The 57,671-nt window shown below is 44.7% G+C and carries 55 protein-coding genes, 2 pseudogenes and 1 other annotated feature (2 of these 58 only partly in view); of the genes and pseudogenes, 46 read left to right on the top strand and 11 right to left on the bottom strand.

Translation table 11 applies throughout. The features are described from left to right. The 6 genes from AU387_RS09980 to AU387_RS09960 all read left to right on the top strand — a co-directional run. Window positions 1-730, top strand: partial view of an argininosuccinate synthase gene (locus AU387_RS09980; RefSeq protein WP_024122485.1) — the 3' portion only. The gene continues 482 nt to the left of window position 1, outside the view; only the last 730 of its 1,212 coding nucleotides appear in the window; its start codon lies off the left edge, out of view; its stop codon occupies window positions 728-730. After that, a complete protein-coding gene (argH, locus tag AU387_RS09975) occupies window positions 727-2,112 on the top strand; it encodes an argininosuccinate lyase (RefSeq protein WP_059293426.1) in 1,386 nt (461 codons plus the stop codon). The genes AU387_RS09980 and argH overlap by 4 nt, the downstream gene beginning before the upstream one ends. A gap of 64 nt (window positions 2,113-2,176) precedes the next feature. After that, entirely contained in the window at window positions 2,177-2,308 is a 132-nt protein-coding gene (locus AU387_RS22195) for a hypothetical protein (protein ID WP_010335290.1), read from the top strand. A gap of 128 nt (window positions 2,309-2,436) precedes the next feature. Further along, entirely contained in the window at window positions 2,437-3,204 is a 768-nt protein-coding gene (locus AU387_RS09970; RefSeq protein WP_059335663.1) for an SDR family oxidoreductase, read from the top strand. Between the two features lie 62 nt (window positions 3,205-3,266). Further along, a complete protein-coding gene (locus AU387_RS09965; RefSeq protein WP_044156693.1) occupies window positions 3,267-3,950 on the top strand; it encodes a metal-dependent hydrolase in 684 nt (227 codons plus the stop codon). Window positions 3,951-4,067: 117 nt separating this feature from the next. Beyond that, window positions 4,068-5,387 carry a CBS domain-containing protein gene (locus AU387_RS09960; RefSeq protein ID WP_044153858.1) on the top strand — a complete coding sequence of 440 codons (1,320 nt, stop codon included), beginning with the start codon at window positions 4,068-4,070 and terminating at the stop codon, window positions 5,385-5,387. Between the two features lie 19 nt (window positions 5,388-5,406). On the opposite strand, the gene AU387_RS09955 is transcribed toward AU387_RS09960, so the two are convergent. Next, the gene (locus AU387_RS09955; RefSeq protein ID WP_024122467.1) at window positions 5,407-5,709 is read right to left on the bottom strand and encodes a YtpI family protein; all 303 of its coding nucleotides are present in this window, start codon (window positions 5,707-5,709) and stop codon (window positions 5,407-5,409) included. A 129-nt stretch (window positions 5,710-5,838) separates the two neighbouring features. On the opposite strand from AU387_RS09955, the gene nrnA reads away from it, so the two are divergent. After that, a complete protein-coding gene (gene nrnA, locus AU387_RS09950; RefSeq protein ID WP_044153859.1) occupies window positions 5,839-6,780 on the top strand; it encodes a bifunctional oligoribonuclease/PAP phosphatase NrnA in 942 nt (313 codons plus the stop codon). Window positions 6,781-6,797: 17 nt separating this feature from the next. Here nrnA and AU387_RS09945 read toward each other — a convergent pair whose 3' ends face one another. The 3 genes from AU387_RS09945 to ytrH form a co-directional block, all read right to left on the bottom strand. Further along, window positions 6,798-6,989 carry a YtzJ family protein gene (locus AU387_RS09945; RefSeq protein ID WP_010335284.1) on the bottom strand — a complete coding sequence of 64 codons (192 nt, stop codon included), beginning with the start codon at window positions 6,987-6,989 and terminating at the stop codon, window positions 6,798-6,800. 100 nt (window positions 6,990-7,089) lie between these two features. Next, window positions 7,090-7,593 (bottom strand): sporulation membrane protein YtrI, encoded by a 504-nt coding sequence (ytrI, locus tag AU387_RS09940; protein WP_024122465.1) that lies wholly within the window; start codon window positions 7,591-7,593, stop codon window positions 7,090-7,092. Further along, on the bottom strand, window positions 7,590-7,931 hold the full coding sequence (gene ytrH / locus AU387_RS09935; protein ID WP_024122464.1) for a sporulation membrane protein YtrH: 342 nt from the start codon (window positions 7,929-7,931) through the stop codon (window positions 7,590-7,592). Before ytrH ends, ytrI begins: the two co-directional genes overlap by 4 nt. Before the next feature lie 140 nt (window positions 7,932-8,071). Between ytrH and dnaE the strand changes: the two genes are divergently transcribed. From dnaE to AU387_RS09900, 7 genes are all read left to right on the top strand, one after another. After that, window positions 8,072-11,419 (top strand): DNA polymerase III subunit alpha, encoded by a 3,348-nt coding sequence (gene dnaE / locus AU387_RS09930; protein WP_059335584.1) that lies wholly within the window; start codon window positions 8,072-8,074, stop codon window positions 11,417-11,419. Window positions 11,420-11,555: 136 nt separating this feature from the next. Next, on the top strand, window positions 11,556-12,788 hold the full coding sequence (gene ystJ, locus AU387_RS09925) for an NADP-dependent malic enzyme (RefSeq protein WP_044153862.1): 1,233 nt from the start codon (window positions 11,556-11,558) through the stop codon (window positions 12,786-12,788). A 334-nt stretch (window positions 12,789-13,122) separates the two neighbouring features. Continuing rightward, window positions 13,123-13,995 carry an acetyl-CoA carboxylase, carboxyltransferase subunit beta gene (accD, locus tag AU387_RS09920; protein WP_044153863.1) on the top strand — a complete coding sequence of 291 codons (873 nt, stop codon included), beginning with the start codon at window positions 13,123-13,125 and terminating at the stop codon, window positions 13,993-13,995. Next, window positions 13,980-14,957, top strand: a complete 978-nt coding sequence (accA, locus tag AU387_RS09915; RefSeq protein ID WP_024122460.1) for an acetyl-CoA carboxylase carboxyl transferase subunit alpha — start codon at window positions 13,980-13,982, stop codon at window positions 14,955-14,957. The genes accD and accA overlap by 16 nt, the downstream gene beginning before the upstream one ends. A 185-nt stretch (window positions 14,958-15,142) precedes the next feature. Beyond that, the gene (gene pfkA, locus AU387_RS09910) at window positions 15,143-16,102 is read left to right on the top strand and encodes a 6-phosphofructokinase (protein ID WP_044153864.1); all 960 of its coding nucleotides are present in this window, start codon (window positions 15,143-15,145) and stop codon (window positions 16,100-16,102) included. A 43-nt stretch (window positions 16,103-16,145) separates the two neighbouring features. Beyond that, a complete protein-coding gene (gene pyk / locus AU387_RS09905) occupies window positions 16,146-17,903 on the top strand; it encodes a pyruvate kinase (protein ID WP_044153869.1) in 1,758 nt (585 codons plus the stop codon). A gap of 96 nt (window positions 17,904-17,999) precedes the next feature. After that, window positions 18,000-18,383, top strand: coding sequence for an FxsA family protein (locus tag AU387_RS09900; protein ID WP_024122457.1), 384 nt, complete (start codon window positions 18,000-18,002; stop codon window positions 18,381-18,383). A 30-nt stretch (window positions 18,384-18,413) separates the two neighbouring features. Here the strand turns inward: AU387_RS09900 and ytvI are convergent, their stop codons facing one another. Then, a complete protein-coding gene (gene ytvI, locus AU387_RS09895; protein ID WP_059293429.1) occupies window positions 18,414-19,529 on the bottom strand; it encodes a sporulation integral membrane protein YtvI in 1,116 nt (371 codons plus the stop codon). A gap of 95 nt (window positions 19,530-19,624) precedes the next feature. On the opposite strand from ytvI, the gene AU387_RS09890 reads away from it, so the two are divergent. The 10 genes and pseudogenes from AU387_RS09890 (at window position 19,625) to coaE (ending at window position 31,784) form a co-directional block, all read left to right on the top strand. After that, window positions 19,625-20,089, top strand: a complete 465-nt coding sequence (locus AU387_RS09890; RefSeq protein ID WP_044153881.1) for a DUF441 domain-containing protein — start codon at window positions 19,625-19,627, stop codon at window positions 20,087-20,089. A 330-nt stretch (window positions 20,090-20,419) separates the two neighbouring features. Next, window positions 20,420-21,538, top strand: coding sequence for a citrate synthase (gene citZ / locus AU387_RS09885; protein ID WP_010335272.1), 1,119 nt, complete (start codon window positions 20,420-20,422; stop codon window positions 21,536-21,538). 160 nt (window positions 21,539-21,698) lie between these two features. Beyond that, window positions 21,699-22,970: an NADP-dependent isocitrate dehydrogenase gene (gene icd / locus AU387_RS09880; protein ID WP_024122455.1), complete on the top strand. Its 1,272-nt coding sequence runs from the start codon at window positions 21,699-21,701 to the stop codon at window positions 22,968-22,970. Between the two features lie 43 nt (window positions 22,971-23,013). Beyond that, entirely contained in the window at window positions 23,014-23,952 is a 939-nt protein-coding gene (mdh, locus tag AU387_RS09875; RefSeq protein WP_010335270.1) for a malate dehydrogenase, read from the top strand. 226 nt (window positions 23,953-24,178) lie between these two features. Beyond that, complete coding sequence (gene phoP / locus AU387_RS09870; RefSeq protein WP_010335269.1) at window positions 24,179-24,901, top strand: two-component system response regulator PhoP; 723 nt, start codon at window positions 24,179-24,181, stop codon at window positions 24,899-24,901. Beyond that, the gene (gene pnpS, locus AU387_RS09865; RefSeq protein WP_044153891.1) at window positions 24,894-26,633 is read left to right on the top strand and encodes a two-component system histidine kinase PnpS; all 1,740 of its coding nucleotides are present in this window, start codon (window positions 24,894-24,896) and stop codon (window positions 26,631-26,633) included. Before phoP ends, pnpS begins: the two co-directional genes overlap by 8 nt. A 243-nt stretch (window positions 26,634-26,876) precedes the next feature. Continuing rightward, on the top strand, window positions 26,877-29,519 hold the full coding sequence (gene polA, locus AU387_RS09860; RefSeq protein ID WP_059335583.1) for a DNA polymerase I: 2,643 nt from the start codon (window positions 26,877-26,879) through the stop codon (window positions 29,517-29,519). Window positions 29,520-29,543: 24 nt separating this feature from the next. Continuing rightward, on the top strand, window positions 29,544-30,371 hold the full coding sequence (mutM, locus tag AU387_RS09855; protein ID WP_059335582.1) for a DNA-formamidopyrimidine glycosylase: 828 nt from the start codon (window positions 29,544-29,546) through the stop codon (window positions 30,369-30,371). Between the two features lie 153 nt (window positions 30,372-30,524). Further along, window positions 30,525-31,175, top strand: a pseudogene (ytaF, locus tag AU387_RS21195) (sporulation membrane protein YtaF); the annotation flags it as partial. Window positions 31,176-31,190: 15 nt separating this feature from the next. Continuing rightward, window positions 31,191-31,784, top strand: a complete 594-nt coding sequence (gene coaE / locus AU387_RS09845) for a dephospho-CoA kinase (RefSeq protein WP_059293434.1) — start codon at window positions 31,191-31,193, stop codon at window positions 31,782-31,784. 35 nt (window positions 31,785-31,819) lie between these two features. Here the strand turns inward: coaE and AU387_RS09840 are convergent, their stop codons facing one another. Together AU387_RS09840 and AU387_RS09835 are read right to left on the bottom strand one after the other, a co-directional pair. Continuing rightward, window positions 31,820-32,662 (bottom strand): aldo/keto reductase, encoded by an 843-nt coding sequence (locus tag AU387_RS09840; RefSeq protein ID WP_059335581.1) that lies wholly within the window; start codon window positions 32,660-32,662, stop codon window positions 31,820-31,822. Window positions 32,663-32,685: 23 nt separating this feature from the next. After that, window positions 32,686-33,876 (bottom strand): MFS transporter, encoded by a 1,191-nt coding sequence (locus tag AU387_RS09835; protein ID WP_059293436.1) that lies wholly within the window; start codon window positions 33,874-33,876, stop codon window positions 32,686-32,688. 183 nt (window positions 33,877-34,059) lie between these two features. Here AU387_RS09835 and AU387_RS09830 point away from each other — a divergent pair, with 183 nt between their 5' ends. The 9 genes from AU387_RS09830 to thrS all read left to right on the top strand — a co-directional run bounded on the left by AU387_RS09830 (window position 34,060) and on the right by thrS (window position 43,443). Next, window positions 34,060-34,440, top strand: a complete 381-nt coding sequence (locus AU387_RS09830) for a winged helix-turn-helix transcriptional regulator (RefSeq protein ID WP_044153912.1) — start codon at window positions 34,060-34,062, stop codon at window positions 34,438-34,440. Between the two features lie 206 nt (window positions 34,441-34,646). Next, the gene (locus AU387_RS09825; RefSeq protein ID WP_059335580.1) at window positions 34,647-35,669 is read left to right on the top strand and encodes a glyceraldehyde-3-phosphate dehydrogenase; all 1,023 of its coding nucleotides are present in this window, start codon (window positions 34,647-34,649) and stop codon (window positions 35,667-35,669) included. 237 nt (window positions 35,670-35,906) lie between these two features. Next, window positions 35,907-36,287 carry an adenosylmethionine decarboxylase gene (gene speD, locus AU387_RS09820; protein WP_003223584.1) on the top strand — a complete coding sequence of 127 codons (381 nt, stop codon included), beginning with the start codon at window positions 35,907-35,909 and terminating at the stop codon, window positions 36,285-36,287. Between the two features lie 273 nt (window positions 36,288-36,560). Continuing rightward, window positions 36,561-37,019, top strand: a complete 459-nt coding sequence (gene nrdR, locus AU387_RS09815) for a transcriptional regulator NrdR (protein ID WP_059335579.1) — start codon at window positions 36,561-36,563, stop codon at window positions 37,017-37,019. Window positions 37,020-37,132: 113 nt separating this feature from the next. Continuing rightward, window positions 37,133-38,554, top strand: a complete 1,422-nt coding sequence (gene dnaB / locus AU387_RS09810; RefSeq protein ID WP_059335578.1) for a replicative helicase loading/DNA remodeling protein DnaB — start codon at window positions 37,133-37,135, stop codon at window positions 38,552-38,554. A 27-nt stretch (window positions 38,555-38,581) separates the two neighbouring features. Continuing rightward, the gene (gene dnaI, locus AU387_RS09805; RefSeq protein WP_059335577.1) at window positions 38,582-39,514 is read left to right on the top strand and encodes a primosomal protein DnaI; all 933 of its coding nucleotides are present in this window, start codon (window positions 38,582-38,584) and stop codon (window positions 39,512-39,514) included. Between the two features lie 36 nt (window positions 39,515-39,550). Continuing rightward, on the top strand, window positions 39,551-40,192 hold the full coding sequence (locus AU387_RS09800; protein WP_059335576.1) for a TVP38/TMEM64 family protein: 642 nt from the start codon (window positions 39,551-39,553) through the stop codon (window positions 40,190-40,192). A 78-nt stretch (window positions 40,193-40,270) separates the two neighbouring features. Beyond that, a complete protein-coding gene (ytxC, locus tag AU387_RS09795; RefSeq protein WP_059335575.1) occupies window positions 40,271-41,116 on the top strand; it encodes a putative sporulation protein YtxC in 846 nt (281 codons plus the stop codon). A 395-nt stretch (window positions 41,117-41,511) separates the two neighbouring features. Continuing rightward, window positions 41,512-43,443, top strand: coding sequence for a threonine--tRNA ligase (gene thrS, locus AU387_RS09790; RefSeq protein ID WP_059335574.1), 1,932 nt, complete (start codon window positions 41,512-41,514; stop codon window positions 43,441-43,443). Window positions 43,444-43,482: 39 nt separating this feature from the next. Here thrS and AU387_RS09785 read toward each other — a convergent pair whose 3' ends face one another. After that, window positions 43,483-44,268 (bottom strand): HAD family hydrolase, encoded by a 786-nt coding sequence (locus AU387_RS09785; RefSeq protein WP_044153932.1) that lies wholly within the window; start codon window positions 44,266-44,268, stop codon window positions 43,483-43,485. A 173-nt stretch (window positions 44,269-44,441) separates the two neighbouring features. Here AU387_RS09785 and lytS point away from each other — a divergent pair, with 173 nt between their 5' ends. The 4 genes and pseudogenes from lytS (at window position 44,442) to lrgB (ending at window position 48,217) form a co-directional block, all read left to right on the top strand. Beyond that, a complete protein-coding gene (gene lytS / locus AU387_RS09780) occupies window positions 44,442-46,223 on the top strand; it encodes a two-component system sensor histidine kinase LytS (protein WP_059335573.1) in 1,782 nt (593 codons plus the stop codon). Beyond that, window positions 46,201-46,925, top strand: a pseudogene (locus tag AU387_RS09775) (LytR/AlgR family response regulator transcription factor). Before lytS ends, AU387_RS09775 begins: the two are co-directional and overlap by 23 nt. A 134-nt stretch (window positions 46,926-47,059) precedes the next feature. After that, window positions 47,060-47,500 (top strand): antiholin-like murein hydrolase modulator LrgA, encoded by a 441-nt coding sequence (gene lrgA, locus AU387_RS09770; protein ID WP_044153938.1) that lies wholly within the window; start codon window positions 47,060-47,062, stop codon window positions 47,498-47,500. 21 nt (window positions 47,501-47,521) lie between these two features. Next, on the top strand, window positions 47,522-48,217 hold the full coding sequence (gene lrgB, locus AU387_RS09765) for an antiholin-like protein LrgB (RefSeq protein WP_044153942.1): 696 nt from the start codon (window positions 47,522-47,524) through the stop codon (window positions 48,215-48,217). A 30-nt stretch (window positions 48,218-48,247) separates the two neighbouring features. Here the strand turns inward: lrgB and AU387_RS09760 are convergent, their stop codons facing one another. Further along, window positions 48,248-48,904, bottom strand: coding sequence for a cell envelope integrity protein TolA (locus tag AU387_RS09760; RefSeq protein ID WP_059335572.1), 657 nt, complete (start codon window positions 48,902-48,904; stop codon window positions 48,248-48,250). Between the two features lie 178 nt (window positions 48,905-49,082). Then, window positions 49,083-49,463, bottom strand: coding sequence for a hypothetical protein (locus AU387_RS09755; RefSeq protein ID WP_059335571.1), 381 nt, complete (start codon window positions 49,461-49,463; stop codon window positions 49,083-49,085). A 167-nt stretch (window positions 49,464-49,630) separates the two neighbouring features. After that, window positions 49,631-49,761, top strand: a sequence feature (ribosomal protein L20 leader region). Between the two features lie 57 nt (window positions 49,762-49,818). On the opposite strand from AU387_RS09755, the gene infC reads away from it, so the two are divergent. Genes infC through AU387_RS09735 form a run of 4 tightly spaced genes read left to right on the top strand, consistent with a single transcriptional unit; the run spans window position 49,819 to window position 51,267 of the window. Beyond that, window positions 49,819-50,340: a translation initiation factor IF-3 gene (gene infC, locus AU387_RS09750; RefSeq protein ID WP_071543361.1), complete on the top strand. Its 522-nt coding sequence runs from the start codon at window positions 49,819-49,821 to the stop codon at window positions 50,338-50,340. 12 nt (window positions 50,341-50,352) lie between these two features. Next, window positions 50,353-50,553 (top strand): 50S ribosomal protein L35, encoded by a 201-nt coding sequence (gene rpmI / locus AU387_RS09745; RefSeq protein ID WP_003222418.1) that lies wholly within the window; start codon window positions 50,353-50,355, stop codon window positions 50,551-50,553. A 31-nt stretch (window positions 50,554-50,584) separates the two neighbouring features. Further along, window positions 50,585-50,944: a 50S ribosomal protein L20 gene (gene rplT / locus AU387_RS09740; protein ID WP_003222420.1), complete on the top strand. Its 360-nt coding sequence runs from the start codon at window positions 50,585-50,587 to the stop codon at window positions 50,942-50,944. Between the two features lie 53 nt (window positions 50,945-50,997). Continuing rightward, a complete protein-coding gene (locus AU387_RS09735) occupies window positions 50,998-51,267 on the top strand; it encodes a DUF1294 domain-containing protein (protein ID WP_059293445.1) in 270 nt (89 codons plus the stop codon). 16 nt (window positions 51,268-51,283) lie between these two features. Here the strand turns inward: AU387_RS09735 and ysdB are convergent, their stop codons facing one another. After that, window positions 51,284-51,676, bottom strand: coding sequence for a sigma W pathway protein YsdB (gene ysdB, locus AU387_RS09730; protein ID WP_024122432.1), 393 nt, complete (start codon window positions 51,674-51,676; stop codon window positions 51,284-51,286). A 187-nt stretch (window positions 51,677-51,863) separates the two neighbouring features. On the opposite strand from ysdB, the gene AU387_RS09725 reads away from it, so the two are divergent. The 5 genes from AU387_RS09725 to araD form a co-directional block, all read left to right on the top strand. Continuing rightward, on the top strand, window positions 51,864-52,949 hold the full coding sequence (locus AU387_RS09725) for a M42 family metallopeptidase (protein WP_024122431.1): 1,086 nt from the start codon (window positions 51,864-51,866) through the stop codon (window positions 52,947-52,949). A 198-nt stretch (window positions 52,950-53,147) separates the two neighbouring features. Then, entirely contained in the window at window positions 53,148-54,119 is a 972-nt protein-coding gene (abnA, locus tag AU387_RS09720; protein WP_059335570.1) for an arabinan endo-1,5-alpha-L-arabinosidase AbnA, read from the top strand. 180 nt (window positions 54,120-54,299) lie between these two features. After that, a complete protein-coding gene (gene araA / locus AU387_RS09715) occupies window positions 54,300-55,790 on the top strand; it encodes an L-arabinose isomerase (protein WP_059335569.1) in 1,491 nt (496 codons plus the stop codon). 15 nt (window positions 55,791-55,805) lie between these two features. Then, window positions 55,806-57,491 (top strand): ribulokinase, encoded by a 1,686-nt coding sequence (gene araB / locus AU387_RS09710; protein ID WP_059335568.1) that lies wholly within the window; start codon window positions 55,806-55,808, stop codon window positions 57,489-57,491. 12 nt (window positions 57,492-57,503) lie between these two features. Further along, window positions 57,504-57,671 carry the 5' end (the start) of an L-ribulose-5-phosphate 4-epimerase gene (gene araD, locus AU387_RS09705; RefSeq protein ID WP_024122427.1) on the top strand. The gene runs 522 nt beyond the window's last position, so only the first 168 of its 690 coding nucleotides appear in the window; its start codon is at window positions 57,504-57,506; its stop codon lies beyond the right edge, outside the window.

Below are 57,671 nucleotides of genomic sequence, written 5' to 3'. Positions count from 1 at the left end.
CCGCGGCATTCCGATTCCGATTAATCTTGACAGCCCATATTCCATTGATCAAAACCTTTGGGGACGCGCAAATGAGTGCGGCATTTTAGAAGATCCGTGGGCGGCTCCGCCAGAAGGTGCATACGATTTAACAGCTCCGCTGGAAAAAACGCCGGACACGCCGGAAGTGATTGAAATCGCATTTGAACAAGGCGTACCTGTATCCATCGACGGCGTCTCTTACTCACTTTCTGAATTAATTTTAAAACTGAACGAAATTGCAGGCGCGCATGGTGTCGGACGTATCGACCACGTGGAAAACCGCCTTGTCGGCATTAAATCCCGTGAAGTATACGAATGCCCGGGTGCGATGACGCTTATCAAAGCACACAAAGAACTGGAAGATTTGACATTAGTGAAAGAGGTCGCGCACTTTAAACCGGCCATTGAACAAAAGCTGTCAGAAATCATTTACAACGGCTTATGGTTCTCGCCTTTAAAAGACGCGCTGCACGCTTTCTTAAAAGAAACGCAAAAACACGTTACAGGCATCGTTCGCGTGAAGCTGTTTAAAGGCCATGCGATAGTTGAAGGCCGTAAATCAGAATACTCTCTATATGATGAAAAGCTTGCAACATATACAAAAGACGATGCGTTTGACCACCATGCGGCAATCGGATTTATCGAGCTTTGGGGACTTCCGACAAAAGTGAACAGCATCGTGAAAAAGAAGGAGCAGATTAAAGCATGAAGAAGCTTTGGGGAGGCCGATTCCAAAAAACACCGGAAAAATGGGTCGACGAATTCGGCGCGTCCATATCATTTGACCAACATTTAGTGACTGAAGACATTACAGGGTCTCTCGCACATGCTGCCATGCTGAAAAAATGCGGTATCCTGACAGAAGAAGAAGAGCTGAAAATCCGTGAGGGACTGAATGCCCTTTTGCAAAAAGCAGAAGACGGGACATTAGAGTTCTCAGTTGATTATGAAGATATTCATTTGAACATTGAGAAAATGCTCATTGACGAAATCGGCCCTCTCGGCGGCAAGCTGCATACCGGAAGAAGCCGGAATGACCAGGTGGCAACTGACATGCATTTGTACTTGAAAAACCATGTCACTCACATTATCGAGCTGATAGAGGCATTTCAAGGCGCGCTCATTGATAAGGCAGAAGCAAATGTTGAAACCATTCTGCCGGGCTACACTCATCTTCAGCGCGCCCAGCCGATTTCATTCGCGCACCATCTGCTTGCGTATTTCTGGATGCTGGAGCGCGACAAGGAACGTTTTCAGGATTCAATGAAGCGGATCAACAAATCTCCGCTCGGCTGCGGAGCGCTCGCGGGTACTACCTTCCCGATCGATCGTGAGTATTCAGCAGAGCTGCTCGGATTTGATTCCATTTATGAAAACAGCCTCGACGGCGTCAGCGACAGAGATTTCATTTTGGAATTTTTAAGTAACAGCAGCATGCTGATGATGCACCTTTCCCGTTTCTCTGAAGAAATCATTCTGTGGTGCTCGCAGGAGTTTAAATTCATTGAGCTAGACGATACGTACGCAACGGGAAGCAGCATGATGCCGCAGAAGAAAAACCCGGATATGGCTGAGCTGATCCGCGGCAAAACAGGACGCGTGTACGGTGACATGATGGGGCTGTTTACGATCATGAAAGGCCTTCCGCTCGCTTATAACAAAGACCTGCAGGAAGACAAAGAAGGCATGTTTGACACGGTGAAAACGGTCGAAGGCAGCCTGCAAATCTTCACAGGCATGATTCAAACAATGACTGTTAACAAAGACGTCATGAAGCAAGCGACAAAACAAGACTTTTCAAATGCGACGGAACTGGCTGATTATTTAGCGAAGAAAGGAATGCCATTCAGAGAAGCGCACGAAGTGGTCGGAAAGCTTGTGTACACATGCATCGAAAAAGGAATCTATTTAAGCGACATGCCGTTTGACGATTTTCAGAAGGCGAGCGATCTCTTCGAAGAAGATATTTACACTGTTTTGGATCCTTATCATGCGGTCGAAAAAAGAATGAGCGCAGGAGGCACGGGCTTCAAACAGGTAGAGGAGGCGCTCGTAAAGGCGAAAGCTTGCGTGGCTGCCGGAGTTTGTTAAAATTTCCTTCATAAAATCCCGTCTTTATAGCCAACCTACCTCTATAATGATGGGAGGCAGAAGGATGAAAAAAGAACCGGAACGCTATATTTATGATGAACAAGAAAGCCAGGAGACAACAAGGCTCATTTCCGAAGCATATCAAAGCGGTTATGTGGATATCCCGGATCAAGAGCCTTCATCTTCTGCGGAATAAGCTGTCTATTATAGGCAGCTTTTTTTGTATGGCAAAGTGTAAAAAGTGATATTGACGGCCTTTTATAGTAAAGTAGAAGAAGAAACACTTTATTGAAAAGCGGCAACGTTGCTTTGGGAGGTATTCATGTGCGACATGCTTTAATTACTGCCGGTTCGAAGGGATTAGGCCGCAAAGTGACTGAAACATTGCTTGCAAAGGGGTATTCAGTAACAGTGAATTACAGGCAGGATGAAGAGGCAGTAAACCGCCTGAAGGAAGCCTGTCCTGATTACCTTGACCGGCTGCAATTTGTAAAAGGTGATGTCACTAAAAAAGAAGATTTGTTGCGCATCGCAGACGCTGCCTTGGACCGCTTCGGGAGGATCGACTTTTTGATTAACAACGCGGGGCCATACATATTTGAACGAAAAAAGTTAGCCGATTATACCGATGACGAATGGTACGGTATGCTGGAAGGGAATTTAAGCGCCGTCTTTCACTTATTCAAAGCAGTTATTCCGGTCATGAGGAAACAGCAATTTGGGCGTATCATCACGTACGGATTTCAAGGCGCGGCACACGCACCCGGCTGGCTTCACCGCTCCGCTTTCGGCGCCGCAAAAGTGGGATTGGCTTCTTTAACAAAAACAATCGCGATAGAAGAAGCTGAATCGGGCATAACCGCTAATATGGTTTGCCCGGGCGACATTGTCGGCGACATGAAGGAAGCGTCAATTGAGGAAGCCAGACAGCGTATCGGCAAAGAAAAAACGCCGATAGGAAGATCCGGCACCGGTGAAGATATCGCCAGAATCATTGCCTTTTTGTGCGAAGAGAACTCAGACCTGGTAACAGGAACTGTAATTGAAGCAACCGGGGGCCTCAATGTGATTAACAAGAATCAATCCACATAAGTTTTTCAGCATCTTAAAAAGGGAAAATGAAACATCAAAAACAAAGTGACGAGGTGAAGGAAATGAAAGTAACGTATCACGGACATTCTGTAGTTGCAGTAGAAACGAATGACCACCATATTTTATTTGACCCGTTTTTGACAGGAAATTCGTTAACCGACTTGAAGCCGGAGGATGCAAAAGCGGACGCTATCTTATTGACTCACGGCCACAATGACCACGTGGGTGACACTGAGCAAATCGCAAAGCAAAATAACGCGCTGGTTGTGGCACCGAATGAGCTGGCTGTATATTTGGGATGGAAAGGGTTAAATGTTCACCCTATGCACATCGGCGGCTCCCATCAGTTTGATTTTGGGAAAGTGAAGCTTACACAGGCCTTTCATGGATCTGCCATATCTGACGAAGAAAATAAAACGATCACCTACACGGGCATGCCATCCGGTATTCTGCTGACTGTCGAAGGCAAAACAATCTTCCACGCCGGTGATACGGCTCTTTTCTCTGACATGAAGCTGATCGGGGAGCTGAACCATATTGATCTTGCCTTCCTGCCGATCGGTGACAACTTTACGATGGGGCCTGAAGATGCCAAGCTAGCTGCAGAATGGCTGCGGGCAAAACAAGTCGTTCCAGTTCATTACAATACATTCCCGGTCATCGAGCAAGACCCGGAAGCATTTGCAGACAGCCTGCCGGGCGGAGTCGGAAAAGTCATGGCCGTCGGTGAAACGATTGAGCTTTAAACGCTGAAAGCATCTCCTGAAAATCAGGAGATGCTTTTTATTTTCCTGCCTCATTGCGAATCAATCATCCGAGCCCTTATAATAAAAGCAGAAGACTGTCCCTTAGAGGTGAAAGGTTTGGCAACTAAGCATGAACAAATTTTAACATATATTGATTCGCTGCCTGTCGGTGAAAAAATTTCTGTGCGGAGAATCGCAAAGGAAATGAAAGTAAGTGAAGGCACGGCGTACAGAGCAATCAAGGAAGCAGAGAATAAAGGCTTTGTCAGCACGATTGAACGTGTCGGAACAATCAGAATTGAACAAAAGAAAAAAGAAAATATCGAAAAACTTACCTATGCAGAGGTTGTAAACGTCATAGACGGACAAGTGCTCGGAGGCCGGGCCGGACTCCATAAGACATTAAATAAATTTGTCATAGGTGCAATGGAGCTGGATGCGATGATGCGGTACACGGCAGCCGGGAATCTTTTGATTGTCGGAAATCGAATCAATGCACACAGACAGGCGCTTGAGGCAGGCGCCGCTGTACTTGTAACGGGAGGATTTAACACAGATGACAGCATCGTGCAGCTGGCAGACGAGCTTGAGCTGCCGATTTTATCCACGAGCTATGACACCTTTACAGTCGCCGCTATGATTAACCGGGCGATTTATGACCAGCTGATCAAAAAAGAAATCGTTCTGGTGGAGGACATTTTAACGCCCGCTGACCGTACGATATATCTTTCACCCAAGGATAAACTTGAAAAATGGTACGAGAAAAATTTTGAAACGGGCCATGGGCGTTTCCCGGTTGTCGACGAACAAATGAAAATCCACGGGATCTTGACCTCGAAAGATATCGCAGGTCACGACCGGAATGCACCCATTGAAAAAGTCATGACAAAAAATCCGGTTACGGTTATTGGGAAAACGTCTGTCGCCTCAGCGGCGCAAATGATGGTATGGGAAGGGATCGAAGTGCTTCCCGTCACTGACGGACACCAAAAGCTCATTGGCATGATCAGCCGCCAAGACGTGCTGAAAGCTCTTCAAATGATTCAAAAGCAGCCTCAAGTCGGGGAAAAGCTTGATGATATCGTCTCAAGAGGATTTAAAGATGAGGATGAGGATAAACAGGATCAGACGGTTTATCAGTATGAAGTAACACCGCAAATGACAAATCAGCTGGGGACGATTTCTTATGGCGTGTTTACGACCATTTTGACGCAAGCGGCCAATCGGTTTTTGCGCTCGAAAAAACGCGGCGAACTAGTGATAGAAAGCATCACCATTTTCTTTTTGAAGCCTGTGCAGATGGAGTCGGTCATCGAAGTCAAGCCGCGCATTTTAGAGGCTGGAAGAAAGTTCGGAAAAATGGAAGTAGAAGTGCACAGCCAAGGCCATATCGTGTCTAAAGCAATGCTGATGGTTCAGCTGATGGAAAGAAGCTAAGGGACGTCTCAGGCGCCCCTTACGCGTGGTCTCTTTCAGCTTCTTTGGCGTGAAGGGGATTGTAATGGCTGTAGGCTTTATAACCTGCCCATGCGCTTCCGGCTCCGATGACGATAAAGATGCCGCCGATTACTAGCGTTAATACTGAATGGAATAATATCATTTGATTGAGTCCGTAAAACAGCACCAGCGATCCTAATGCCATGCTAGATTTTGCTGAAAAGATTTCTTTTTCCAAAGATTGCTTTGCCCGTACGCCTTTTACTTTATAGTACACATAAAAGCAGGCTGAAAGCCCAATCAAAAAAACAAGAACCAGCATAAATGAAATCCTCCATCGTAAAAGTTTACAAACCCATTCTATACAAAAACGGGCTTGGTTTTGACGTTATTTTTCTTTTCCGTCGGCAGAGAATGTGATTTAATGAAAAAAACAATAAAGGAGTATCAAATGAAAACAGAATTGATCAGAACCATATCATTATATGACACGATTATCTTACATAGACATGTGCGCCCTGACCCGGATGCCTACGGATCTCAGTGCGGACTTACGGAAATCCTGCGTGAAACGTATCCTGAAAAAAATATTTTTGCGGTCGGCACACCAGAACCGTCCCTTTCTTTCTTATATACCCTCGATGAGGTGGACGATGAAACATATAAAGGCGCCCTTGTGATCGTCTGCGATACGGCAAATCAGGAAAGAATCGACGATCAGCGTTATTTATCAGGCGCCAAACTAATGAAAATCGACCACCATCCGAACGAAGATCCTTACGGCGATCTTCTGTGGGTCGATACGAATGCAAGCTCAGTAAGTGAAATGATTTACGAGCTGTATTTAGAAGGGAAAGAGCACGGCTGGAAGCTGAATACAAAAGCCGCAAAGCTGATCTATGCCGGCATTGTCAGTGATACCGGACGCTTCTTATTTCCGAATACAACGGAAAAAACATTAAAATATGCAGGCGAGCTTATTAAGTATCCGTTCTCTTCTTCAGAGCTGTTTAATCAATTGTATGAAACAAAACTGAATGTGGTGAAGCTTAACGGCTATATCTTTCAAAATGTGTCTTTGTCTGAAAATGGCGCTGCTTCTGTTTTCATCAAAAAGGATACTCTTGAAAGGTTCGGCACAACGGCTTCTGAAGCGTCGCAGCTTGTCGGGACGCTTGGAAATATCTCAGGTATTCGTGCATGGGTGTTTTTCATAGAAGAAGACGATCAAATCAGAGTCAGATTCCGTTCAAAGGGGCCTGTTATTAACGGACTCGCCCGGAAATATAACGGCGGAGGGCATCCTCTGGCTTCAGGCGCCTCCATTTACAGCTGGGATAAAGCGGAACAGATTTTAGCTGATCTGGAGACGTTATGTAAAGAACACGAGTAGAGGGGAGACCCTCTCTCTTAGTGTTCATCTGTGACGGGGATGAACCAGCAGCCGAACTCAGTAAGGTCCTCGTAGACTTGGAGATTGTGAGATTGAAGTTCTTTTTTGATGAGGGAAGCGAGTGAGTTTGTTTCGGCATATGCAGAAAAACCTTGTCTGAGTCGGGCTGCTTGATCTTTTGCTAATTGACGGTCACTGTAAACCTCCATTTCCCTTCCTCCTCCTTTCGCTATTAAGCCTCATTTATAGTTTATAAAAAAGAATGGGAAAAAGCGACAGGAGTTTGAAAAATTTAAAAAAATTCCATATTTACGTCGCGAATGATATTTCGATTTCTACCGAAAGCCTTGTGTAAATAATTAATTCCTTGACGGCTGCCTCATATTTTTTTTCATTGATCGTATAGACTTTATTTTCAATTGTCCGTTTTAAAAGCTCCTTCGTTTTATAGACGCTTTCTATATCCTTTGTAATGACCTCTGAAATATCATCCTTCACATGCTCCTCGAATTTTGTTTTATCAGGCTGCGAAATTTTATATTTTTCTCCATTCAGCAATTTGACATCGACGCTTTGAATAAGCAGTTTTCTTTTATTGTCTTCATTTAATTTGTGGAGGTCTTCCTGATAGATGGAAATTTGGTCGTTCAAGTCTTTGACGTGCTCTTTTTGTTTTTCGATGAGGGAAACCTGCTCCTCCTGGAATGTTCCGTATGTAAACAGGAAAAAAAACCAGCTGATCACGGCTCCGCACATCATACCAGCAAAAAAACGCTGCCATCCCGGTTTCTTGTAATGCTGCGGCACTCTCATGAAGAAATATGCTCCTGCGTCAGCCATGAAATAATAAGCCAGCCGCTTTGCGCACCGCCCATGGCCGAGATAATGAGAAGAATCTGCTTGAATAAATCTCTCGTATTGCCTTCAAGAATACCCCGTTCAAAGCTGTATACCGCATCGAATGTACCGCCGATAGCGGCGACCAGCGCCCATATTTTTAATCTGTTCGCAAGCTTTGTAATGACCGTAAGCGGGGCTTCGCCTGCCAAATATGCTCCAAGGCCTCCGATGAGTGCGCCTCCAATCAGCACCCCTAATGCAATAAAATAACTGTTGATAAAATTTACCATAAAACCAGCTTCCTGATCCATCTTGATCACCTCACCTTTTATATCATATTGAGCATTCGGGACAAGTATGATGACGACTCGAAAAAGAACATTTGTTTCTTTTGAAAACCCGACTTATAATGAAGAAAGAAATGGATCGTAATGGAGAAAGAGGTGATAGCATGTCTTTTGTTCACCTGCAAGTGCATAGCGGGTACAGCCTGCTAAACAGCGCCGCGGCTGTGGAAGAGCTCGTCAGTGAAGCTGACAGGCTCGGATATGCGTCTTTGGCGCTGACAGATGATCATGTCATGTACGGAGCTATTCAATTTTATAAAGCATGCAAGGCGAGGGGGATCAACCCGATTATCGGCTTGACGGCTTCTGTTTTCACAGATGATGACGAGCTCGAAGCCTACCCGCTCGTCCTGCTGGCAAAATCAAATACAGGCTATCAAAACCTGCTGAAAATCAGCAGCGTCCTGCAATCGAAATCAAAAAACGGCCTGAAGCCAAAATGGCTTAACAGCTATCGCGAAGGCATTATTGCGATCACTCCCGGCGAGAAGGGCTATATTGAAATGCTGCTTGAAGGAGGGCTGTTTGACCAGGCCGCTCAAGCCGCACTTCATTTTCAGTCTATATTCGGAAAAGGTGCTTTTTATTTATCCTTTCAGCCGTTTAAAGAAAATAAATTCTTATCTGAGCAAATCCTCCGGCTGTCTGAAGAAACGGGAATTCCGGTCACGGCGACAGGCGATGTTCATTATATAAGGAAAGAAGATCAGGCTGCCTATCGCTGTTTGAAAGCGATAAAGTCAGGTGAAAAACTCACTGAGGCATCAAACGAAGAGATGCCGGATCTCGACTTGAAATCCATTGATGAAATGCGTGTTATATACCAAGAGCATCGTGAGGCATTGCAAGCATCTGTTGAGATTGCAGAACAATGCCGGGTTGACGTCAGTCTGGGACAGACCCGCCTGCCATCATTTCCGACTCCAGACGGTACATCCGCGGATGATTATTTGACGGATGTTTGTATGACAGGGCTTCGCAGCCGCTTCGATACACCAGATGAACAGTATATTCGACGTCTTCAATATGAACTTGATGTCATCAAGCGGATGAAGTTCAGCGATTATTTTCTGATCGTATGGGATTTTATGAAACACGCCCATGAAAAAGGGATTGTGACAGGACCGGGAAGGGGTTCTGCGGCGGGATCGCTCGTGGCTTATGTCCTCTATATCACGGACGTTGATCCGATCAGGCATCACCTGCTGTTTGAGAGGTTTTTAAACCCGGAACGGATCAGTATGCCGGATATTGATATCGACTTTCCGGATACGAGAAGGGACGAGGTCATTCAATACGTTCAGCAGAAATACGGCGAAATGCATGTCGCGCAGATTATTACCTTCGGGACGCTGGCGGCAAAAGCGGCGCTTCGGGACGTCGGAAGGGTATTCGGTGTAAGCCCGAAGGAAGCGGATCAGCTTGCGAAGCTCATTCCTTCAAGGCCGGGCATGACCTTGGATGAGGCGAGAAAACAATCGTCGGAGCTGAATAAGCGACTCAGTGAGTCAAGTCTGCTTCAGCAAGTATTTACGATTGCCAGAAAAATAGAAGGTCTTCCGAGACATACGTCAACCCACGCGGCCGGCGTTGTCTTAAGTGAGGAACCGTTAACTGATGTTGTCCCGCTTCAGGAAGGACATGAAGGGATCTATTTAACGCAATACGCGATGGATCACCTCGAAGATCTGGGCCTTTTGAAAATGGATTTCTTGGGCTTGCGCAACCTGACACTCATCGAGTCGATCACTTCAATGATTGAAAAAGAAAAAAATATTAAAATAGATCTTTCGAGTATTTCCTATCAAGACGAAAAAACATTCTCTCTGCTGTCAAAAGGGGATACGACAGGGATTTTCCAGCTTGAATCCTCAGGGATGAGAAGCGTTTTGAAAAGGCTTAAGCCTTCAGGATTAGAAGATATTGTCGCGGTAAACGCACTGTACCGGCCCGGTCCGATGGAAAATATTCCGTTATTTATTGACCGTAAACACGGGCGCGTGCCGGTTCATTATCCTCACGAAGATTTAAGAGGGATATTGGAAGATACGTATGGCGTCATCGTTTATCAGGAGCAAATTATGGTGATTGCATCGCGTATGGCAGGATTTTCTTTAGGTGAGGCGGACCTGCTCAGACGTGCAGTCAGCAAAAAAAAGAAAGATATTCTTGACCGAGAGCGAAGCCATTTTGTTGAAGGGTGCTTAAAAAAGGAGTATTCTGTAGACACTGCAAATGAAGTCTACGATTTAATCGTCAAATTCGCAAACTATGGCTTCAACAGAAGCCATGCGGTGGCATACAGCATGATCGGCTGCCAGCTTGCGTATTTGAAGGCTCATTATCCTTTATATTTTATGTGCGGATTGCTTACAAGCGTCATTGGCAATGAGGATAAAATAGCTCAATATCTTTACGAAGCGAAGGGGAGCGGGATTCGTATCCTTCCTCCGTCAGTGAACAAAAGCAGCTATCCGTTTACAGTTGAAGACGGAGCTGTCAGGTACAGCCTCCGTGCGATAAAAAGTGTAGGCGTCTCAGCAGTCAAAGATATATATAAAGCAAGAAAAGAGAAACCATTTGAAGATCTTTTCGATTTCTGCTTTCGTGTGCCGTCAAAAAGCGTAAATCGCAAAACGCTTGAAGCACTCATATTTTCTGGTGCAATGGACGAATTCGATCAAAACCGGGCTACGCTGCTTGCATCGATTGACGTTGCGTTAGAGCATGCCGAGCTATTCGCCGCGGACGATGACCAAATGGGATTGTTTATAGATGAATCGTTTTCCATTAAACCGAAGTACGTGGAAACCGAGGAGCTTCCGCTTGTGGATATTCTTGCATTTGAAAAAGAAACGCTCGGTATTTATTTTTCAAATCATCCGCTCTCTGCCTTTCGAAACCAGCTGACAGCGCGCGGAGCGGTATCCATTCAGCAGGCTCAGCAGGCTGTTAAAAAGCAGGTTTCACTCGGTGTCCTGCTGTCGAAAATCAAAACGATTCGGACAAAAACAGGTCAAAACATGGCGTTTTTAACGTTAAGTGATGAGACCGGCGAAATGGAAGCCGTTGTGTTCCCTGAACAATTCAGACAGCTTTCCCCGGTTTTAAGAGAGGGCGCTCTATTGTTCTCAGCAGGGAAATGTGAAATCAGGCAGGAAAAAGTCCAGTTTATTATGTCCAGAGCGGAATTGCTGGAAAATATGAATGCTGAAAAAGCGCCATCGGTTTATATGAAGATAGAAAGCAGTCAGCACAGTCAGGAGATCCTGACAAAGATCAAGCGCATTTTGCTGGAGCATAAGGGGGAAACCGGCGTTTATCTCTATTATGAAAGGCAAAAACAGACGATAAAGCTTCCTGAGGCGTTCCATATCGATGCGGATCACCAGGTGTTATACCGCTTAAAAGAGCTGTTAGGTCAAAAAAACGTCGTTTTAAAACAGTGGTAACCATTGGCTTTTTGTTATACAATTGGAGCAATTATGTTACTCTGTTTAAATATTCTGATAGATAAACTCCGCAGAATGCAGCAATCAATGCAGCAGCATACGAATCAAAAAATTCCATTAAGGAGTGTTTAGGAGAATGTCATTAAGAGAAGAAGCATTACATCTGCATAAAGTGAACCAGGGGAAGCTCGAATCCAAATCTAAAGTAGAGGTTAAAAATGCGAAAGATTTAAGCCTTGCTTATTCCCCGGGTGTAGCAGAACCATGTAAGGATATTCATGAAGACATTAACAAAGTATATGATTATACAATGAAGGGGAACATGGTAGCAGTCGTGACAGACGGTACAGCTGTGCTCGGCCTTGGAAATATCGGCCCTGAAGCCGCACTTCCTGTTATGGAAGGTAAAGCCGTTCTTTTCAAAAGCTTTGCCGGCGTAGACGCGTTCCCGATTGCTTTAAACACAAACGATGTTGATAAAATCGTTGAAACTGTAAAATTGCTTGAACCGACATTTGGCGGCGTCAACCTAGAAGATATTGCAGCGCCAAACTGCTTTATCATCGAAGAGCGCCTCAAAAAAGAAACAAATATCCCGGTTTTCCATGATGATCAGCACGGTACTGCCATTGTAACCGTAGCAGGTCTTGTAAACGCGCTGAAACTGTCTGGAAAATCCATGTCATCCATTAAAGTTGTCGCAAACGGCGCGGGTGCGGCTGGTATTGCGATTATCAAGCTTCTTCATCATTATGGCGTTCGCGACATTGTGATGTGCGATTCCAAAGGGGCCATTTATGAAGGGCGCCCGAACGGCATGAACGATGTTAAAAACGAAGTGGCGAAGTTCACAAACCAAGACCGCAAAGACGGTTCTCTGAAAGATGTCATCGTTGATGCTGACGTATTTATCGGTGTCTCTGTAGCAGGCGCGTTAACAAAAGAAATGGTTCAAAGCATGGCAAAAGATCCAATTATCTTTGCAATGGCAAATCCAAATCCGGAAATTATGCCGGAAGATGCGCGTGAAGCTGGAGCGAGCGTTATCGGAACAGGCCGTTCAGATTTCCCGAACCAAGTAAACAATGTGCTTGCCTTCCCGGGAATTTTCCGCGGAGCGCTTGACGTGCGCGCTACTCACATTAACGAAGAAATGAAGATTGCAGCGGTTGAAGCCATTGCTTCACTAGTATCAGACGATGAGCTTAGCCCAGAGTACGTCATCCCTGCACCGTTTGATAAACGTGTTGCGCCTGCTGTGGCTAAGGCTGTGGCGAAAGCGGCAATGGAAACAGGTGTGGCAAGAATTACTGTAGATCCTGAAGAAGTTGCAGAAAAAACCAGAAAACTTACGATTATTGGCGAATAATTTTAATTCATTCCAAAAATGGCAGCGCGTTGGCGGAGACCGGCGCGCTGTTCTCAAGTTAAACTTGCGGTTGAAATTTTTTTGGGGTCAGGACTTAAAAAAATTTCAGCCGAGTTTAACATGATTTTTGAATACGTTACCAACCCTACTGGTTCAACGATTTATCAGGTTTATCATGAGTCTGTCCGCACGCGTATGCGGATAAAAAGTTGTCGAATTGAGGATGACAGCGTTTGACAAAAAAAGTACAATAGTTTCGGTAAAGTTATTAGCAAGTCTATCTGTCTGGATGGCATGCGGTGAAGAGAACCCTTCACAAAAGGGAGGTAATCATTTGTTAAAGGATATATTCACTAAAAAGAAAAAGTATGCTTCCGTACCGTCAGATCAAGCGAAGCACGATGTTCCGGAAGGCATTATGACAAAATGTCCTAAGTGTAAAAAAATCATGCTCACTAAAGAGTTGGATAAAAATATGCGAGTATGCATGAACTGCGATTATCATTTCCCAATGAATGCAAAACAGCGTATCGAAAGCTTGATGGATGAACAGTCCTTTGAGGAATTCAATCAGGGGATGTTATCGGAAAACCCGCTCGGTTTCCCGGGATATCTGGAAAAGCTTGAAAAAGATCGCGAGAAAACATCCTTAAACGAGGCTGTTGTCACAGGCAAGGGCACCATCGGGGGATTTCCTGCTGTTGTCGCGGTAATGGATTCTTCATTCCGTATGGGCAGCATGGGCTCTGTCGTCGGCGAAAAAATCACGCTTGCGATTGAAAAAGCAAAAGCGGATAAAGTTCCGTTTATTATCTTTACTGCTTCCGGCGGTGCAAGGATGCAGGAAGGCATATTAAGCCTTATGCAAATGGCAAAGACAAGCTCTGCCTTAAAATTATTCAGTGAGGAACAGGGTCTCATTATCTCAGTCATGACGCATCCGACTACCGGCGGGGTATCGGCAAGCTTTGCTTCTCTTGGCGATTATAATTTCGCGGAGCCCGGCGCGCTGATCGGTTTTGCCGGAAGAAGGATTATCGAACAGACAATAGGCGAAAAACTGCCGGAGGACTTCCAAACGGCGGAATTCTTATTAAAACATGGACAGCTTGATGCGGTTATTCACCGCGACGACATGAAAAAAACGTTAGAGAATCTGCTGGATATGCATCAAACAGGAGGTGACATTGAGTGGCTGCAAGATTAGAATTTGAAAAACCGGTGATTGAACTGCAAACCAAAATCGCCGAATTAAAAAAATTCACCCAGGATTCGGAAATGGATCTGAGTGCAGAAATCGAACGGCTTGAAGACCGTCTAGCTAAGCTTCAGGATGATATTTATAAAAATCTGAAGCCTTGGGACCGTGTTCAAATCGCACGTCTGCCGGACCGTCCGACAACACTTGATTATATTCATTACCTGTTTACAGACTTTTTTGAATGTCACGGCGACAGAGCGTACGGAGACGATGAAGCCATTGTCGGCGGTATTGCCAAGTTCCACGGCCTGCCTGTGACAGTTATCGGTCATCAGCGCGGAAAAGACACGAAGGAAAACCTGGTCCGCAACTTTGGAATGCCTCATCCTGAGGGCTATCGTAAAGCGCTTCGTCTGATGAAACAGGCTGATAAATTTAACAGACCGATTATCTGTTTTATTGACACGAAGGGGGCATACCCTGGACGAGCAGCTGAAGAGAGAGGACAAAGCGAAGCAATCGCCAAAAACCTGTTTGAAATGGCCGGTCTTAGAGTGCCTGTTGTTTGTATCGTCATCGGCGAAGGCGGAAGCGGCGGAGCTCTAGGTTTAGGTGTGGGCAACCACTTGCATATGCTGGAAAACTCTACTTATTCTGTTATTTCTCCGGAAGGTGCTGCAGCACTCTTATGGAAGGACTCCAGTCTTGCCAAAAAAGCGGCGGAAACAATGAAAATCACTGCGCCTGACTTAAAAGAATTAGGTATTATAGATCATATGATAAAAGAAGTAAAAGGCGGAGCGCACCACGATATTAAGCTGCAGGCAAGCTACATGGATGAAACCCTTAAACAATCGTTAAAGACTTTGCTGAAGCTGAATGAAGAAGAATTAATTCAGCAGCGCTATGAAAAATACAAAGCAATTGGGAAAGTATCGATTGAAGATCAATATATCGGGGTAAACTAAATAAACGTGAAGCCTTTGGCTCACGTTTATTTTTTGTGACATTCCTTAAATTTTATTTAAAAACAATTTATTTAATTGTATAATAGGTAAGGTTTCATAGGGAGGATGGAGATCCCTTTTCATTGTTTTTAGGGCAATGATCATGTTATGTTTTAATCATATATGTTTGCTGAGGTGAATGGAGAATGAAACGTATAGGGGTATTGACGAGCGGCGGGGATTCCCCGGGAATGAATGCAGCAGTTCGCGCAGTTGTCAGAAAAGCGATTTATCATGACGTTGAAGTTTACGGCATTTATAACGGATACTCAGGATTGATCAACGGAAAGATTGAAAAGCTAGAGCTCGGTTCTGTAGGTGATATTATTCATCGCGGAGGAACAAAGCTTTATACAGCAAGATGTCCTGAATTCAAAACGGTTGAAGGCCGTGAAAAAGGGATCGAAAACTTGAAGAAGCTGGGTATCGAAGGGCTTGTCGTTATCGGCGGAGACGGCTCATATATGGGTGCGAAGAAATTAACGGAGCACGGGTTTCCATGTGTAGGTGTACCGGGTACAATTGATAATGACATTCCGGGTACTGATTTTACAATCGGTTTCGACACAGCTTTAAATACAGTAATTGACGCAATTGATAAGATCCGCGATACAGCGACTTCTCATGAACGTACATATGTGATCGAAGTGATGGGCCGCCACGCCGGCGATATTGCATTATGGGCCGGACTTGCAGGCGGCGCGGAATCAATCTTGATCCCTGAGGCTGATTACGACATGCACGAAATCATTGCCCGGTTAAAACGCGGCCATGAGCGCGGGAAGAAACACAGTATTATTATCGTTGCCGAAGGTGTAGGCAGCGGTGTTGAATTCGGGAAACGCATTGAAGAAGAAACAAATCTTGAAACTAGGGTATCTGTATTAGGCCATATCCAGCGCGGCGGTTCCCCAAGTGCTGCTGACCGTGTTCTGGCAAGCCGACTTGGCGCATATGCAGTTGAACTGCTGCTTGAAGGAAAAGGCGGACGCTGTGTAGGTATACAAAACAATAAGCTTGTAGACCATGATATTATAGAAATACTGGATCAAAAACACACAGTTGAGCAAAACATGTATCAGCTTTCAAAAGAACTGTCTATTTAAGAATGCAGCAGAAGGCTGAAGATTTCAGAAGGAAGTGAACGAATTGAGAAAAACAAAAATTGTTTGTACCATCGGTCCGGCAAGTGAAAGTATTGAAATGCTTACGAAATTAATGGAGTCAGGAATGAATGTGGCTCGTTTAAATTTTTCTCACGGAGATTTTGAGGAGCACGGAGCACGTATTAAAAATATCCGCGAAGCGAGCAAAAAGCTCGGCAAAAACGTCGGAATCCTGCTTGATACAAAAGGCCCTGAAATCCGTACACATACAATGGAAAACGGTGCTATTGAGCTTGAAACAGGCAAAGAGCTTATCGTTTCAATGGACGAGGTAGTTGGAACAACTGACAAGATTTCAGTAACGTATGAAGGTTTAGTAGAGGACGTTGAAAAAGGCTCAACGATTCTTTTAGATGACGGGCTTATCGGTCTTGAAGTACTTGAAGTGAATGCCGCTAAACGCGAAATCAAAACAAAAGTACTAAACAACGGAACACTGAAAAATAAAAAAGGCGTTAACGTGCCGGGTGTCAGCGTCAACCTTCCTGGTATTACTGAGAAAGACGCGAGAGATATCGTTTTCGGTATTGAGCAAGGCGTAGATTTCATCGCTGCGTCTTTTGTACGCCGTTCTACTGACGTGCTTGAAATCCGTGAACTTCTTGAGGAGCATAATGCTCAGGATATTCAAATTATCCCTAAAATTGAAAACCAAGAGGGCGTAGACAACATCGATTCTATTCTCGAAGTGTCTGACGGCTTAATGGTTGCGCGCGGAGACTTAGGTGTGGAAATCCCGGCTGAAGAAGTGCCGCTCGTGCAAAAAGACCTGATTAAAAAATGCAACGCACTGGGCAAACCGGTTATTACAGCGACACAAATGCTTGACAGCATGCAGCGCAACCCGCGTCCGACTCGTGCGGAAGCGAGTGACGTCGCAAACGCAATTTTCGACGGCACAGATGCGATCATGCTTTCTGGTGAAACAGCTGCCGGAAACTATCCGGTTGAAGCGGTTCAAACGATGCACAACATCGCATCCCGTTCTGAAGAGGCGCTGAATTACAAAGAGATTCTTTCAAAACGCAGAGACCAGGTAGGCATGACGATTACTGATGCAATCGGCCAATCGGTTGCACATACGGCCATTAACTTGAATGCTACTGCGATTGTGACTCCGACTGAAAGCGGCCATACAGCGCGTATGATTGCTAAATACCGCCCGCAGGCACCGATTGTCGCTGTGACTGTAAATGAGTCTGTTTCCAGAAAGCTCGCTCTTGTATCCGGCGTTTTCGCAGAAAGCGGTCAAAATGCAAGCTCAACTGATGAGATGCTGGAAGATGCTGTGCAAAAATCATTACACAGCGGAATTGTGAAAAATGGTGATCTGATCGTCATTACAGCAGGCACTGTCGGTGAGTCAGGAACAACGAATTTGATGAAAGTTCATACTGTCGGCGATATCATCGCTAAAGGCCAAGGTATCGGCCGCAAATCAGCTTACGGTCCGGTTGTCATTGCGCAAAACGCGAAAGAAGCCGAACAAAAAATGACTGACGGCGCGGTTTTGGTTACAACTAGCACTGACCGTGACATGATCGCGTCTCTTGAAAAAGCGTCTGCCCTTATTACAGAAGAAGGCGGCTTGACAAGCCATGCTGCAGTAGTCGGATTAAGCCTCGGCATTCCGGTTATTGTTGGTTTGGAAAATGCGACATCCATTTTGACAGAAGGCCAGGATATTACGGTTGACGCTTCTAGAGGGGCAGTCTACCAAGGCCGTGCAAGTGTACTTTAATTACATCTGAAAATGGGAAGGGAGCGTATTCCCTTCCTTTTCTCTATTTGTCACTATTTTTGAACTAAGGCGTTTTACACATGTGGGGGGCTGGAGATGAGGTTTTTATTTTTGCTTTTTATTGTGTTTCCGGCAATTGAAATCGGCATATTTCTATTTTCGGGCAAGCTGATCGGCATTCTTCCGACGGTCCTTTTAATGATTCTGACCGGAATCATTGGGGCAGCAGCTGCCAAAAAACAAGGAACTGAAGTCTACTTCAAGGTTCAGCGTGACCTTCAATACGGCAAGATGCCTGGTGAAGCGATTGCTGACGGCCTGTGCATCTTTATTGGCGGCCTTTTGCTGATGCTGCCAGGCTTTTTATCAGACCTGGCCGGCGCATGCCTGCTTATCCCGTTCACCCGCAGCTGGTGTAAGCCGATCCTGTTCAAATGGCTGAGAGGCATGTCGAAGAACAAGCGGATCATTATAAAATAAAAACGGCAGCCTGCATTATGGGCTGCTGTTTTATTTTTGCTGGACAGTGATGTAGGACCATATTTCCTTTAAGGCACCTGTTGTAATAAAAGCCTGGATGACGACGAGAACGGCAGGACCGGCAATCAGTCCTAAAAATCCGAACAATTTAAAGCCTGCAAAGAGGGCAATGAGTGTTGCCAGCGGATCGATTCCGATTGATTTACTTAATATTTTGGGCTCTGTCAACTGCCGCTGAACGAGTACGACAAGGTACAGCACACCAATTCCAATTGCTTGAGGAAGCTGGCCTGTAATCGATAAATACAAAATCCACGGCACGAAGACGGATCCTGCTCCTAAATACGGGAGAAGGTCGACTAGCCCGATTAAAAAAGCAATCGTTGCTGCATGTTCAACCTTTAAGAGAGAAAGACCGATGAATACAATGACCATCGTAAGAAATACAAGAACAGCCTGTGCTTTAATGAAACCGGTCATTGCTTTTTTCAGCTCGCTGCTGATCGCCTTTCCGTTTGCTGTTATTCGATCCGGCAGCACTGAAACGAGCACCGCTTTCAGCTTGTGCCAATCCTTTGTCATGAAAAATGTAGCAAGAAGTGAAAATATCAAAACAGCCGCGGTATTCGGAAGCAGCGCGAAAAACTTCGGGATCATTTCAAGAATGTGAGACAGCAGCAGTCCTGCGTTTTTGGCAGCGGAATCTCCAAGTGTCTGAATGTGAGTGACGATGGAAGCCTGCTGGTTGGTCTCCAATTCATGAAATAAAACGGTCAGTTCGTGATAGAGCGGCTGGATATGAGTGGTAAACAGTTTTTCACAATAAGAGATAAATGTGCTGATATGCGGAGGAAGGGTTTTTGCAAGATATGCAGTCCCTGTTACGATTTCTGCTACCACAATGGTCAGCACACCGAACGCCGCGAGCAGAAAAAAGGCAAGCACGCCGATGACATTTAAAGTTCGCGGGAATCCCGTCACCTTGTCCAAGTAGTCTACAACAGGGTGAATCGCTGTTGAAAGAATAAGGGCAATGAGGAACGGATATGTTAACGGAAACGAATAATAAACAGCGGCTGCTGACCCGACTGTAAGCGACACGACAAAGAGGGTACGGAAAAAAATAGTGATATAGGATTGATTCACAAAAACGATCCTCCTCTCGTCAGCATGTCCTATTGTTATGTTTATTCACGGTACGGCTGTATATGAATACATTCATCTTAAAGGAGGGATGACGCGTGTTTACACAAGCGAATTTATTTTTAATATTACTCTTGGCTATTGCACTTATCGCAAAAAATCAATCGCTGCTTTTTGCTGTATCCGTCCTTTTGATCATAAAAATCGTGGGACTTGACCAAAAAATTTTTCCGACTATCCAGTCAAAAGGCATCAACTGGGGCGTGACCGTCATCACAATTGCTGTTCTTGTTCCAATCGCCACAGGAGAGATTGGATTTAAACAGCTTGGTGAGGCAATGCGTTCTTCTTACGCATGGATTGCATTAGGGGCGGGAATTGCCGTTGCGCTGATTGCCAAAAATGGCCTGACCCTGCTGGAAAACGATCCTCACATCACCACTGCTCTTGTCATCGGTACCATTCTCGCCGTCGCGCTTTTCGGCGGAGTCGCAGTGGGTCCGCTGATCGGAGCGGGGATTGCTTATATTGCGATGCAGCTCGTAAAACTATTCACTTCATGAAAAAAGCGGCTTGCTGCCGCTTTTTTTTAATGCCAAAAACCCGCAAATAAAGGCGTTTTTTAGGGAAAATCATAGAATGAAAAAAAAAATTATAGGTAAACATTTAACAAATGTCTGATTATTGTTTATAATAGGAATAGGCACAAACTTAAAAAAGCTTATAAGAATTTGTTATGTTCTTTCATAAGCAAAGGGTTTCAGCACCAGCAGGCAGTAAAATGTAAGCATTTTCTTTTGGGGGGAGAAATACTTACAACGTGCTTTTTAAGTTAGCCTCATGTTTTTACAACACTCTTAAAGGGGAAATTTATTGAAAAGGAGATGTTATATATGACAGCGACACGCGGTCTTGAAGGGGTTGTAGCAACAACATCATCTGTTAGTTCGATTATTGATGATACCCTTACATATGTGGGGTATGATATCGATGATTTGACAGAGAATGCGAGCTTTGAAGAAATCATTTACTTGCTTTGGCACTTAAGGCTGCCAAACAAAAAAGAGCTTGATGAGTTAAAACAGCAGTTAGCAAAAGAAGCTGCCGTTCCGCAAGAAATTATTGAGCACTTCAAATCTTATTCCCTCGAAAATGTTCATCCCATGGCTGCTCTTCGGACAGCGATTTCTTTACTAGGCCTGCTTGACAGCGAGGCTGATACCATGAACCCGGAAGCCAACTACAGAAAGGCGATCCGCCTTCAGGCAAAGGTGCCTGGTCTGGTTGCAGCGTTTTCCAGAATCCGCAAGGGTCTTGAACCCGTTGAGCCAAGAGAAGACTACGGCATTGCCGAGAATTTTCTCTACACATTAAATGGAGAAGAGCCTTCACCGATTGAGGTTGAAGCCTTCAACAAAGCACTGATTTTACATGCCGATCACGAGCTGAACGCGTCAACGTTTACAGCGAGGGTCTGTGTGGCAACACTTTCGGATATCTACTCAGGAATTACTGCAGCAATCGGCGCACTGAAGGGCCCGCTGCACGGCGGTGCAAACGAAGGCGTCATGAAAATGCTGACAGAGATCGGCGAAGTGGAGAATGTCGAGCCTTTCGTTCGCGCCAAGATGGAAAAGAAAGAAAAAATAATGGGATTCGGCCATCGCGTTTATAAGCATGGCGATCCGCGCGCCAAACATTTAAAAGAAATGAGCAAACGTCTGACCAACCTGACCGGCGAAAGCAAATGGTATGACATGTCGATTCGCATCGAAGAAATCGTGACATCAGAAAAAAAGCTTCCGCCTAACGTTGATTTCTATTCCGCTTCTGTTTATCACAGCCTCGGAATTGACCATGACCTGTTCACACCGATTTTTGCTGTGAGCAGAATGTCCGGCTGGCTCGCTCATATCCTTGAGCAGTATGACAATAACCGCCTGATCCGCCCGCGTGCAGATTACACAGGCCCTGACAAACAAACTTTTGTTCCGATTGAAGAAAGAGCCTAAAGAACCATAGGGGGCTGGCTTATGTTAATGAAGTTAGCCTCTTGTTCAGAACATCAAAGATGGTTTACACTTTAGAATGTTAAGAAAAATCATTTTGTTTTCTATATAAGAAAAATAAAATGTTTTCTAAATATGAATTACATACTGGGAGGTTTTTATTGTGGCACAAGGTGAAAAAATTACAGTCTCTAACGGAGTATTAAACGTACCAAACAACCCGATTATCCCGTTTATTGAAGGAGACGGAACCGGTCCTGATATTTGGAATGCGGCTTCAAAAGTTTTGGAAGCCGCAGTAGAAAAAGCATATAAAGGTGAAAAGAAAATTACGTGGAAAGAAGTTTATGCCGGAGAAAAGGCTTATAATAAAACAGGTGAGTGGCTTCCTGCTGAAACATTAGATGTCATCCGCGAATATTTCATCGCGATTAAAGGCCCGTTAACGACACCTGTCGGCGGCGGTATTCGTTCTTTGAACGTAGCGCTCAGACAAGAGCTTGACCTATTCGTTTGCTTGAGACCGGTAAGATATTTTACTGGAGTGCCGTCACCGGTAAAACGCCCTGAGGATACTGACATGGTCATCTTCCGTGAAAATACAGAAGATATTTACGCAGGCATCGAGTACGCAAAAGGCTCTGAAGAAGTGCAAAAGCTCATCAGCTTCCTGCAAAATGAATTGAATGTCAACAAAATCCGCTTCCCTGAAACATCAGGTATCGGCATTAAGCCTGTTTCTGAAGAAGGAACAAGCCGTCTGGTCAGAGCGGCAATTGAATATGCGATTGAGCACGGCCGCAAGTCTGTAACGCTTGTACACAAAGGAAACATCATGAAGTTCACGGAAGGCGCCTTCAAAAACTGGGGCTATGAGCTTGCGGAGAGAGAATACGGCGAAAAAGTCTTCACATGGGCTGAATATGACCGCATTGCTGAAAAAGACGGAAAAGACGCCGCTAATAAAGCGCAAAGCGAAGCAGAAGCAGCAGGCAAAATCATTATCAAAGACAGCATTGCTGATATTTTCCTTCAGCAGATTCTGACACGTCCAAGCGAATTTGATGTTGTTGCAACAATGAACCTTAACGGAGACTATATTTCTGACGCTCTTGCGGCGCAAGTAGGCGGAATCGGTATTGCTCCTGGGGCGAACATCAACTACGAAACAGGACATGCGATTTTCGAGGCGACACACGGAACGGCTCCTAAATACGCCGGACTTGATAAAGTAAACCCATCTTCAGTTATTCTTTCAGGTGTGCTGCTGCTTGAGCATTTAGGATGGAATGAAGCGGCTGATTTAATCATTAAATCTATGGAAAAAACAATCGCTTCTAAAGTCGTAACTTACGATTTTGCCAGATTAATGGACGGCGCGACTGAAGTTAAATGTTCAGAGTTCGGAGAAGAACTGATTAAAAACATGGACTAAGCAAGGAAACAGCCTAAAATTAGCCATAAAGGAGAAGAGAGACATGGGAAATACTCGTAAAAAAGTTTCTGTTATCGGAGCAGGTTTTACCGGAGCGACAACAGCTTTCTTAACCGCTCAAAAAGAGCTGGCGGACGTTGTTCTCGTTGATATCCCGCAATTGGAGAACCCGACGAAAGGAAAAGCCCTTGATATGCTGGAAGCCAGCCCGGTTCAAGGCTTTGACGCGAAAATTACGGGTACATCTAATTATGAGGATACGGCGGGCTCTGACATTGTTGTCATTACAGCCGGTATTGCAAGAAAACCTGGTATGAGCAGGGATGATCTAGTCTCTACAAACGAAAAAATTATGAGAAGCGTCACACGAGAAATCGTGAAATATTCTCCTGACTCTATCATTGTGGTTTTGACAAACCCTGTTGATGCAATGACATACGCAGTATATAAAGAGTCTGGCTTCCCGAAAGAGCGCGTGATCGGCCAATCAGGTGTGCTTGATACGGCAAGATTCAGAACGTTTGTGGCGGAGGAATTAAACTTGTCAGTGAAAGATGTGACTGGTTTTGTTCTCGGCGGGCACGGTGACGATATGGTGCCGCTTGTACGTTATTCTTATGCTGGCGGTATCCCGCTTGAAACTCTCATTCCAAAAGACCGGATTGACGCGATTGTGGAGCGCACAAGAAAAGGCGGCGGCGAGATCGTGAATCTTTTAGGAAATGGAAGCGCGTATTATGCGCCTGCGGCTTCATTGACAGAAATGATCGAAGCAATCTTAAAAGATCAGCGCCGCGTCCTTCCTACAATTGCTTATCTTGAGGGAGAATACGGCTATGAAGGCATCTACCTTGGTGTTCCTACAATTGTCGGAGGAAACGGGCTTGAACAAATCATTGAGCTTGAATTGACAGAATACGAGAAAGAACAGCTGAATAAATCAGTTGAATCTGTCAAAAATGTGATGAAAGTATTATCCTAAAATAAAAAGAGAAAGGCTGGTTTAATCGAAGCCTTTCTCTTTTTATTACAAAATGAAAGCGCTTCCCCCTATTCCTCAGCTGCCTCTTGTATTTTTCTTTTAAAATGATGTAAAAGGCGAATTGTCGGAATGTCCGGCTTTCGTTAAAATAAAATCATGAAACATGGTAAGATGACATAAAATAGAGAAATAGGATGTCGGGGAATTAAGATACTGGAGGCACAGCATGAACAAGAAAATTTTAGTTGTGGATGATGAAGAATCTATCGTTACACTTTTGCAGTACAATTTGGAGCGATCAGGCTATGAGGTTATTACTGCTTCGGATGGAGAAGAAGCACTCAAAAGAGCGGAAACAGAAAATCCTGATTTAATTGTGCTTGATGTGATGCTTCCAAAGCTGGATGGAATTGAAGTATGCAAGCAGCTGAGACAGCAAAAACTCATGTTTCCTATTTTGATGCTGACAGCGAAGGATGAAGAATTTGACAAAGTATTAGGGCTTGAGCTTGGTGCTGATGATTATATGACCAAGCCGTTCAGCCCTCGAGAAGTCAATGCAAGGGTAAAAGCTATTTTAAGGCGTTCTGAAATGGCTGCGCCCTCTAATGATATGAAAAACGAGGAAACAGAAGGACAAATTGTTATCGGCGATTTGAAGATTCTGCCCGATCATTATGAAGCTTATTTTAAAGAAAATCAGCTTGAGCTGACACCGAAAGAATTTGAGCTGCTTTTGTATTTAGGCAGACATAAAGGCAGAGTGCTGACGAGAGATTTGCTTTTAAGTGCTGTCTGGAATTACGATTTTGCCGGAGATACGAGAATTGTTGATGTGCATATCAGCCATCTTCGAGACAAAATTGAAACGAATACAAAAAAACCGATCTATATTAAAACCATTAGGGGATTGGGGTATAAATTGGAGGAGCCAAAAATGAATGATTAAATATCGTGTGCGCCTTTTTTCTGTGCTCGTTGTCTGTATGATTGTGGTGTTTAGTGTACTCGGGCTGTTTTTACAGCAGCTCTTTGAATCTTCTGATCAAAAAAAATCGGAGGAACACATTGAAAAGGAAGCCAAATACATGGCTTCGCTGCTTGATGCCGGCAATCTGAATGACCAGGCAAATGAGAAAGTCATTAAAGATGCAGGCAGTGCGCTTGATGTAGAAGCGTCCGTGATCGATACAGAAGGAAAGGTGCTGTACGGGTCTGACGGCAGCGCGGCGGATTCTTCACAGATTCAGGCGCTTGTCTCCGGTCATGAGGGAGTTCTCGAAAAAGAGGAGAACATGCTTTATTATGGGCTTTCGCTTAGGAGCAAAGGCGAAAAAACTGGGTATGTGCTGCTTACTTCCCGTGAAGAAAGCTCGGGTCTGAATGGCGAGATGTGGGGCATGCTGACGGCCAGTCTTTGTACCGCTTTTATTATTATTGTTTTCTTTTATTCTAATATGACCTCTCGCTACAAAAGATCTATTGAAGCAGCCACAAACATGGCAACAGAGCTGTCCAAGGGGAATTACGATGCCCGTACATACGGCGGTTATATCAGGCGTTCTGACAAGCTTGGCCGGGCCATGAACAGCCTTGCTGTTGATCTGATGGAAATGACGAGGACGCAGGAAATGCAGCGCGACCGCCTGCTGACTGTCATTGAAAACATCGGCTCCGGGCTGATTATGATTGATGGAAGAGGTTTTATCAATCTCGTCAACAGGTCTTACGCGAAGCAGTTTCATGTCAATCCGAATCAGATGCTGCGCCGTCTTTATCATGATGCATTTGAACATGAAGAAGTGATTCAGCTTGTCGAAGAGATTTTTATGACTGAGACGAAGAAATGCAAGCTATTAAGGCTTCCGATCAAAATTGAAAGGCGTTATTTTGAAGTGGACGGCGTTCCTATTATGGGGCCGGATGATGAATGGAAAGGGATCGTGCTCGTTTTTCATGACATGACGGAAACGAAAAAATTAGAGCAGATGAGAAAAGATTTTGTGGCCAATGTTTCCCACGAGCTGAAAACGCCGATTACATCGATCAAAGGGTTTACGGAAACGCTATTAGACGGGGCAATGGAGGACAAAGAGGCGCTTTCAGAATTTCTCTCGATTATTTTAAAGGAAAGCAAAAGGCTTCAGTCATTGGTGCAGGATTTGCTTGATCTTTCTAAGATTGAGCAGCAAAACTTTACGCTCAGCATCGAAACGTTCGATGCAGCGAAAATGCTGGCTGATATTGAAACGCTACTTAAGCATAAAGCGACGGAGAGAGGTATCTCTTTACAGCTGAATGTTCCGAAAGACCCTCTCTATGTAGCGGGCGACCCGTACCGGCTGAAACAGGTGTTTTTGAATCTCGTAAACAATGCATTAACCTATACACCGGAGAAGGGTTCGGTAGCTATCAATGTCAAACCGGGAGAAACAGAGATTCAAATCGAAGTTTCCGATACCGGGATTGGCATCCAGAAAGAAGAAATTCCCCGCATCTTTGAACGGTTTTACCGCGTTGATAAAGACAGAAGCAGAAACTCAGGCGGGACCGGTCTCGGTCTTGCGATTGTAAAGCATTTAATAGAGGCTCATGAAGGCAAAATCGATGTGACAAGCGAGCCGGGCAGAGGCACTGTGTTTACAGTGACGCTGAAGCGGGCTGCTGAAAAGCCTGTTTAATGTTTACAAAGCTTTAACAATATCTTCATGCACTGTTAAACCTATGCTGGTAGGATGTAGTAGAACCCCTTCATCCAAGGAGCCAATTTTGACGGCGGGAACCTTTTTGTGTTCCCGTCCTTTTTTGTGTGTTCTCATCGGTTCGCGTATTTTCCTTTCAAATTGAACTTTGTTAAAATAAGAGAAGCTAAAGACTATTATTATGAGATGAATGGAAGCTGCTGCTTCTTAGGAGGATATTGAATGACGGAACGAAAAAAATTAGTGCTTGTAGACGGAAACAGTCTCGCTTACCGGGCGTTTTTCGCATTGCCGCTGTTAAGCAATGATAAAGGAATTCATACAAATGCGGTTTACGGTTTTGCGATGATTTTGATGAAAATGCTTGAGGATGAAAAGCCGACGCATATGCTGGTCGCGTTTGATGCCGGGAAAACGACGTTTCGTCACGGCACATTTAAAGAGTATAAAGGCGGAAGACAGAAAACCCCGCCTGAGCTTTCAGAACAAATGCCGTTTATCCGCGAGCTGCTTGATTCCTATCAAATCAGCCGCTACGAACTGGAACAATACGAAGCTGACGACATTATCGGCACACTCGCCAAATCGGCTGAAAAAGACGGCTTTGAGGTAAAGGTTTTCTCGGGAGATAAGGATTTAACACAGCTGGCAACAGATCAGACGACGGTTGCCATTACGAGAAAAGGAATTACCGATGTTGAGTTTTACACACCAGAGCACGTCCGGGAGAAATACGGACTCACGCCTGACCAAATTATTGATATGAAGGGTTTAATGGGGGATTCTTCTGACAACATACCGGGTGTGCCTGGTGTCGGGGAAAAAACCGCGATTAAGCTGTTAAAGCAATTCCATTCTGTTGAAAAGCTTCTCGAATCAATTGATGAGGTAAGCGGAAAAAAACTCAAGGAAAAGCTTGAAGAATTTAAGGATCAGGCCTTGATGAGCAAGGAATTGGCAACGATTATGACCGATGCGCCGATTGAGGTGTCCGTTTCGGGTCTGGAATATCAAGGCTTTAATCGTGAACAGGTCATTGCCATCTTTAAGGACCTTGGGTTCAATACGCTTCTTGAACGGCTCGGGGAAGACGGTGTAGAGGCGGAGCAGGATCAGTTGTTAGAAGAAATTGATGTCAAAACAGTCACCGATGTGACTAGCGATATATTGGTTTCTCCATCTGCATTTGTCGTTGAACAGATTGGCGATAATTATCATGAAGTGCCGATTCTCGGTTTTTCAATAGTGAACGAAACGGGAGCCTACTTTATTCCAAAAGACGCTGCTGTCGAGTCTGATGTGTTTAAAGAATGGGTGGAAAATGACGATCAGAAAAAATGGGTCTTTGACAGCAAGCGGGCTGTCGTGGCTTTGCGCTGGCAGGGCATTGAGCTGAAAGGTGCGGAGTTTGATACGCTTCTTGCCGCTTATATCATTAATCCGGGCAATTCGTATGACGACGTTGCCAGTGTGGCTAAGGATTACGGCTTGCACATCGTTTCAAGCGATGAATCAGTTTACGGCAAGGGAGCAAAACGCGCAGTGCCGGCAGAAGGCGAACTGTCTGAGCATCTCGTCAGAAAGGCCTTAGCCATTCAAAGCCTCCGGGAAAAGCTCGTTCAGGAGCTGGAGAACAACGATCAGCTTGAATTGTTTGAGGAGCTGGAAATGCCGCTGGCGCTTATTCTCGGAGAAATGGAATCAACGGGCGTTAAGGTTGATGTTGACCGCTTAAAACGAATGGGAGAAGAACTGAGCGCCAAGCTGAAGGAATATGAAGAAAAAATTCATGATATTGCGGGAGAGTCGTTTAATATCAATTCTCCTAAACAGCTCGGCGTCATCCTGTTTGAAAAGATCGGCCTGCCAGTTGTGAAGAAAACGAAAACAGGCTATTCAACGTCTGCTGATGTGCTTGAAAAGCTGGCTGACAAACATGATATTGTTGACTATATTTTGCAGTACAGACAAATCGGCAAGCTGCAATCGACATACATCGAAGGGCTTTTAAAGGTGACAAGAAAAGATACACACAAGGTGCATACACGCTTTAACCAAGCCTTAACGCAAACAGGGCGCCTCAGCTCGACCGATCCGAACCTGCAAAACATACCGATCAGGCTTGAGGAAGGGCGCAAGATCCGTCAGGCCTTTGTTCCGTCTGAAAAAGACTGGCTCATTTTTGCTGCTGATTACTCGCAAATCGAGCTGCGGGTGCTTGCCCACATTTCAAAGGATGAAAATTTGATCGAAGCCTTTACAAACGACATGGATATTCATACAAAAACAGCAATGGATGTGTTCCATGTTGCTGAGGATGAAGTGACATCGGCGATGAGACGCCAGGCGAAAGCGGTCAACTTCGGGATCGTATACGGCATCAGTGATTACGGGCTTTCACAGAATCTCGGCATTACGCGGAAAGAAGCCGGGGCATTCATCGACCGATATTTGGAAAGCTTCCAGGGCGTCAAAGCGTATATGGAGGACTCGGTGCAGGACGCGAAGCAAAAAGGCTACGTAACCACGCTGCTGCATCGCCGCCGCTACATCCCTGAACTGACGAGCCGAAACTTTAATATCCGCAGCTTTGCGGAGCGGACGGCAATGAATACGCCGATTCAAGGAAGTGCCGCGGATATTATTAAAAAAGCCATGATTGATATGGCAGCCAAGCTGAAAGAAAAGCAGCTGAAGACAAGATTGCTGCTTCAAGTCCACGATGAATTGATTTTTGAAGCGCCGAAGGAAGAAATTAAAATACTTGAAAAGCTTGTTCCAGAAGTGATGGAGCATGCGCTTGCATTAGATGTGCCGTTAAAGGTGGACTTTGCTTCAGGCCCATCCTGGTACGATGCGAAATAAACAGAGATAAAGGAAGTGATGGATGTGCCGGAATTACCAGAGGTTGAAACTGTCCGGCGCACTCTGACCGGGCTTGTAAGAGGAAAAACAATCAAATCGGTAGAGATCAGATGGCCGAATATCATCAAACGGCCTGCCGAACCGGAGGAATTTGCGCGAAACTTAGCAGGAGAAACCATCCAGTCTATCGGAAGACGGGGAAAGTTTTTGCTGTTTTACTTGGATCATTATGTCATGGTCTCCCACCTTCGTATGGAAGGGAAGTACGGGCTTCACCAAGAGGAGGAGCCGGACGATAAACACGTGCATGTCATATTTACGATGACGGACGGAACCCAGCTGCGTTACAGGGACGTTCGGAAATTCGGAACCATGCATTTATTTAAACCGGGAGAGGAAGCAGGGGAGCTGCCGCTTTCTCAGCTCGGACCCGAACCGGATGCAGAAGAATTTACGAGTGCGTATTTGAAAGCACGGCTGGCGAAAACAAACCGAGCTGTCAAAACCGCTCTTCTGGATCAGAAAACGGTCGTCGGACTCGGGAACATTTATGTGGACGAGGCTCTGTTCAGAGCGGGCGTCCATCCTGAGACAAAAGCAAACCAGCTATCAGATAAAAAAATCAAAAAACTTCATGCTGAAATTAAAAATACCCTTCAGGAAGCGATTGATGCCGGTGGAAGCACTGTCCGGTCGTATATCAATTCCCAAGGAGAAATCGGAATGTTTCAGCTGCAGCATTTTGTGTACGGGAAAAAAGATGAGCCCTGCAAAAATTGCGGCACCATGATTACCAAAATTGTCGTCGGAGGCAGAGGCACACATTTTTGCGCCAAGTGCCAGAAAAAATAGAGGAATGCTTCATCGTCCAAGCTGTCGGTGCATATATCAGTAACTCTGTAATAGAGGAAGTGCCGTTTTTCGGAAACACGGATTTTTCACTTTTCCATATACATGATTGTGATGAATCTCCGGGCATTTAACATCTGATACAAGAGCACCAACAGAAAGGAAGAAACGGATATGCAAATGGTTTCTATACTGCTGCTGGCGTTAGCTGTCAGCTTGGACAGTTTTTCAGTCGGGTTTACGTATGGATTGCGAAAAATGAAGATACCGCTAAAAGCCATAATTGTCATTGCCTTCTGTTCCGGCACTGTTATGTTTATATCCATGCTGATCGGAAGCTTTCTCACCAAGTTTTTTCCCGTGTATGTGACTGAGAAGCTCGGCGGGTTAATATTGGTTGGGATCGGCGTGTGGGTTTTATATCAATTTTTCAGGCCGGCAAAAGACAAAGACTACTTATTGCATGAAAAAACGCTGCTTAATTTAGAGGTTCGGTCATTGGGCATTGTGATCCATATTTTGAGAAAACCGATGAGTGCGGATATCGACAAATCTGGTGTGATTAATGGAATTGAAGCGGTGTTATTGGGATTCGCCCTGTCGATTGATGCCTTCGGAGCAGGTATGGGAGCAGCCATTCTCGGTTTTTCCCCCATTGCGATGAGCATAACCGTCGCGATGATGAGTTCGCTGTTTGTGTCAGTCGGCATCAATGCCGGCCATATTCTGTCTAAATGGAGATGGATCGATAAAATGGCGTTTTTGCCGGGGCTTCTGCTGATCACGATCGGGCTCTGGAAATTGTAAAAAGGAGTGGATCTCTTGACCTTAGTCATTGGTTTAACGGGAGGAATAGCAAGCGGCAAAAGTACGGTTGCCAATATGCTGATAGATAAAGGAATCACTGTCATAGATGCGGATATCATTGCAAAACAAGCGGTAGAAATAGGGATGCCGGCCTACCGGCAGATCATTGACGAATTTGGTGAAGACATTCTGCTCGAAAATGGTGATATAGACAGAAGAAAGCTTGGGGCGCTGGTCTTTACAAATGAACAGAAGCGTCTTGCTTTGAATTCAATTGTTCATCCTGCGGTCAGAGAGGAAATGCTCAAGCGGCGTGATGAGTCCATTGCAAATCAGGAGACATTTGTAGTATTAGATATTCCGCTTTTGTTCGAAAGCAAATTGGAGTCTTTAGTGGATAAAATTATTGTGGTCAGTGTGACAAAAGAGCTTCAGCTTGAACGCCTGACCAAGCGCAACCAATTAACGGTGGAAGAAGCGCTTAGCCGGATCCGCTCCCAAATGCCATTAGAGGAAAAAGTGTCAAGAGCGGATAACGTTATAGATAATAGCGGCACACTGGAAGAGACAAAACAGCAGCTTGAGGAAATTCTCAGCTGCTGGGCATAACAAAACACCGTTCATTATGAACGGTGTTTTTGTGATTAAAAATCAAAATTGTCCGGATCAGGACCCACGCGCAGATTTTCATTTAACGCATCAATTCGGTTCATGTCATCCTGTGATAATTCAAAATCAAATATGTTCGCGTTCGCTTTAATTCGATGTTCCTTTGTAGATTTAGGAATGGTGATGACGCCGTGCTGTAAATCCCAGCGTAAAATGATTTGCGCGACGGATTTGTTATATGATTTTGCGATGTCTGTCAGCTCGGGATGATCAAGCAATTGTCCCTGCATTAAAGGTGACCATGCTTCCATTTGAATGCCTTGCTTCTTGCAATAATCCATCAGCTCTTTTTGCGTAAGGCGCGGGTGGAATTCCACTTGGTTGATCATAGGCTTCATTTCAGCACCCTTCAGCAGATCCTTCAGGTGGTGGATTTGGAAATTGCTCACTCCGATCGCTTTGACACGGCCTTCTTTATACAGTGTTTCAAGTGCTCTCCAAGCTTCTTTATATTTGCCTTCCACAGGCCAGTGAATGAGGTATAGATCTAAATATTCCAAACCGAGTTTTGACAGGCTTGTTTCAAATGCCGCCAATGTTTCCTCATACCCTAAATCCGCATTCCACACTTTTGATGTGACAAATAGATCCTCTCTGGAGATGCCGGCTTCTTCAATTCCTTGCCGCAAGCCTTCCCCGACTCCCGCTTCATTTCCGTAGATAGCGGCAGTATCAATACTGCGGTAACCGTGAACAATGGCTGTTTTCACCGCACTGACGAGTTCTGATCCTTCTTCCACTTGGAATACTCCGAGGCCGAACCACGGCATTTTCACCCCGTTATGAAGTGTTGCTGCTGCTTGTAAATGTGTTGTCATGTTTGTTTCCTCCTATTGAAATGTTAGGCTGCCTGCCGATCCTGTTTTTCCAGAAGACGGCTCCAGCCTGTTAAGATGACGGCTCCTGCTACCATTAAAGCTCCAATCCACGCGGTATGAATCAGTCCGATGGAATCGGTAATCACGCCTCCCAAAAAAGATCCTAGGGCAATTCCTGCGTTAAATGCTGCAATATTAATCGCGGATGCTACGTCTACTGCGCTCGGTACAAAACGTTCAGCCAGCATGACGACATATACTTGCAGGCCGGGCACATTCATAAAGGCCAGCAAGCCCATAAAGAGAATCGTAATGAGGCCGGCAATTTTATAAGGAGCCGTAAATGTTAACGTAAACAGGACGAGGGCCTGTACGATAAACATATAAAACAGCGAGGCGATCGGATTTCGATTGGACAGTTTCCCGCCAATCATATTGCCGATGGCAATGGCAATTCCGTATACGAGCAGGATAATGGCTACAGTGCCGGCCTTAAAGCCCGTCACTTCCTGAAGCAGGGGAGACAGGTAAGTGAACACAACAAATGTTCCTCCGTACCCTAAAGCTGTTATGACAAATAAAAGCAGTAAACGGCCGTTTGTCACAAGCTTCAATTGGTCCCGCATCGTTGTTTTCGTCCCTTTTCGTAAATTGGAAGGGACAAGAATGCCATTTGCAATGACAGCGATAATGCCGACGGCGATAATAACCATAAAGGCAAACCGCCAGCCGAGCTGCTGGCCGATAAACGTGCCGAAAGGAACTCCGGTTACTGTTGCGACGGTGAGTCCTGTAAACATAATGGAAATCGCACTCGCCCTTTTATTTTCAGGGACAAGATCAGCTGCGATCGTCGAGCCGATCGACATAAACACACCGTGTGAAAAAGCGGATATCACACGTGCTGTTAAAAGAATCCCGATGCTTGTGGCCGACGCGGCCATCGTATTCCCGGCGATAAAAATGATCATGATCCAAAGCAATAGCGTCTTTCGTGACATGCTTGAGGTCAATGACGTTAAAATAGGCGCGCCGAACGTAACACCCAGTGCGTATAGCGAAACGGTCAATCCCGCTGTTGTTACAGGAATGTGTAAATCATCAGATATTAACGGCAAAAGGCCGACGCTGATAAATTCGGTTGTCCCTATCGCGAATGCACTAATGGCGAGTGCCAGAAGTGCAGGAATGCTGCTTTTATTGGCTGAAGTCATTCAAGATCCTCCTTTTCTGTTATGTGTTGTATGATTGAAATTCTGCCGAACAAGCTATATAAATAAAAGAGCAGATTCAATTCAGCCGGCAAATGTGATTATGAAAGATATCATCAAAAAAGAAAAGTACGTACTTTTAAGTGCTATAGTCACTTTTTGGTGCCTGTAAGGAGAGTGAACCGCATGGAGAAGAAAAAATATAACATTTCAGTTGAAGCGACTCTTGAAGTAATAGGCGGGAAATGGAAATGCGTGATTTTATGCCACCTGACACACGGAAAAAAACGAACAAGTGAGTTAAAGCGTTTAATGCCGAATATCACTCAAAAAATGCTGACCCAGCAGCTGCGCGAGCTGGAAGCTGACGGTGTCATTAACCGTATCGTGTACAATCAGGTTCCTCCTAAAGTGGAATACGAACTGAGTGAATACGGCCGCAGCTTAGAAGGCATTTTAAATATGCTCTGCGATTGGGGAGCGAATCATATCAACAAGGTATACGGCGATACCTTCTCTGTATTAGAAGAAAGTGTGCTCAATGATAAATTGAAACAGGAATCATAAGAAAATAAAGCAGGCAGTGCGCAGCGCTGTCTGCTTTTTTGATTCTTCATCCTCATATTGTGTGCAAGAAAACGTATGATACATCATAAATTAACGTTATAATCGTTGATTTTTATCAATATGTACTGGCGAATTCTTTTTAATGTGTTATACTAATTTCAGATGACAACAATTTAGAATGACATAATTGATGAGGGGTGACCAACGTGAAGGTAAAAGTAGCGATAAACGGGTTTGGAAGAATCGGAAGAATGGTCTTTAGAAAAGCAATGTTAGACGATCAAATTCAAGTAGTGGCTATTAATGCCAGCTATTCGGCTGAAACGCTGGCTCATTTAATAAAGTATGACACAAATCACGGACGGTACGACAAAGAGGTTGAGGCTGGAGAAGACAGTCTGATTGTGAATGGAAAAAAAGTACTCTTGTTAAACAGCCGTGATCCGCAACAGCTGCCTTGGCGGGAATATGATATTGACATTGTCGTTGAAGCAACAGGGAAGTTTAATTCAAAAGAAAAAGCGATGGGACATATTGAAGCGGGCGCGAAAAAAGTCATTCTGACCGCTCCGGGGAAAAATGAAGACGTTACCATTGTGATGGGTGTTAATGAAGACCAATTTGATGCTGAACGCCACGTGATTATTTCAAATGCGTCATGCACGACAAATTGTCTTGCACCGGTTGTGAAAGTGCTTGATGATGAATTTGGCATTGAGAGCGGTCTAATGACGACAGTGCACGCTTATACGAATGATCAAAAAAATATTGATAATCCGCACAAAGATTTGCGCCGCGCCCGGGCATGCGGTGAATCCATCATTCCGACGACAACAGGAGCAGCAAAGGCGCTTTCGCTTGTTCTGCCTCACCTGAAAGGAAAGCTTCACGGTCTCGCTTTGCGTGTGCCTGTTCCGAACGTCTCATTAGTTGATCTTGTTGTCGACTTGAAAACGGATGTAACGGCAGAAGAGGTAAACGAAGCATTCAAGCAGGCTGCCAAAACGTCAATGTACGGAGTGCTTGATTATTCGGATGAACCGCTCGTGTCGACAGATTATAATACGAATCCGCATTCGGCGGTTATTGACGGGCTTACGACAATGGTGATGGAAGACAGGAAAGTAAAAGTTCTCGCATGGTATGACAATGAATGGGGCTACTCATGCAGAGTAGTTGATCTCATCCGCCATGTGGCGGCACGAATGAAATATCCATCTGCTGTATAGAATAAGGTCATGGACACAATTTAAGAAAAAACCCTTAACAGCATATTTCTGAAAAAACGCTTCTTGCAAATTAGACTTAAACACAGTATACTATTTTTCGTGAACTTCTTGCTTGAGACTGTTTCGGGATTACTTAAAGGGTTAGGACCTCTCCGGACTAACTTTCCCCCGTGGTAAATAGCCGACCCAGTTGTTGGAACTTCACTTTTTAATTCTTGTTAAGGGGGGTCCATGACTATGGAAACAATGGGGCGTCACGTTATCTCCGAGCTATGGGGATGCGATTTTGATAAGCTGAATGACATGGATTTTATTGAAAAAACGTTTGTAAATGCTGCTTTAAAATCAGGAGCTGAGGTGCGCGAGGTTGCATTTCACAAATTTGCACCGCAGGGCGTAAGCGGAGTCGTTATTATTTCTGAATCACATTTAACGATTCACAGTTTTCCTGAGCACGGATATGCAAGCATTGATGTTTATACTTGTGGAGACTTAGATCCTAATGTCGCTGCTGACTACATTGCAGAGGCATTACATGCTGATACAAGAGAAAACATTGAAATACCAAGAGGAATGGGGCCTGTGCAGATTAAGCAGGCGCAAGCGAAAGTCCTATAAAGTAAACACGAACACAAAGGGAGCTGGAGCTAGAAAGCCGTTACGCGCTTTTTAGCTTATGCTCCTTTTATTTTTATGAACAAACAGGGGCGGCTAGCTTTTTCTTTTTCCGTTTTTTTTGTAAAATAAGAAAGAGATATGTCATAAACCGCCTGATGCTGTTAGACACAGCCTAAACAACGGCTCTCCCGACAGATGCCTGTCACATCATTTTATAGCCGGAGGCTGCCGAATATACATTGCAGGGAACGAAATAGTTGGGAGCTGATTTTATTGAAATGTCCTTCATGCCATCATAACGGAACGCGAGTCCTCGATTCACGGCCTGTGGATGACGGAAAATCCATTCGCAGAAGACGGGAATGCGAAGCCTGCCATTACCGCTTTACTACCTTTGAGAAAGTGGAGGAAACCCCGCTCATCGTTGTAAAAAAAGAAGGCGTGCGAGAGGAATTCAGCAGGGAAAAAATGCTGCGCGGCCTTATTAAAGCGTGTGAAAAAAGGCCTGTTTCACTCAAAACGCTGGAAGATATGTGTTTTGACATTGAAAAAGAACTGCGCAATCAAGGCTGTTCCGAAGTGAAAAGCGAGTTCGTCGGAGAAATGGTCATGGACCGCCTGGCTAAGGTTGATGAAGTCGCATACGTGCGGTTCGCGTCCGTCTATAGGCAGTTTAAAGATATTAATGTCTTTATCGATGAATTAAAAGATTTAATAAAGAAAGAGCGTTAAAGAGCTAAAAGGATTCTTCTAGCTCTTTTCTCATGTGCAAAATTGGCATTTGATAGATATTCGAAACGGTGTAAAATGAGAGGTAGAAACATAATCGGAAGGTTTGAGAATGTATGGCTGACTATTGGAAAGATGTACTGCCTGTAGACCCTTATGTGGTGAAGAGCAAATCAATGCTGCAGGATATTGACAGACAAATTATTACACAACTGTACCAGCCCTTAATCGGCCCTGTTGCATTCTCTCTTTATATGACATTGTGGGGAGAACTTGAACAAAACCGTCTGTGGGGCGGAGAATCCACACATAGACAGCTGATGGGAATGACCCAGTCCAATTTGAAAACGATCCATCAGGAACAGGGAAAGCTCGAGGGCATCGGATTGCTAAAAGTCTATATGAAAGAATCCGAGCGGCAGGAGCGCCTCTTTATATATGAACTGCTGTCGCCGCTGCGGCCGAATGAATTTTTCGAAGACGGCATGCTGAACGTTTTTCTGTATAACAGAGTCGGAAAAACAAAATATCAGCAGTTAAAACAATTTTTTACGCATCCGGCGATTTCAGAAGACGCCAAAGACATTACAAGGCCGTTTAATCATGCGTTTGAATCACTGCAGCCGAGTGAATGGAAGCTCACATCCGATATGGAGGAAACGGTGAGACTTGCGACGGGAAGGGAGTATACAACTGTCGGACAGGCTCCGTCCTATATCGTTACAGAGGATGTGTTCGATTTTGATTTGTTTTTAGCGGGGCTTTCGGAGACGATGATTCCAAGAAAAGCAATGACGCAGCAGGTGCGGGAAACGATTAAAAAGCTTTCTTATTTGTACGGCATTGATCCTTTGCAGATGCAAAACGTTGTCATGAGCGCGATCGATGAGCATGAAGTGATTACCACCGAAGCTTTAAGAAAAGCGGCAAGCGACTGGTACCAAATCGAGAGGAACGGACAGCTGCCGGACTTAGTGGAGAAAACACAGCCGGTACATCTGCGTGAAGGCGGAAAAGCGGCAGAAGAGGATTCGCTGGATAGTGAGCTGATCGCATTGCTGGAGGTCATCTCACCGAAAAAGCTTCTTCAGGATATCGCGGACGGAACCGAACCGTCAAAAGCAGATTTGAAAATTATAGAAGAGATTATGTTTGAACAGAAGCTGGAGCCAGGCGTCACAAATGTATTGATTTATTACGTCATGCTGAAAACCGACATGAAGCTGTCGAAAAACTATATACAAAAAATTGCCTCCCATTGGGCGCGCAAAAAAGTCAAAACGGTCAGAGAAGCGATGAAGCTTGCCATAGAAGAAAACCGCCAGTATCTCGAATGGGCTGAAGGGAAAACGAGCCAATCTTCTAAACGAAATCAAAAAGTGATTCGCGAGGAAAAACTTCCTGACTGGATGAAAGAAAAGAAAACGGCTTCCGATTCTGAAACCGGACAGCAAATGCTGCAAGAACAGGACTTGGAAGAACAGAAGAAAAAGATGATGGAAGAAATGAAAAAACTGAAAAAATACTCTGCCTATTAAGAGCAGAGATGCGGGGTGAAGTAATACATGGAACCAATCAGCCGTTCCCTGCAGGGCGTAACCGGCAGACCGGATTTCCAAAAGCGTCTTGAACAAATGAAGGAAAAAGTGATGAAGGATCAAGACGTTCAGGCATTTTTAAAGGAAAATGAAAACGTCATCGATCAAAAAATGATTGAAAGAAGCTTAAATAAGCTTTATGAATATAGTGGACAGAGCAAGCACTGCTCTTATTGTTCAGAAGACGAAAACAGCAATAATCTGTTGGAGGGCTACCATCCGAAGCTTGTGATGACCGGCCGCTCTATTGATATCGAGTATTACGAATGTCCGGTCAAACGAAAGCTCGATCAGCAGAAAAAACAGAAGTCCCTCATGAAAAGCATGTATATTCAGCAGGATCTTCTCGGAGCGACGTTCCAGCAGGTCGATATTAATGATCCGAGCAGACTTGCAATGTTCCAGCATGTCACGGATTTTCTGAAAAGCTATAATGAGACGGGAAAAGGGAAAGGATTATATTTGTACGGCAAGTTCGGTGTAGGGAAAACCTTTATGCTCGCCGCTATTGCCAATGAGCTGGCGGAAAAAGAGTATTCCTCCATGATCGTCTATGTGCCCGAATTTGTCAGAGAGCTGAAAAATTCGCTTCAAGATCATTCGTTGGAAGAAAAGCTGAACATGGTAAAAACCACGCCTGTATTGATGCTCGACGACATCGGAGCAGAATCGATGACGAGCTGGGTCAGGGATGAAGTCATCGGGACAGTGCTTCAGCACCGAATGTCCCAGCAGCTGCCGACTTTCTTCTCTTCTAATTTCTCGCCTGATGAGCTGAAACATCATTTTACGTATTCTCAAAGGGGAGAAAAGGAAGAAGTGAAAGCGGCAAGATTAATGGAGCGGATATTATATCTGGCTGCTCCTATCCGTCTTGACGGAGAAAACCGCCGCCATTAATAACCGCTGCGGTTCAAAGGGGAAGGAACTGAGGGTATGAAACTAAAAACGGCTGTTAAATGGCTGGCAGTGCTTGCGGGAGCAGGCTTGATTTTTTGGGCAAATAAAAGGTATCTAAATCTATCTCCGAAAGAAATCAGGATATGGGTTCTATCATTCGGCATCTTTGCGCCGCTTATCTTTATCGGGATATCGATCGTCAGGCCGCTTGTATTATTTCCGGTATCAGTTATTTCTATTGCGGGCGGTCTGGCCTTTGGCCCGATTCTCGGCACGCTCTACACACTATTTGGGTCGATGTGCGCTTCGGCTGTCTCATTTTTTGCAGCCGGTCTGTTTGCGGCAAAAACCAACAGCCATCACGAAAGGCTGGAAAACATCCAGAAGCAGATGGAGGAAAACGGTTTTTTCTATATCTTTCTTCTGCGGATCCTTCCGATTAATTTTGACTTCGTCAGCTATGCGGCAGGGCTTTCTAATGTCAAGCCGCTCCCATACTTTGCGGCGACGGCTGCGGGAATCATCCCTGGGACCATTGCACTGAACGTGCTGGGAGCAAGCTTTTTCACGGGCAATTTGCCCGCCTTCTTTCTCGTCCTCGGATTTTATATCATTTTTATGGCGCTGCCATTTATCTTCAGAAAGAAAATGCAAAGCTTGTTTCAAGAATCAAATTAAGATTTGCCGGTGACCTTTACGTCTATTTTAAAAACATCCCCCATATACTTGTAACAGATGCCGTAAGGGGGGACAAACATGCTTGAAATAATCTTTGAAGATGACCATGATACAGCCGCTTTTTTACATCTCATTCAGCATTCGGACGATCAGAAAAACATCATTGTCCGTGAAGGCATACGAAAAATCGGGATTGAAAAAGCTGAGCCGGCTTTCTCTATTCAGAGTTTTATGGAGCCGATTCTGGTCAAGTTTTTTTTAGATTGCAAAGAAGACGAGCATATGCTGTCGTTGATTGAAGAGACGTATTGTTTCACGGACCAGGATGAGCAGCAGCAAATCCTTCAGCTCGCACACAGTATTATAGAAGGAGAAGCTGATGTTCTTCCGTTTGAACCGATGAAGCCGCCGCGCAAGAAGTGTATTTCAGATGAGCTCCAAACGATTTGTTTAGAGGACGGGGTATTTTCAATTCGTTCCTTTCAAACCTTTCGCCTCGGACAGTACTACGAACAGCTTAGAGAAACTGTGGAAGCGGCAATAGACGAATATAAGATGGAGCAGGAGTACCAAAACTTTATTCAGACACTCAGAGACTATGTAATGGCTAAACCGCCGCGAATCAAAAGGGTGCACATTGTCCATGATGGTTCATTTACACTGTGGGAGATGCGCTATGTGCCGGAACGGGAAAAAATGAAATACATAGACAGGCGATTTGTCCGGGATCATCCCATGTACATTGACTCCCATTTGCTTGCGCCGCTGATCTCCATCGCGCCTGATGAGGTGATTCTCTATACAGACCAGCCCGAGCATATGATGGTAAGGACGATTCAAAACGTATTTCAAGAGCGTGTGCAAATGCTTCCGCTTCAGGCGTTTTCAAACGCTGAAACACCGGTCAAGCACTCAGAGGGATAAGTGCCGGCAGCCTGTAAACATAAGGCTGCCGCTTGAAAAAAAGGAAATACAATCGTGTTGATTTTTTGGAACGAACAATTTATAATACATAGGAGATTAAGATTGACACACGTACTGATAAGGACATGAAGGAATGATACCGGCTTAAAGAGAGGGAAGTCACGGCTGCAAGCTTCCCAGCTAAGGACCATTCGCTTTACCGCCTTTGAACTTCAGCTGTGAACCCCTTTATAAGGAACAGTAATAGCTGACGGGAACTCCCGTTACAGAGTTTAGAGCCGCAGGTGCCGGTGTATTGGCTTGCGGAAAAAAGGGTGGAACCACGATTCCGTTTATTCAACCTCGTCCCTTTCATAGGGGGCGGGGTTTTTATATGCAAAAAAGGAGTGACAATGATGTCAGATATGGTAAAAATCACATTTCCTGATGGAGCAGTCAAGGAGTTTGCGAAAGGAACAACAACAGAAGATATCGCGGCATCCATCAGTCCGGGATTAAAAAAGAAATCATTAGCCGGAAAACTGAACGGAAAAGAAATCGATTTGAAAACGCCGATCAACGAAGACGGCACTGTGGAAATCATTACTGAAGGATCAGAAGAGGGTCTTGAGATTATGCGCCACAGTACGGCTCACTTGCTGGCACAAGCGATTAAACGCATTTACAAAGACGTGAAATTCGGTGTCGGTCCTGTTATCGAAAACGGTTTTTACTATGATGTAGAAATGGAAGAAGCGATTACGCCGGAGGATCTGCCGAAAATCGAGAAAGAAATGAAAAAAATCGTCAATGCGAACCTTCCGATCGTTCGAAAAGAAGTCAGCCGTGAAGAAGCGAAAGCCCGCTTTGCGGAAATCGGCGATGACCTGAAGCTTGAACTGCTGGATGCGATTCCTGAGGGAGAAACCGTATCGATTTACGAGCAGGGCGAATTCTTTGACCTGTGCCGCGGCGTACACGTTCCATCAACAGGAAAAATTAAAGAGTTTAAGCTGTTAAGCCTTGCAGGTGCATATTGGCGCGGTGACAGCAATAATCAAATGCTTCAGCGTGTATACGGAACAGCTTTCTTCAAAAAAGCTGATCTTGACGAGCATCTTCGCATGCTTGAAGAAGCAAAAGAGCGTGACCACAGAAAACTCGGCAAAGAATTAAAGCTGTTTGCGAATTCTCAAAAAGTCGGACAAGGTCTGCCGCTTTGGATGCCAAAAGGCGCGACAATCCGCCGCACGATCGAGCGCTACATTGTCGATAAAGAAATCAGCCTCGGCTATGAACACGTCTATACACCAGTGCTTGGAAGCAAAGAGCTGTATGAAACATCAGGACACTGGGATCATTATCAAGAAGGCATGTTCCCTCCGATGGAAATGGACAACGAAACACTTGTATTGCGTCCGATGAACTGCCCGCACCATATGATGATTTACAAACAAGACATTCACAGCTACCGCGAACTTCCAATCCGTATTGCGGAGTTGGGAACGATGCACCGCTATGAAATGTCAGGTGCGCTGTCAGGGCTTCAGCGCGTACGCGGAATGACGTTGAATGATGCACACATCTTTGTACGCCCGGATCAAATTAAGGATGAGTTTATCCGTACAGTCCGTTTAATCCAGGATGTATATGAAGATTTCGGTTTAAGTGATTACACATTCCGTCTGTCTTACCGTGATCCGGAAGACACAGAGAAATACTTTGATGATGATGAAATGTGGAACAAAGCGCAATCCATGCTGAAATCTGCAATGGACGAAATCGGCCACGACTATTACGAAGCAGAAGGTGAAGCGGCATTCTACGGCCCTAAACTTGATGTTCAGGTGAAAACAGCGATCGGCAAGGAAGAAACATTGTCTACTGTTCAGCTGGACTTCTTGCTGCCTGAACGCTTCGATCTGACATATATCGGTGAAGACGGCAAGCAGCATCGTCCGGTTGTTATTCACAGAGGTGTGGTATCAACAATGGAACGTTTTGTTGCATTCTTAATCGAAGAGCATAAAGGCGCACTTCCAACATGGCTTGCACCGGTTCAGTTCCAAGTCATCCCGGTTTCTCCGGCTGTGCATTTGGATTATGCGAAGCAAGTACAAGAGAGCCTCCAGCGTGAAGGCCTGCGTGTAGAAGTCGACAGCCGTGATGAAAAAATCGGCTACAAAATCCGCGAAGCGCAAATGCAAAAAATTCCGTACATGCTTGTGGTCGGTGACCAAGAAGCAGAAAACGGTGCGGTAAACGTCCGTAAATACGGAGAGCAGAAGTCTGAAACCATTTCACTTGATGATTTTGTGAAAAAGGCTGTAGCTGAAGCGAAGAAATAATACAAAAAAGCATGATCTCATGAAAGAGATCATGCTTTTTTATTTATGTTCTAAAATAGGAAACAAATCATGAAGGCTGCTGATGATGTGATCAGGCGTCACTTCTGTTTCATTTTTCTTATCCGTCCGGTTGATCCAAACGGTTTTGATTCCGGCTCTGGAAGCGCCTAAAATATCAGTATTCAAATTATCGCCGACCATGATGGCATCCTCTTTCTGGATCTTCATTAGCTGCAGGCAATGCTCGAAAATAGAAGCATCGGGTTTCCCTTTGCCAAAAGCGCCTGAGATGACAATTTCATTGAAATAAGGGGCGAGCTCAGGCACGCCGGCGAGCTTCTCCTTTTGCAGACTCGGATCGCCGTTAGTCAAAAGCAGCAATTCATACTTTCCTTTTAATTGATCAAGCACATCAAATGTTTCATCGTAAACAAACGGGCGTTTTCGGCGTTCCGCTGCAAAAAACTCTCCCAAATATTCACCATATGCCGGATCGTCGACACCCAGCGCTTTTAGGCCGTTTGTCCATGCGTTTCGTCTGTACTCCGGCACAATCTTATTCAGCTTCTGAAATCCTTCACTGATCGGCTCGGAGAAATTTGACCACAGCCCTTCAAATGGGTTAATGCCGATCATCACCGTATAAGGGTATGTCTCGTAAGACATGTACAATTCTCTCGCCGCTTCCCGAACAGCTGCTTCGAATTCCTCAGGGTCAAGACCATATTTTTTCTCGGCCTGTAAACATGTTTCTGCAAATGTTGTTCTGACGCTTTTCTCATCCCACAGTAGTGTATCGTCTAAATCAAAAAATACGGCTTTCATGATCTTCTCCTCTGCTTCAGATTCAATTCTTTCTGCCAAAAGGCTCATGTTTATTCTACAATAGATAAAAGCCTTGTGAAATATGTTTTCAGACGATTTTAAAAAAACAGTCAGCCATGAAACGGTTTACCGAAAAAATGATAAAATGAAATGGGAAAGAACAGGTGACACAGATGATTCAATTAATGATCATGATGCTGGAAAGGGTAGGGATTATTGTTATATTGGGATTTATTCTGGCCCACACTAAACTTTTCAGACAGGCTCTTCAAAATCCGGAGGGCTACAAAGGAAAAGCCGTATTGATTTCTATTTTTTCTCTTTTCAGCATCATCAGCAATTATACCGGCATCGAAATTCAAAAACATATGATTGTGAATAATGATTGGGTGTTTACAATAGATCCGTCGGGCTCTATTGCAAATACCCGTATTTTGGGCGTTGAAATAGGCGGGCTTTTAGGCGGGCCGTTTGTAGGAGCGGGAATCGGTTTATTAGCAGGCCTACATCGTTTTTCGCTCGGCGGCAGCACGGCTTTAAGCTGTGCGGTCTCATCCGTTTTAGCAGGGTTTCTAGCGGGATGGATCGGCAGGTATTTTACGAAGCGCTATCGAATGCCGACACCGCGTATCGCAGCCCTCGTCGGGATCGGTATGGAGACCTTGCAAATGCTCATTATTTTGCTGATGGCAAAGCCGTTCAATGACGCTTGGGAGCTTGTCAGCATGATCGGGATTCCGATGATCCTCATTAACGGAACAGGCAGCTTTATTTTCCTGTCGATTATTCAAACCATTATTCGCAAGGAAGAACAGGCAAGGGCGCTTGAAACGCACAGGGTGCTGACCATTGCCGATCAGACGCTTCCTTTTTTCCGTCAAGGGTTAAATGAAAGCTCTTGTAAAAGTGTAGCGGCCATCATCCATAAGATGACCGGAACGGATGCGGTATCTCTGACGGACAATGAGAAAATACTTGCGCATGTCGGCGCGGGAATGGATCATCATATCCCATCTGAAAGCCTGATCACAGGCCTGTCTAAAAAGGTAATTAAAACTGGGCGCATCATGAAGGCTACTTCACAGGAAGAGATTGAATGCACCCATTCGGAATGCCCTTTGCACGCGGCGATTGTACTGCCTTTGACATCAAACGGCAACACAATCGGAACGTTAAAAATGTATTTTAAAAGCCCGGCCGGTCTCAGTCAGGTAGAGGAGGAGCTTGCCGAGGGGCTGGCCATGCTGTTTTCGACACAGCTTGAGCTCGGTGAAGCCGAGCTGCAAAGCAAGCTTCTGAAGGATGCGGAAATCAAAGCGCTTCAAGCACAGGTTAACCCGCATTTTTTATTTAATGCCATCAATACGATTTCTGCTTTATGCCGGACAGATGTTGAAAAAACCCGTAAGCTTTTGCTGCAGCTTAGCGTGTACTTTCGTTCTAATCTCCAGGGAGCAAGGCAGCTGCTGATTCCGCTTTCGAAGGAGCTGAATCATCTTCAAGCCTATCTGTCATTAGAACAGGCGCGTTTTCCCGGGAAATATAAGATTGAGCTTGATATTGACAGCAGGCTGGAGCAAATTGAGATTCCTCCGTTTGTCTTGCAGGTGCTTGTTGAAAACGCATTACGGCACGCATTTCCAAAAAAACAAGACATGTGCAAAGTAATGGTTTGTGTCTTATCTGATGAGTCATCCGTCTATATGAAGGTCACGGACAATGGACGCGGAATTCCGCCGGACGTCTTGCCGGAACTGGGGAATAAACCGCTGCCTTCTAAGGAAGGAACAGGGACTGCGCTTTATAATCTGAATCAGCGGCTGATCGGTTTATTCGGCCAGCAGGCTGCATTACATATCAAGAGTGAGGTACATAAAGGGACAGAGTTTTCTTTTCAAGTACCTATGCAGCAAATGAAAGAGGGAGAAGAACATGCTCAGGGTGTTAATAGTTGATGATGAGATTCTGGCAAGAGATGAACTGGCTTATTTGCTCAAAAGGACAAATGAGGAATTAGAAATCAATGAAGCGGAAAATATTGAATCAGCGTTTGACAAAATGATGGATCAAAAGCCTGATTTGCTGTTTTTAGACGTTGATTTATCCGGAGAGAATGGTTTTGATATCGCAAAACGATTGAAGAATATGAAGAATCCCCCGGTTATTGTGTTTGCGACGGCCTATGACCAGTATGCACTTAAAGCTTTTGAAGTGGACGCTCTTGATTACTTAACCAAACCTTTCGATGAAGAAAGGGTTCGGCAAACAATGAAAAAGTATAAAAAGGTAAAGCGGGAGATTGATGAACCAGAACAGATCAGCCATGCCAGCCAGCATAAACTAGCCTTATCTGTCGGCGAATCGATTGTGATTGTGGATACGAAGGATATAATCTTTGCGGGAACTGAAGACGGCCATGTCCATGTGAAAACCTTTGATGCATCTTATTCAGTCAATGATACGCTCGTTGTCATTGAAAAAAACTGCCGGAAACTGATTTTCTCCGCGTCCATCGAAGCTTTGTCGTTAATACTGAGTACATCAAAGAGATACAGCCATGGTTTAATTCCACCTATAATCTGATCATGAAAGACGGATCGAAAATACCGGTCAGCCGGACATATGCCAAGGAATTAAAAAAGCTGCTCCATATTTGACGGGGCGGCTTTTTGTATTTCATCCTTTTTATGCTGCAACTCATCTTTAATATTCGGCAAGTTATCATGTAAGCGCTTAATAGAGAGTGGTTCTTATTTATAATGAGGGTACAAAAGAGAAAGAGGTGAAGAAAATGAGTGCTAAAAAAGTGTACGGATTTTTAACACAAGCATTTATTTTTGCCGTCATTATGCTGGTTTCCAATATGATTGCCGCTTTTGTCCCAATTCCTATACCAGCGTCGGTTGTAGGTTTGGTCTTATTATTTCTCCTATTATGTTTGAAAGTGATTAAACTGGACCAAGTAGAAACGCTCGGAGCGTCTTTAACCTCATTGATCGGATTTTTATTTGTTCCATCAGGTATATCTGTTATGAATTCTCTTGGTGTGATGCAGCAATACGGCCTGCAAATCGTCCTTGTCATTCTTCTCGCAACGATTATTTTATTGGGGGCAACAGGACTGTTTTCTCAGCTTATTCTTACACTGAGCGGAAAACGCAAGACTGCTGATGACATAAAAGCAAAAACAGTACAGCCCCCGCAGAAGAAAAACGAACTTGTTCATCATTAAGAGAAGCAGGAGGTTCATGAAATGGAAAGCACAATGAGTCCATATTTCGGAATTGTCGTATCACTGGCCGCTTTCGGCATCGGCACCTTTTTATTTAAAAAAACAAAAGGGTTCTTCCTTTTCACTCCATTGTTTGTTGCGATGGTGCTAGGGATTGCATTTTTGAAAATCGGCGGTTTCTCTTACGCTGACTATAATAACGGGGGAGAAATCATTAAGTTTTTCTTGGAACCCGCGACGATTGCCTTTGCCATTCCATTGTACAAACAAAGAGATAAACTGAAAAAATACTGGTGGCAAATTATGTCCTCCATTATCGCAGGCTCTATCTGCTCTGTCACGATTGTCTATTTGCTTGCAAAAGGGATTCACCTTGATGCGGCAGTGATGAAAAGTATGCTTCCGCAGGCGGCAACAACGGCGATTGCGCTTCCTTTATCAAAAGATATTGGCGGCATCAGCGATATCACAGCTTTTGCTGTTATCTTTAACGCCGTCATTGTGTATGCGCTCGGCGCTTTGTTCTTAAAAATATTTAAAGTGAAGAATCCCATTTCGAAAGGGTTGGCTCTCGGAACGTCCGGACACGCACTCGGTGTAGCTGTCGGGATCGAGATGGGTGAAGTCGAAGCCGCGATGGCAAGTATCGCTGTTGTCGTTGTCGGGGTCGTAACGGTTCTGGTCATTCCTGTGTTCGTGCACCTGATCGGAGGATAAGCCAAGGTTGAACCCTTGGCTTTTTCTATTTTATGGTGCGTCTTCCGGATCGATATATCCTTGTTTAATGCCCCATTCCACTTGATCGTCATGCCACTTTTTTCGTTCTTCATAACCATAGCCGTCGTCATCAGGAAGCTCTGAAGCCGGCTGTTGAATGGCATCATCTGTCTGGCTCGGGGAAGATGGCGCATTTTGGATGTTAGATGAGGATGCCTCATTCTGCTGACGCTGTGCCTGCGCTTGCCGTTCTTTTTCGGCGTCCGCTTCCTGCTGCTTTTGGAGTGCTGCCTGACGCTGCCTTTCAAGCTCAGCTTGTCTTTCTGCTTCCGCTAATCGCTGTCTCTCTGCTGCAGCCTGTGCCAATCGTTGCCGTTCCGCTTCTTCCTCCTGTTGTTCCTTTCGTTTCGCTCTCTGCTCTTTTTCACGTTTTTTCGCTGCAGCGATTTTCCTTTGTTTCTCGGCTTCTTCCTTCGCCTTCACCTTTCCTAATTCAGTTGCGAGAGGATTCACCATTTTCAATGAAACGGGTTTTAGGTTTTTCAGCTCTTTCTCCAGCTTGTTTTCATGAAACGCTACGGCTGTGATAACGGTCTCTTCTTTTGGCTCTGAAGATATGCTGTTGCTATTGGAGCAGCCGGTTACTATCAATGTTAAAAATAGAGTAAGCTGTATCAGTTTGTTCATATGTCAGACTCCCTTCTCGTTTTAATATCGGCTTTTTTAGTGTGAGATTCACTTTGTTTTGCATTTTTTCCTATATGTGGTTTTTGGTAAACTGCGAAATAAGGAGAAGGATGAGGTAGTATATTGATCTTCATATAACAGAATCTGGTGCAGAGCATCAGCAACTTCTGATTTTTATTCATGGCGTGGGTGTCAGCGGCTTGATGGGGAAGAGCAAATCAGCCATTTTCAACAATTGTGGCGCCGTTTTGATCTTTCCAGGCTCAGACAAAAATGCTTTATCTTCATGCCAGCTGATTCGAAACATACTATAAAGAAAGCTGTCAATTGAGTGCAGATACGCTTTATCAAATACTAATATGACTTGCACGATACCTGATTCGCTCAGGCAAACCAGTACCAGCCTGCTGGTGACAGTCGGGGAAAAAGAAAGAAAAGTGATGAAAGCATCGGCAGCTGAAATCGCAAAGATGAATGAAAATTCAAGAACCGTTATGTTTCCAGTGATCGGCATGGAGCGCCGCTGGCTCAGCCGATGCTGTTTAACAAAATCCTTCATGATTGGCTGGAGAGTTCAGAACCTTGCATTCTGGATAAGAATAAAAGATTTTCTTTTTCTCTCTTGCACTCATAAATAACCCATGTTACAATGAGAAAGTTGTTCCGGATAAGTCATCCTTGACTAAACATCCGGCATTGTGTAGAATAGTTATTGAATTGAATATAAATCACAAGCAGAAGCACCCGCTTCTCACCTGATTGACACATTCATGTAGTTGGCAGGTTGACCGTACATTTTTATTGATACAGATGTTCGTAGTGTGGGTGTTTTATAATGCCCGCACTTTTTGTTTGCCTGCAGAATGCAGTCAAAAGAGTTGTGAATCAATTCGAAGAAACTATGGAGGTGGCTCATTATTAGCAAAGATCAATTGGTTAATGAGGGTATCCGTGCACGTGAGGTCCGCTTAATCGGACAAAATGGCGACCAGCTTGGAATCAAGTCCCGTCAGGAAGCACTTGAAATAGCCGGCCGCGCAAATCTTGACCTTGTGTTAGTTGCAGCAAATGCAAAACCGCCTGTCTGCCGCATCATGGACTACGGAAAGTTCAGATTCGAGCAGCAGAAAAAGGACAAAGAAGCACGCAAAAATCAAAAAATCATTAACTTAAAAGAAGTTAGATTAAGCCCGACAATCGATGAGCACGACTTTAACACGAAGTTGCGCAATGCGATTAAATTCCTTGAAAAAGGCGATAAAGTGAAAGCTTCTATCCGCTTTAAAGGACGCGCAATCACTCATAAAGAAATCGGCCAGCGTGTACTAGACCGTTTTTCTGAAGCATGTGCTGAGGTTGCGACAGTCGAAACAAAACCAAAAATGGACGGCCGCAGCATGTTCTTAATGCTCGCGCCGAAAAACGAAAAGCAATAAGGAGGAAATCCCATGCCAAAAATGAAAACTCACCGCGGATCTGCTAAACGTTTTAAAAAGACAGGTTCTGGGAAGTTAAAACGTTCTCATGCATACACAAGTCACTTATTCGCCAACAAATCTCAAAAGCAAAAGCGTAAGCTTCGCAAGAGTGCTGTTGTAAGCGCAGGAGACTTCAAACGTATCAAACAAATGCTTGCTAACATCAAGTAATCGGACAAGGAACAATTAGGAGGGAAATTTAATGCCAAGAGTAAAAGGCGGAACTGTTACACGTAAGCGTCGTAAAAAGGTTCTTAAATTAGCAAAAGGTTATTTCGGTTCAAAACATACATTATACAAAGTAGCTAACCAGCAGGTCATGAAATCTGGAAACTATGCTTTCCGTGACCGTCGTCAGAAAAAACGTGATTTCCGTAAGCTTTGGATCACTCGTATCAACGCAGCTGCTCGCATGAACGGTCTTTCTTACAGCCGTTTAATGCACGGTCTTAAGCTTTCTGGTATCGAAGTAAACCGTAAAATGCTTGCTGATCTTGCTGTAAACGATCTTACTGCATTCAATCAGCTTGCTGATGCTGCTAAAGCTCAATTAAACAAATAATGATATAGAGCCGCTCTTAGAGAGCGGCTTTTTTATATAAAGGATGAGGCAACATGATAATTGCTGTATATCTAGTTCTGATCAATCTGTGCGGTTTTTGGGTGATGGGCGCAGATAAACGAAGAGCGCAGCGCCACAAGTGGAGAATTTCTGAAGACCGGCTGTGGCTGATCGCCATCGTGTTTGGAGCGCTTGGTGTCTGGCTCGGCATGCAGACCTTCAGGCATAAAACGAAGCACGCATCCTTTCAATACGGTGTGCCGTTTCTTTTGGTGATTGAAGCGGTGCTGATCGGCATCTATTACAGTCCGTTTGATTTATAAAAAAGCAGAAAAGCGTTTACCGCTCTTCTGCTTTTTTTGCAAGTTTAATGGGCAGATCCCAGTCAATTTTACAATCCGGATATCGCTCCAGTACTTTTTCTTCAATATTCTCAAAATCTTTTGCGGAAAAGTTTTTTAGCTTCTCAGGAGACTCCGTCCATACAAAGATGGTGTGGATGAACAGCGGATGATCCTTGGAAGGAATATGCTTTTCTCCTTCAAAAAGCACGCCTTTATACGTCAATTGAAAGTTCTTTCGGGTATTGTTCTGTTCATCGATAATATAAAAAAGTTCTTTTGATTGGGCTAGCTTCAGTCTTCTCTTTGGATTTGCGACATATTTGACCAAGGCATAAATACAGTAAGCAAATAGAGCAAGCAATAAAATCCGGAGAACCATGATAAACATTGTGTGAAGGCACCTCCCTCATTGTGATGATCTGATGTAATACGTAGAGCATAGAAAAAGGTTTCACTTTTTCTAAAAGAAGTTTGTTAAAAAAGATATACCCGCTTTTTAAGTGAAATAGTCGTATGGTTACCGTCAGGTTTTGTATAATAATAATGCAGGACAGATGAAGGAGGTTTTTGGAATCATGGCAAAATTGGATGAAACGTTAACCATGCTGAAGGAATTAACTGATGCAAAAGGCATTCCGGGAAATGAAAGAGAAGTAAGGCAAGTGATGAAATCATACATAGAACCATTTGCTGATGAAGTGACAACTGACCGGCTTGGCAGTTTAATTGCGAAAAAAACAGGTGCGGAAAACGGCCCGAAAATTATGATTGCCGGGCATTTGGACGAAGTCGGCTTTATGGTGACACAAATCACCGATAAAGGCTTTATCCGTTTTCAAACTGTCGGCGGCTGGTGGTCTCAAGTCATGCTGGCTCAGCGTGTCACCATCGTGACGAAAAAGGGAGAGGTCACAGGTGTTATCGGATCTAAGCCACCGCACATTTTATCTGCTGAAGCGAGAAAAAAACCGGTCGATATCAAAGAGATGTTCGTTGATATCGGAGCTTCAAGCCGTGAGGAAGCATTGGAATGGGGCGTACTCCCAGGTGATATGATCGTTCCGCATTTTGAATTCACGGTCATGAACAATGAAAAATTTCTTTTAGCAAAGGCGTGGGACAACCGTATCGGCTGTGCGATCGCCATTGATGTTTTGAGGAATTTAAAAGACACAGATCATCCAAACGTTGTGTATGGCGTTGGAACTGTACAGGAAGAGGTCGGCCTAAGAGGAGCGAAGACCTCTGCGCACACGATACAGCCTGATATTGCTTTCGGTGTGGATGTAGGAATAGCCGGAGATACACCAGGGATTTCTGAGAAGGAAGCGCAAAGCAAAATGGGAGAAGGGCCGCAGATTATTCTGTACGATGCATCTATGGTCTCCCACAAAGGACTTCGTGACTTAGTTGTCAATACAGCAGAAGAAGCAGGCATTCCATATCAATTTGATGCGATCGCCGGCGGAGGAACTGATTCCGGGTCCATTCATTTGACGGCAAACGGTGTTCCGGCGCTGTCCATTACCATTGCCACACGATACATTCATACGCATGCCGCCATGCTGCATCGTGACGATTATGAAAACGCGGTAAAATTAATCACGGAAGTCATTAAGAAGTTAGACCGGCAAACGGTTGACGATATTACGTACCAATAGAGATACGGAAGAATCCGCCTTGTGAGGCGGATTCTATTTTTTTGTCTGTACAAATTTTGGCGGAGTGACTACAATAAAGGAGATACCGAAAAATTCCTGAATCTGATCACGTACGAGATGCAGCTCATTTGTAAGGAAAGGAGGATTCAATTTCACTGTTTTGTAAGCGCTTTCTAAAATAAGGGAGGTTTGAAAAAAATGAAAAAGAAAAAAGCATGGAAACGGTTCTTTCACTTTTCGAGTGCTGCTCTGACGGCGGGTTTGTTATTGACATCCGCTTCTCCGGCATCCGCTGCATTTTGGGGAGCGTCTAATGAACTGCTTCATGATCCAACGATGATCAAAGAGGGAAGCTCGTGGTACGCGTTTGGAACAGGCCTTACGGAAGAAAGGGGGCTGCGGGTTCTCAAATCGTCGGATGCTAAAAATTGGACCGTGCAAAAATCGATTTTCAGCACACCTTTATCATGGTGGTCCACTTATGTGCCGAATTACGGCCAAAACCAGTGGGCACCGGACATTCAATATTATAACGGAAAGTACTGGCTGTATTATTCAGTTTCTTCTTTTGGAAAAAATGTCTCTGCCATAGGTCTTGCTTCTTCAACAAGCATCAGCTCGGGAAGCTGGAAAGACGAAGGCCTGGTGATCCGGTCGACGAGCTCCAATAATTATAATGCCATCGACCCGGAACTCACCTTTGACAAGGATGGCAACCCGTGGCTTGCGTTCGGCTCATTTTGGAGCGGAATCAAGCTGACCAAGCTGGATAAGAACACGATGAAGCCTACCGGATCGCTTTATTCCATTGCGTCGAGACCGAGTAATAGCGGAGCGCTGGAGGCTCCTACCCTCACGTATCAAAATGGTTACTACTATTTAATGGTTTCATTTGATAAATGCTGTGACGGGGTAAATAGTACGTACAAAATTGCTTATGGGAGATCTAAAAGCATAACAGGGCCTTATCTTGATAAAAACGGAAAAAGCATGCTGGAAGGAGGAGGAACCATCTTAGATTCCGGCAATGATCAATGGAAAGGGCCTGGAGGTCAGGATATTGTAAATGGAAACATACTTGTGCGCCATGCCTATGACGCGAAAGATAAAGGCATTCCCAAGCTACTAATCAATGATTTGAATTGGAGTTCGGGCTGGCCTTCCTATTAAACTGATAAGCCGGGTGAACACCTGGCTTTTTTAAAAGAAAAGATTGACAGTATCCTACTGAATTACTATAATAAAGTTGTTCGTACAAATTAATGATAATTAACTAGTTTTTGTTTATTAGTACGTATCTATCAATTTAGAATTGGAAGCGTTTTATTTTATAAGAAAGGGGCAGTTAACATGCTTCAGACAAGAGATTATGAATTCTGGTTTGTAACAGGAAGCCAGCATCTATACGGAGAAGAAACGCTGCAGCTGGTAGACCAGCATGCAAAAAGCATTTGTGAGGGGCTTAGCGGCATTTCTTCCAGATATAAAATTAAGCATAAACCTGTTGTAACTTCCTCGGAAACCATCAGACAGCTGTTAAGAGAAGCGGAGTATAGTGAAACATGCGCCGGAATCATTACATGGATGCACACATTTTCTCCCGCAAAAATGTGGATAGAAGGCCTTTCCTCTTACCAAAAACCGCTTATGCATCTGCACACTCAATACAATCGGGATATTCCGTGGAATACGATTGATATGGATTTTATGAACAGCAACCAATCCGCACATGGCGACCGCGAGTACGGGTACATCAATTCCCGTATGGGGCTGAGCCGTAAAGTTGTCGCGGGCTATTGGGATGATGAAGAGGTAAAGAAAGAAATGTCTCAGTGGATGAATACGGCGGCTGCGTTAAATGAAAGCAGACATATCAAGGTTGCCAGATTCGGAGATAACATGCGCCATGTTGCAGTAACGGACGGAGACAAGGTGGGAGCGCATATCCAGTTCGGCTGGCAGGTTGACGGCTATGGCATCGGGGATCTTGTCGAAGTGATGAATGGAATTTCTGACGATGAGGTCGAAACACTCTATGCAGCGTATGACAAGCTTTATGTCATCAGCGAGGAAACGAAACGAGACGAAGCAAAGATAGCGTCCATTAAAGAACAGGCGAAAATTGAACTTGGCCTAACCGCGTTTCTTGAACAAGGCGGATACACAGCTTTTACGACTTCATTTGAAGTGCTGCACGGAATGAAACAGCTGCCTGGGCTGGCCGTTCAGAGGCTGATGGAAAAAGGCTACGGGTTCGCCGGAGAAGGTGATTGGAAGACAGCTGCTCTCGTCCGGATGATGAAAATCATGGCTGAAGGTAAAAGAACGTCCTTCATGGAAGACTATACGTACCATTTTGAACCTGGAAATGAAATGATTCTTGGCTCACACATGCTTGAGGTGTGCCCGACAGTTGCTTTGGATCAGCCGAAAATTGAAGTTCATCCGCTGTCTATCGGAGGCAAGGATGACCCGGCGCGGTTTGTATTCAATGGCATCAGCGGATCAGCCATTCAAGCGAGTCTGGTTGATATCGGAGGGCGTTTCCGTCTTGTGCTCAATGAGGTAAACGGACAGGAAATTGAGAAAGATATGCCGAATCTGCCTGTCGCCCGCGTTCTCTGGAAGCCTGAGCCTTCATTAAAAACAGCGGCGGAGGCATGGATTTTAGCCGGCGGCGCACACCATACCTGCTTGTCTTACGAACTGACAGCGGAGCAACTGATGGATTGGGCGGAAATGGCGGGGGTTGAAAGTATCTTGATTTCTCGCGATACATCGATTCACAAGCTGAAACATGAATTGAAATGGAACGAGGCGCTTTACAGGCTTCAAAAGTAGAGAGGAGGATGTCACTTGGCTTACACAATAGGTGTTGATTTCGGAACATTATCAGGAAGAGCGGTGCTCGTTCACGTCAAAACTGGAGAAGAGCTGGCGGCGGCTGTCAAAGAATATCCACACGCCGTCATTGATACCGTCCTTCCCAAAACGGGTCAAAAGCTGCCGCGGGACTGGGCGCTTCAGCATCCGGCAGATTATCTGGAAGTCTTGGAAACAACGATTCCGTCATTACTTGAACAGACTGGTGTTGATCCAAAAGAGATCATCGGGATCGGAATTGATTTTACGGCATGTACGATCTTGCCTGTCGACAGTGAAGGACAGCCATTATGTATGCTGCCGGAATTTGAAGAGGAGCCGCACAGCTATGTGAAGCTTTGGAAGCATCACGCCGCCCAAAAGCATGCTGATCGGCTCAATCAAATCGCCGAAGAAGAAGGAGAAGCTTTTTTACAGCGCTACGGAGGAAAGATTTCATCAGAATGGATGATTCCGAAGGTGATGCAGATTGCCGAAGAAGCGCCGCACATTTATAAAGCAGCTGATCGGATAATCGAGGCAGCTGACTGGATCGTGTATCAGCTGTGTGGCTCGCTGAAGCGAAGCAACTGCACAGCCGGTTATAAAGCGATTTGGAGTGAAAAAGCGGGATATCCTTCAGAGAATTTCTTTGAAAAACTTCACCCTGTAATGAAAACGATTACAAAAGACAAGTTAGCGGGATCGATTCACTCAGTAGGGGAAAAAGCAGGCGGGCTGACGGAAAAAATGGCACAGCTGACCGGTCTCCTTCCGGGAACAGCGGTGGCTGTTGCGAATGTTGACGCTCATGTTTCTGTTCCTGCTGTCGGTATCACAGAACCAGGAAAAATGCTGATGATTATGGGAACCTCAACATGCCACGTTCTCTTAGGAGACGAGGTAAACATTGTGCCCGGTATGTGCGGGGTCGTGGACAACGGCATTCTACCGGGATTTGCGGGGTATGAAGCCGGACAGTCCTGTGTGGGCGATCATTTTGAATGGTTCGTGAAAACGTGTGTCCCGCAAGCCTATAAAGACGAAGCGGAGAAAAAACACGTCAGCATTCACGAGCTGCTGAGCGAGAAGGCAAACATGCAAGCACCGGGTGAGAGCGGTCTCCTTGCCCTGGATTGGTGGAATGGAAACCGTTCAACCCTTGTTGATGCTGATCTAACGGGGATGCTGCTTGGCATGACGCTGCTGACGAAACCCGAAGAGCTTTACCGAGCGTTAGTTGAAGCAACAGCATACGGCACAAGGATGATTATTGAAACATTTAGAGAAAGCGGAGTGCCAATTGAAGAGCTTTACGCAGCTGGCGGTATTGCTGAGAAAAACCCGTTTGTCATGCAGATTTATGCGGATGTCACAAACATGGATATTAAAATCTCAGGTTCACCGCAAGCCCCTGCCTTAGGATCTGCCATTTTCGGCGCGCTTGCGGCCGGTAAAGAAAACGGCGGCTATGATGACGTCACAGAGGCAGCGGCGCACATGGGGAAACTGAAAGATATATCCTATACGCCAAATGCTGAACATACCGCCGTATATGAAAAGCTATACGCTGAATATAAAGAGCTGGTTCAATATTTCGGAAAAGAGAATCATGTCATGAAGCGTCTGAAAACGATAAAAAATCTTCAATTTTCATCTGCCGCACAAAAGAATTCATAAAGGGTGATGAGCATGCTTGAAACGTTAAAAAAAGAGGTGCTGGCTGCCAACCTGAAGCTTCAAGAGCATCAGCTGGTGACCTTTACGTGGGGAAATGTGAGCGGTATTGACCGTGAAAAAGAGTTAATCGTCATTAAACCGAGCGGAGTCGAATACAGCGAGCTGACAGCCGATGACTTG

The organism is Bacillus halotolerans (assembly GCF_001517105.1).
Classification (GTDB): Bacteria; Bacillota; Bacilli; order Bacillales; family Bacillaceae; genus Bacillus; species Bacillus halotolerans.
This window is presented reverse-complemented; position numbering and strand designations above follow the sequence as displayed.

Excerpts from the sequence above, each read along its gene's own strand:
- ytrI (WP_024122465.1), bottom strand. The coding sequence starts at position 7,593 with ATGAGAGTGCCGCAGCATTACAAGAAACCGGGATGGCAGCGTTTTTTT.
- AU387_RS09760 (WP_059335572.1), bottom strand. The coding sequence starts at position 48,904 with ATGAACAAACTGATACAGCTTACTCTATTTTTAACATTGATAGTAACC.
- ysdB (WP_024122432.1), bottom strand. The coding sequence starts at position 51,676 with ATGTTTATCATGGTTCTCCGGATTTTATTGCTTGCTCTATTTGCTTAC.
- polA (WP_059335583.1), top strand. The coding sequence starts at position 26,877 with ATGACGGAACGAAAAAAATTAGTGCTTGTAGACGGAAACAGTCTCGCT.
- AU387_RS22195 (WP_010335290.1), top strand. The coding sequence starts at position 2,177 with ATGAAAAAAGAACCGGAACGCTATATTTATGATGAACAAGAAAGCCAG.
- AU387_RS09965 (WP_044156693.1), top strand. The coding sequence starts at position 3,267 with ATGAAAGTAACGTATCACGGACATTCTGTAGTTGCAGTAGAAACGAAT.
- AU387_RS09955 (WP_024122467.1), bottom strand. The coding sequence starts at position 5,709 with ATGCTGGTTCTTGTTTTTTTGATTGGGCTTTCAGCCTGCTTTTATGTG.
- AU387_RS09800 (WP_059335576.1), top strand. The coding sequence starts at position 39,551 with ATGAAACTAAAAACGGCTGTTAAATGGCTGGCAGTGCTTGCGGGAGCA.
- araA (WP_059335569.1), top strand. The coding sequence starts at position 54,300 with ATGCTTCAGACAAGAGATTATGAATTCTGGTTTGTAACAGGAAGCCAG.
- AU387_RS09900 (WP_024122457.1), top strand. The coding sequence starts at position 18,000 with ATGAGGTTTTTATTTTTGCTTTTTATTGTGTTTCCGGCAATTGAAATC.
- lytS (WP_059335573.1), top strand. The coding sequence starts at position 44,442 with ATGATTCAATTAATGATCATGATGCTGGAAAGGGTAGGGATTATTGTT.
- AU387_RS09835 (WP_059293436.1), bottom strand. The coding sequence starts at position 33,876 with ATGACTTCAGCCAATAAAAGCAGCATTCCTGCACTTCTGGCACTCGCC.
- pfkA (WP_044153864.1), top strand. The coding sequence starts at position 15,143 with ATGAAACGTATAGGGGTATTGACGAGCGGCGGGGATTCCCCGGGAATG.
- AU387_RS09725 (WP_024122431.1), top strand. The coding sequence starts at position 51,864 with ATGGCAAAATTGGATGAAACGTTAACCATGCTGAAGGAATTAACTGAT.
- pnpS (WP_044153891.1), top strand. The coding sequence starts at position 24,894 with ATGATTAAATATCGTGTGCGCCTTTTTTCTGTGCTCGTTGTCTGTATG.
- rplT (WP_003222420.1), top strand. The coding sequence starts at position 50,585 with ATGCCAAGAGTAAAAGGCGGAACTGTTACACGTAAGCGTCGTAAAAAG.
- lrgB (WP_044153942.1), top strand. The coding sequence starts at position 47,522 with ATGGAAAGCACAATGAGTCCATATTTCGGAATTGTCGTATCACTGGCC.
- argH (WP_059293426.1), top strand. The coding sequence starts at position 727 with ATGAAGAAGCTTTGGGGAGGCCGATTCCAAAAAACACCGGAAAAATGG.
- dnaI (WP_059335577.1), top strand. The coding sequence starts at position 38,582 with ATGGAACCAATCAGCCGTTCCCTGCAGGGCGTAACCGGCAGACCGGAT.
- AU387_RS09735 (WP_059293445.1), top strand. The coding sequence starts at position 50,998 with ATGATAATTGCTGTATATCTAGTTCTGATCAATCTGTGCGGTTTTTGG.
- AU387_RS09840 (WP_059335581.1), bottom strand. The coding sequence starts at position 32,662 with ATGACAACACATTTACAAGCAGCAGCAACACTTCATAACGGGGTGAAA.
- nrnA (WP_044153859.1), top strand. The coding sequence starts at position 5,839 with ATGAAAACAGAATTGATCAGAACCATATCATTATATGACACGATTATC.
- lrgA (WP_044153938.1), top strand. The coding sequence starts at position 47,060 with ATGAGTGCTAAAAAAGTGTACGGATTTTTAACACAAGCATTTATTTTT.
- ystJ (WP_044153862.1), top strand. The coding sequence starts at position 11,556 with ATGTCATTAAGAGAAGAAGCATTACATCTGCATAAAGTGAACCAGGGG.
- citZ (WP_010335272.1), top strand. The coding sequence starts at position 20,420 with ATGACAGCGACACGCGGTCTTGAAGGGGTTGTAGCAACAACATCATCT.
- dnaB (WP_059335578.1), top strand. The coding sequence starts at position 37,133 with ATGGCTGACTATTGGAAAGATGTACTGCCTGTAGACCCTTATGTGGTG.
- thrS (WP_059335574.1), top strand. The coding sequence starts at position 41,512 with ATGTCAGATATGGTAAAAATCACATTTCCTGATGGAGCAGTCAAGGAG.
- speD (WP_003223584.1), top strand. The coding sequence starts at position 35,907 with ATGGAAACAATGGGGCGTCACGTTATCTCCGAGCTATGGGGATGCGAT.
- rpmI (WP_003222418.1), top strand. The coding sequence starts at position 50,353 with ATGCCAAAAATGAAAACTCACCGCGGATCTGCTAAACGTTTTAAAAAG.
- AU387_RS09830 (WP_044153912.1), top strand. The coding sequence starts at position 34,060 with ATGGAGAAGAAAAAATATAACATTTCAGTTGAAGCGACTCTTGAAGTA.
- mdh (WP_010335270.1), top strand. The coding sequence starts at position 23,014 with ATGGGAAATACTCGTAAAAAAGTTTCTGTTATCGGAGCAGGTTTTACC.
- phoP (WP_010335269.1), top strand. The coding sequence starts at position 24,179 with ATGAACAAGAAAATTTTAGTTGTGGATGATGAAGAATCTATCGTTACA.
- dnaE (WP_059335584.1), top strand. The coding sequence starts at position 8,072 with ATGTCTTTTGTTCACCTGCAAGTGCATAGCGGGTACAGCCTGCTAAAC.
- AU387_RS09755 (WP_059335571.1), bottom strand. The coding sequence starts at position 49,463 with ATGAAGGATTTTGTTAAACAGCATCGGCTGAGCCAGCGGCGCTCCATG.
- abnA (WP_059335570.1), top strand. The coding sequence starts at position 53,148 with ATGAAAAAGAAAAAAGCATGGAAACGGTTCTTTCACTTTTCGAGTGCT.
- ytrH (WP_024122464.1), bottom strand. The coding sequence starts at position 7,931 with ATGGATCAGGAAGCTGGTTTTATGGTAAATTTTATCAACAGTTATTTT.
- ytxC (WP_059335575.1), top strand. The coding sequence starts at position 40,271 with ATGCTTGAAATAATCTTTGAAGATGACCATGATACAGCCGCTTTTTTA.
- AU387_RS09945 (WP_010335284.1), bottom strand. The coding sequence starts at position 6,989 with ATGGAGGTTTACAGTGACCGTCAATTAGCAAAAGATCAAGCAGCCCGA.
- AU387_RS09785 (WP_044153932.1), bottom strand. The coding sequence starts at position 44,268 with ATGAAAGCCGTATTTTTTGATTTAGACGATACACTACTGTGGGATGAG.